The following is a 55632-nucleotide window of genomic DNA, read 5'->3' as shown; positions in this document are numbered from 1 at the left end:
GCCGCGTCGTAGGTCTCGTGGATGCCGAGGTTGCTGCCGGCCTGGATCGACAGCAGCACGCCGTGCGCGCCGTCGATCTTCGCCTCGAGCAGCGGGCTCGCGACCGCGAGCTCCGCGGCCTTGATGGCACGGTCGGCGCCGCGCGACGAGCCGATGCCCATGAGCGCGCTGCCCGCGCCTTGCATGACGCTCTTGACGTCGGCGAAGTCGACGTTGATGAGGCCCGGCGTGGTGATGAGGTCGGTGATGCCCTGGACGCCCGCGAGCAGCACCTGGTCGGCGGTCTCGAAGGCCTCGACCATGGAGATGCCCATGTCGCTGATCTCGAGCAGCCGGTCGTTCGGCACGACGATGAGCGTGTCGACCTCGTTCTTGAGCGCCTCGACGCCCGTCTCGGCCTGCTGGCGGCGCCGGTTGCCCTCGAACGAGAACGGCTTGGTCACGACGCCGACGGTGAGCGCACCGAGGCTCTTGGCGATGCGCGCCACGACGGGTGCGCCGCCGGTGCCCGTGCCGCCTCCCTCTCCCGCGGTGACGAAGACCATGTCGGCGCCGGCGAGCGCCTCCTCGATCTCCTCCGCGTGGTCCTCAGCGGCGCGGCGACCCACCTCGGGGTCCGCGCCCGCGCCGAGGCCCTTGGTGAGCTCGCGGCCGACGTCGAGCTTGACGTCGGCGTCGCTGAGCAGCAGCGCCTGCGCATCGGTGTTGATGGCGATGAACTCGACCCCTCGCAGGCCGAGATCGATCATGCGGTTCACGGCGTTCACGCCGCCGCCGCCCACGCCGACCACCTTGATGACGGCGAGGTAGTTGTTGTTGGAAGTCACGGTTCCGGCCCCTCGATCGAACTCTCAACCTCAAGTTGAAGTTTAGAGAATTCCTCACTTCATGCTGACGAGGACGACGCTACGGGCGCCACAGCCGCCTCGCCGGGAGCGACTCGGTGTGTCGCGAGCGCATCTGACAAGAAAAAGAATCGTCAGGTTCGCGGGCGCTCAAGAGCCGCGGATGACGGGGTGCTCGGGGGCACGGACATCGAGCACGCGGGCGGCGCTCGGGTCCTGGGTCGCGATGAGCGCGGCCACGACATCCGCCTTGAGCCTGCTCTCCTCCGCACCGCCCCACTGGACGACCTGGCCGCTCGCGAGGGTGAGCCGGATGTCGGACGGGGTGGGCGCCTCGATGGACTGCGTCGTCGAGAGCACCTCCGTCGGCACCGACACGAGCACGGTCGCGACCGCCTCGAACTCCGGGCTGCCGGGCTCGACGCCCACGAGCCGCGGCAGCGAGCCCGCGGCGGCGTCCACGCCGCCGAGCACCACGCCGGCCGCGTCGATCACGCTCTCGCCCGCGGCTGTCGGCACGATCGCGACCGGTCGGCGCTCGACGATGTGCACGATCATCGTGGACGGCGGCACGACCTCGAGCCGGAACGATTCGATCTGCGGGATCGTCTGCAGCCGCTCGCCCACGCCCGCCTCGGTGACCGTGGCGATCGGCTCGCCGACGTGGTCGCCGAGCGCGGCCTGCACCGCGGCGGGGTCGAGCCGGTCCGCTCCCTCGACGCGCACGTCGCGCACCGCCATGAGCGGCGACCACACGAGCCCCACGAGCAGCGCGAGCGCGAGCACGAGCCCGCCGCCGGTGAGCAGCGCGACGCGCAGCTGCCGGCGCCTGCCGGCCGTGAAGCGGCGCACCTCCGCCCGCTCGCCGCGGATGCGCGCGCGGCGCGCCTGCGCCGCCGCCCGCTTCGCCGCGCGCGCCTGCTCGCGCTCCTCGGCGCGCTGGTCCTTCTGGGCGGCGCGCCATGCGCGATCGACCCGCTGCGCGTGCGAGCCGCGCTCCAGCGGCACAGGCTCCGGCTCGGTCGCCTCGTCGTCGAGCCCGTCGTACGCGCTCAGCGCCCAGCGGCGCTTCGGCGGCTCCTCGTCCTCGACCGGTGGTGCGTCGACGGGAGGTCGAGCGTCGACCGGGCGTCGCCATGGCCCGAGCGCGTCGTGCGTCTCCTCAGCCTCGACGTCGGGCCGGTGGTCGAACCCGTCGGGCCGCCTCACGCGCCGTCGCCCACCTCGAGCGCCGACAGCACCTGCGGGATGATCCGGTACACGTCGCCGCACGAGAGCGTGACGATGATGTCGCCCTCGCGCGCGATCGCGGCCGCCCGCTCGGCCGCCTGCTGCCAGTCGGGCAGGAAGTCGACGTCGCCCGGGTCCGCGAACCGGTCCGCGACGAGCGCGCCGGTGACCCCGGGGATGGGGTCCTCGCGGGCGCCGTAGACGTCGAGCACGACCGTGTGGTCGGCGACCCGCTCGTAGACGGCCGCGAACTCGCCCGCCATGTCGCGCGTGCGGGTGTAGAGGTGCGGCTGGTGGATCGCGATGATGCGGCCGTCGCCGATGACCGTGCGGGCGGCCGTGAGCGCGGCGTCGACCTCGGCGGGGTGGTGCGCGTAGTCGTCGAACACGCGCACGCCGCGGCGCTCCCCGTGCAGCTCGAACCTGCGGCCCGTGCCTCGGAAGGCGGCGAGAGCCCGCGCGCCGTCGGCGGGGGCGATGCCCATCGCGACGAGGGTCGCCAGCGCGCCGGCCGCGTTCACGGCGTTGTGTCGGCCGGGCACGCCCGCCTCGAGCTCGAACCGCTCCCCCGCGATCTCGAGGGTGCACGACGCGACGTCGCCGACGCGGATGTCGACGATGCGCACGTCGGCGCCCTCGGCCTCGCCGAAGGTGACGACGCGCTCGTGCTGCATGAGCGCGCGGACCCGCTGGGCGCCCGGGTCGTCGGCCGAGATGACCACCGCCTCGCTCGCGCGGTCGGCGAACTCGGCGAACGCGGCGTCGAAGGCCTCGGGGGTGCCGTAGTGGTCGAGGTGGTCGGTGTCGACGTTCGTGATGAGCGCCACCGCGACGTCGTAGAGCAGGAAGGAGCCGTCGGACTCGTCGGCCTCGAGCACGAACACGTCCGAGGCGCCGTGGCCGCTCGAGGTGTCGATCCCCGCGATGACGCCGCCGTTCACGAAGCCGGCGTCGATGCCGAGGCCGTGCAGGCCGACGACGAGCATGCCGGTCGTGGTGGTCTTGCCGTGCGCACCGGCGACCGCGACGACCCGCTTGCCGCGCGCGAGCACGTGCAGGGCCTGCGATCGGTGCAGGATCGGGATGCCGCGCTCGCGCGCCGCGACGAGCTCGGGGTTGTCGGGCCAGAGCGCGCTCGTGACCACGACGGCGTCGAGCTCGGCGGGCAGGTGCGCTGCGTCGTGGCCGATGCCGACGCGGGCGCCCCGCTCGACGAGCCGGTCGACCGTGGCCGAGCCCGAGCGGTCGGAGCCCGACACCTCGATGCCGGCGTCGAGCATCATGTTGGCGATGCCGGACATGCCGGAACCGCCGATGCCGATGAAGTGGACCCGCTCGATCGCCTCAGGGATCGGCTGGCTGAGATCGGGTTCGATCACGACTGCCTCCTCGTGGCAGCTGCCCGTTCGATGAGGTCGCTCATCCGGTCGCTGCCGTCCGTCGCGCCCGCACCCGCGCTCGCGGTGGCCATCGCGGCGATGGCGTCGGAGTCCCGCAGCAGCGGCACGAGCCGTGCGCGCACCCATTCTGCCGTGAAGTCGGCGTCCGCCACGAGCAGTGCGCCACCAGCGGAAACCTGGTCGGCGGCGTTCATGCCCTGCTCGCCGTTGCCGTAGGGCAGCGGCACGTACACAGCCGGCAGGCCCACGGCCATGAGCTCCGACACCGTCAGGCTGCCGGCGCGGCAGACGACGAGGTCGGCCGCGGCGAGCGCGAGGTGCATGCGATCGAGGTACTCGATCGCGACGTAGTGCGGCACGGTCGCCGGCTCGAAGTCGGTCTGCCTGCCGCCGGAGAGGTGCAGGATCTGCCAGCCCGCGCCGACGATGTCGGCGGCAGCGGCGACGATGGCGCGGTTGATCGAGCGCGCGCCCTGCGAGCCGCCGGTGACGAGCAGCGTCGGCCGGGCGGGGTCGAGGCCCAGCTCCTCGCATGCCGCGTCGTGCAGGCCCGCGCGGTCGAGGCCGGTGATCTCCGGTCGCAGCGGCATGCCGACGAGCTCGCCGCGCAGCCTCGTCGACCGGTAGGAGAGGCCGACGAACGGCGTCCAGCGCGCGCCGAGCAGGTTCGCCATGCCGGGCTTGGCGTTGGCCTCGTGGATGACGATGGGCACGCCCTCGAGGCGAGCGGCGCGATAGGCGGGCGCCGACGCGTACCCGCCGAACCCCACGACGACGTCGAAGCGCCGCTCGCGGATGAGCGCGCGCACCTCACGCACGGCACGGCGCCACCGACCGGGGAAGCGCGCGGCCGCGACGTCGGGCCGGCGCGGGAACGGCAGCTTCTCGATCGTGACGAGCTCGAGGCCCGCGCGCGGCACGAGCTCGCGCTCCAGTCCCTCTCGTGTCCCGAGCACGACGAGCTCGGCGTCCGGGTGCCGCTCGCGCAGCCGCTCGGCGGTCGCGAGCAGCGGGTTCACGTGGCCGGCGGTGCCACCGCCGGCGAGCAGGGCGCGCACGTCAGGCCCCGACCGCGGGCAGCTCGCCGCGGACGCGCGGGTTGTCGACCCGCTCGAGCGACAGCACGATCCCGACGATGAGGAGGGCCGCGATCAGCTGGGACCCGCCGGAGGAGATGAACGGCAGCGGCACGCCGAGCACGGGCAGCAGGCCCAGCACGACGCCGATGTTCACGATCGCCTGGCCGATGAGCCACACCGTCGCGGCGCCGGTGACGACGCGCGTCATCTGCAGCTTCGCCTGCCGGACGATGCGCAGCATCGTCCAGGCGAGCAGCGCGAAGAGGGCGAGCACGACGGTGGCGCCCAGCAGCCCGAGCTCCTCGCCGATGATCGCGAAGATGTAGTCGTTGTCGGCCGCGGGCAGCCACGACCACTTCGCGCGCGAGTTGCCGAGACCCACGCCGAACAGTCCGCCCGCCGAGAGCGCCCACGTGCCGTGCAGCTGCTGCCAGCACCCGGAGTAGTAGTCCGCGTCGGTGCAGCCCTGCACGAACGCCGAGATGCGCCGCACGCGCGAGGGGCTCGAGAGCACCACGGGGACGGCCAGCAGGGCGAGTCCCAGCACGGGCAGCAGCAGGTGCCACCACTTGACGCCCGCGAACCAGAGGGCGCCGAACGAGAGCATCACCATGATGACGACGGTGCCGAGGTCGCTGCCGAGCAGCACGAGCCCGATCGAGAGCCCAGCGACGGGCGCCGCGGGGATCCACGCCTGCCAGAAGCCTGTGATGCGCTTCTGCTTGCGCGTCATGATCATCGCGAGCCACACGCACAGCGCGACCTTCACGAACTCGGAGGGCTGCAGGGAGAAGCCGCCGATGCCGATCCAGTTGCGGTTGCCGCCCGAGCCGAAGCCGAGCGGCGTGAAGACGAGCACCTGGAGCGCGATGCCGACGGCGACGGCGAGCCACGCGATCCGCTGCCACAGCGTGGCCGGCATGCGTGCGGCGAGCAGCATGAGCACGATCGCGATGGCGGCGAATGCGCTCTGCTTGGCGAAGTCGGTGAAGAACGAGTCGTTCGCGACGTAGCTCTCGACCGCGGAGGACGAGAGCACCATGATCAGGCCGAAGGCGACCAGGAACATCGTCGTGCCGAGCAGGAGCGCCGCGTTGAGCGTCGGGGCGCCGAACACGGATCGCACGCGCACGAGCGCGCGCTTGCCCATCCGTTCGACGCGGCCGCCGTCAGTGGTCGAGGCGGGAGCCGTCGTGGTGACCATCGGCTCCCCCTTCCGTCTCTCCCCTGGCCCGCACGGCCTCGGCGAAGCGATCGCCCCGGGCTGCGTAGTCCTCGAACTGGTCCATGGATGCGGCCGCCGGCGCCAGCAGGACCGTCACGCCTGGCACGGCGTGCGCTGCGGCGGCCTCGACGGCCAGCCGCATCACGGCTCCAGTGTCCGCCGTGTCGACCTCGACGAGCGGGATGCCCGGCGCGTGTCGCGCGAACGCCTCGCGCACGGGAGCGCGCTCGACGCCGATCGCGACGACGGCGACGATGCGGCGGGCGTGCCGCTCGACGAGCGGCGCGACGTCGGCGCCCTTGAAGAGGCCTCCGACGATCCACACGACGCTGTCGAAGGCGCTCAGCGAGCCCTCGGCGGCATGCGGGTTCGTGGCCTTCGAGTCGTCGACCCAGCGCACGCCGTCGACGTCGGCGACGATCTCGGTGCGGTGCCGGTCGAGCCGGAAGGAGCGGATGGCGTCGCGGACGTGCACGGGCTCGGCGCCGAACGCGCGCGCGAGCGCGGCTGCGGCGAGCACGTTGCGGGTCATGTGCGGCGAGCGGAGGCCCGCAGGCTCGAGGTCGCCGAGGTCGGCGAGCTCGAGCGCCTGGCGCTGCCGGTCGTCGAGGAACGCGCGGTCGACGAGGATGCCGTCGACGAGCCCGAGGTCGCTCGGGCCCGGCACGCCGAGGCCGAAGCCGATCGCCCGGCAGCCCTCGACGACCTCGGCCTCCTCCACCATCCGCTGTGTCGCGGGGTCGTCGATGCCGTAGACGGCGGCGATCCTGCTGTTGCGGTACACCCGCGCCTTCGCCGCGCGGTACGCATCCGCGGATCCGTGCCAGTCGAGGTGGTCGTCGTCGATGTTGAGGCACGCGGCGGAGTGCGGCCAGAGCGCACCCGCGCCCTCGTCGGGCAGCGCGTGCAGCTGGAAGCTCGAGAGCTCGACGACGAGCACGTCGAAGCCCTCGGGGTCGCGCACGGCGTCGAGCACCGGCGTGCCGATGTTGCCGACGGGTGCGACGCGGAGGCCCGCCTCGCGGAGCATGTGGGCGGTGAGCTGCGTCGTGGTGGTCTTGCCGTTCGTGCCGGTGACGAGGATCCACTCGGCCGCGCGCACCTTGTCGCGCACGCGCCACGCGAGCTCGATGTCGCCCCAGACGGGGATGCCGCGCTGGGCCGCGGCGAGCAGCCAGGGGTGGTCGGGGCGGAGGCCGGGCGATGCGACGACGAGCTCGGCGTCGGTGAGCGCGTCGGGCAGCGCGTCGCGGCCGGCCTCGACGATCGGCACGCCGAGCACGCCGAGGATCGTGCGCCGCTCGTCGTCGACGCGCTCGGCGACGGCCGTGACGGCTGCGCCGAGCTCGGCGAGCGTGTCGACGGCGGCGAAGCCCGTCACGCCGAGGCCAAGCACGGCCACGCGCAGGCCGCGCCAGTCGGCGTGCCAGGAGGCGAGGTCGTCGACGCGGCTCATCGCGGGTACACCGTCCATTCGAAGTAGAACGCGCCGACGGCCGCCGCGACGAAGAGACCGGTGATGATCCAGAAGCGCACGACGATCGTCACCTCGGCCCAGCCCTTGAGCTCGAAGTGGTGGTGCAGCGGCGTCATGAGGAAGACCCGCTTGCCGCCCGTCGCCTTGAAGTACACGCGCTGCACGATGACCGAGCCGGTCACGATGATCGGCAGGCCGGCGAGCAGGATGAGCAGCAGCTGCGTGTCGGTCATGACGGCGAAACCCGCGAGGGCCCCGCCGAGGGCGAGCGAGCCGACGTCGCCCATGAAGATCTGGGCCGGGCTCGTGTTCCACCACAGGAAGCCGATGAGGGCGCCGACGAGGGTGGCGCCGAGCGTCGCGAGATCGAGCGGGGCGGCGACCTCGTAGCAGCGGTAGAGGTTCTCCTCCGCGGAACCGCCCACTCGGCAGGACTGGTTCGACTGCCAGAACGCGATGAACGCGTAGCCCACCATGGCGAGGATCATGACGCCGGTGGCGAGACCGTCGAGCCCGTCGGTCACGTTCACGGCATTGGCGGCGGACACGTTGATGATCGTGATCCACAGCACGAACAGGATCCCGCCGATCGCGCCCCACTGCGCGAGGTCGAGCCACGGGATGTCGCGGATGCCGGAGATCGTCGCGTTGACGAGCGGCTGCCCCTCGGGGCCGGCAGGGAGCGTGATCGCGAGCACCGAGAACGCCACCGAGACGATGACCTGCCCGGCGACCTTCGCCCAGCCGCCCAGGCCCAGCGAGCGCTGGTTGGAGATCTTCAAGAAGTCGTCGAGGAAGCCGACCGCGCCCATCCCGACGATGAGCAGCAGCACCAGCAGCACCGGCAGCGTGGGCAGGTCCTGCCCCAGCAGCTTGCCGCCGAAGTAGCCGACGAGCGTCGCGACGATGAAGATGAGCCCGCCCATCGTGGGCGTGCCGCGCTTGACGTGGTGCGACTGCGGGCCGTCGTCGCGGATGAACTGGCCCCAGCCGATGCGCGCGAAGCCACGGATGAAGAGCGGCGTCGCGAGCAGCGAGACGAGCAGCGCGATGCCGGCGGAGGCGAGCAGCACGAGCATCAGGCGCCCCCGATCCGCTCCGCGAGCGACTGCAGGCCCGACACGTTGGAGGACTTGAAGAGCACGACGTCGCCGTCGGCGAGCTCTCCGCGCAGCAGCGCCTCGGCCTCGTCGGCGGTGGCGACCCAGGTGGTCTCCTGGCCGAACGACGACTCGAGCTCCGCCGCGTCGTGGATGGCCTTCGCGCCGTCGCCGACCACCACGAGCCGGTCGATGCGCACGCGCACCGCGAGGCGGCCGAGCCGGTCGTGCTCCTCGACGGCGTGCGAGCCGAGCTCCGCCATCTCGCCGAGCACCGCGATGGAGCGGCGCCCTGCCTGGCGCGTCATGTGCGCGAGCGCGCGCAGCGCCGCGGCCGTCGAGTCGGGGCTCGCGTTGTAGGCGTCGTTGATGACGGTGACGCCGCCGCCCGGCTCGAGCAGCTCCATGCGGCCGCGCTCGGCGCGCTCGAGCGTGGCGAGCGCGGTGGTCGCCTGCGCGAGGTCGAGACCGAGCGCGTCGGCGACCGTGAGCGCCGCGAGGGCGTTCATCACGTGGTGCTCACCCAGGATGCGCATGCGCAGCGGCCATGCCTCGTCGCCGCGATGCACGATGGCGACCGTGCCCTCGAGCGTCGAGTCGATGCCGTCGGCCCACAGCGCCGTCGGGTCGTGCGCGGGCCCCGCGTCGGTGCCGAACCATGCGATGCGCGCCCGGGTGGCGCCGGCCATCGCCGCGACGCGCTCGTCGTCGCGGTTGAGCACGGCGACGTGCTGCGAGCCCAAGTCGCGCACCATCTCGGTCTTGGCGCGCGCGGTCGCCTCGACGCCGCCGAACTCGCCGGCGTGGGCGAGCCCGACCTTGAGCACGACGCCGACGTCGGGATGCGCCATGGCCGTCAGGCGCGCGATGTCGCCCTCGACGCTCGCGCCCATCTCGAGCACGAGGAAGCGGGTCGCCTCGTCGATGCGCAGCATCGTCATGGGGGCGCCGACCTCGTTGTTGAACGACTTCACGGGGCTGACGGTGGGGCCGTGCTGCTCGAGGATCGCCTGCAGCATGTTCTTGGTGGTCGTCTTGCCGTTGGACCCCGTCACGCCGATCACCGTGAGCTGGCCGTGCTCGCGCACGCGCCGGATCACGTCGGCGGCGAGCGCACCGAGCGCGACGACGCCGTCGGGCACCACGATGTGCGGCACGTCCTGCTCGAGGGTCCGCTCCGCGACGACGAGCGCAGCGCCCGCGGCGATGGCGGCGTCGACGAAGCGATGGCCGTCGGTGACCTCGCCGGGCATGGCGAAGAAGGCGGAGCCTGCCTCGACGAGCCGCGAGTCGGTCTCGACGGAGCCGGTCACCGTGACGTCGTCGCCGTGGAGCTCCCCGCCGACGGCGTGCGCGATCTCGCTCGCGAGCATCCGCAGCATCAGTGCGTCCTGTCCATCGGCTGCATCCCGGCCATCAGCGCCAGCCCGCCTCGTGCAGGGCGAGCCGCGCCTCGTCGCGCGCCACGAACGGCTCGCGGCGGCCGGCGACGTCGCGGTAGTCGGCGTCGCCGGGGCCAGCCCAGAGCACGGTGTCGCCGGGACCGGCGAGCGCGATCGCGGCGCGGATCGCCGCCTCCTCGGGCGACGACTCGATGACGGTCGTGTCGCCCGCGACCGAGCGGGCGCCCTCGAGCACCTGGGCGCGGATGCTCGCCGCGTCCTCGGAGCGGGGGTTGAAGTCGGTGACGACGACGGCGTCGGCGAGCTGCGCGGCGATGCGCCCCATGTCCGCGCGCTTCGTCGTGTCGCGGTCGCCGTCGGCGCCGAACACCATGATGAGCTTGCCCTCGGTGACGCGACGGAGCGCCTGCAGCGTCTGCGCGAACGCGTCGGGGCTGTGGCCGTAGTCGACGAAGACCGACGGGCCCTCGTCGCCCGAGACGCGCTCGATCCGGCCGGGCAGGGTGGGGCGCATGCCGCGGTCGATGACCTCGGCGACGCCCTCGATCTCGAAGCCGTCCTCGACGAGCATGAGGATCGCGATCGCGGCGTTCATGGCCATGTGGCGGCCGATGAACGGCACCTGCACCTCGATGGCGCCGCCGTCGATGCCCGTGAGCGTGAATGAGGTGGAGACGGCCGTCTCCTCCCAGATGTCGACATGCCAGTCGGCGCTGCGCTCCGGATCGCTCGTCACGGTCGTGACGGGGATGCGGCTGCGCTCCGCGACCCGGACGCCCCAGTCGGTGTCGACGCAGACGACGCCGCGCTGAGCGCGGTCGGGCGTGAAGAGGTCGAGCTTCACGTCGAAGTAGGCGTCCATCGAGCCGTAGTCGTCGAGGTGGTCGTGGCTGAGGTTCGTGAACGCGACGACGTCGAAGACGACGCCGTCGACGCGGTGGCGCTCGAGCGCCTGCGCGCTGACCTCGAGCACGGCGGCACGCACGCCCGCCTCGCGCATGCGCGCGAGCAGCGCGTGGAGCTCGCTCGCCTCGGGGGTCGTGAGCTTCGACGTGACGACGAGGTCGCCGACGTGGCGCTCGGCGGTGGTCGACAGGCCCGTGACGAAGCCGAGGTCGGCCAGCAGGCCCTCGAGCATGAACGCCGTCGACGTCTTGCCGTTCGTGCCCGTGATGCCGAAGAGCTTCGGCGGCTCCTCGTCGGTGCGGTAGACCCACGCGGCGATCTCGCCGAGCGCGGCGCGAGGGTCGTCGACGACGATCACGGGCGCATCCGTGTCGAGCACGTCGGCGCCCGCCGGGTCGGTGACGATCGCGACGGCGCCCTGCTCGAGCGCCGCGGCGGCGAACTCGGCGCCGTGGCGGTTGGCGCCGGGCAGCGCCGCGAAGATGTCGCCGGGCTGCACGTCGGAGGAGTCGATGGTGATGCCGGTGACCTCGACGCCGTCGAGGTCGGCCTCCACCCGCAGGTCGAAGGCGTCCACCAGGCCGGCGAGCGGTCTCGGTGCGGGGTGCTCCGGTCGCAGGATCCTCGGGGTCACGCCCGCCACGGACATCCTCTCCTCAATGTTCTCCATCCCAGTCTCGCGCACGGCGTCGATCACGGCGATGCGATGCGGCTGGGGGTCACGGCTGATCCGCCGTCCACTCGAGCGGCATGTCGGACGCCGGGGTGGTGCTCGGGGGGATGTCGTAGTGACGGATCAGGAGGTTCACCATATCGTGAAAGGCCGGGATGGCCCCGCCGCTCGTGCGGATGGTCTGGGGGCTGTCGAACAGCGTCAGCACCACGAACTCGGGGTCGTCGACCGGGAACACGCCCGCGACCGAGATCATCATGCGGGACGGGTCGTAGCCGGAGCCGTCCTCGTACGCCATCTGCGCCGTGCCGGTCTTCGCGGCGATCCGGTAGCCCTCGATGGGGAACGTGTCGTAGCCGTAGTCGGTCACGACGTGCTCGAGCACCTCGAGCGTCTGCCGGGCCGTCGACTCGCTCACGACCCGCTCCGGACCGCCGAGCTCGGGCGTCGTGACGGTGCCGTCGGGCAGCGTGCAGCTGTCGATGAGCCGCACGGGCAGGTGCTCGCCGCCGTTCGCGAGGGCCTGGTAGGCGGAGGCGAGCTGGATCGGCGTCGCGGCGATGCCCTGGCCGAAGAGCACGTTGAGCTGCGTCTGCGGGTCGAGCGCGGCCGGGTCGCGGAGCGGCACGGCCTGCTCGCCGGCGAAGCCGACGGCCGTCTGCTCGCCGAAGCCGAACCGGTCGAGGTAGTCGTAGTAGTCGGCGCGGTCCATGTCCTCGGCGAGCCGCACCATGCCGGAGTTCGACGAGTTCACGAGGATGCCGGCCGCAGTCCACTGCTTGACCTCGTGCGAGGACGCATCGCGCACGCGCACGCCCGGCTGCGTGTAGGTCCAGGGCACGCTCAGCTCGTCGCGCGGCGAGACGAGGCCGAGGTCGACCATGGCGGCGAACGAGAACGCCTTGAAGATCGAGCCGGGCTCGTAGGCGGCGGTGAACGCCCGGGAGCCGCGGTCGCGCTGGTCGGTCGCGGTCGGGTCGTTGGGGTCGACGGTCGACGACTCGGCGACGGCCACGACCGTGCCGTCGGCGCGCATGATGATCGACGTGCCGCTCCGCGCGCGCAGCTGCGCGGTGTACTGCGCCGTGAGCTGCTGCACCTGGTACTGGACGTCGGCGTCGATCGTCAGCTGCACCGTGCCGCCGTCGACCGCGGGCTCGGTGAGCATCGACCCGGGGATGGGGGTGCCGTCGGCCGAGCGGTCGAAGGTGCGGCTGCCGTGATCGGCCGCGAGGCACTCCTGCTCGCTGCGCTCGATGCCGGCGAGCGGCTCGCTCTGGCCCATGAAGCCCACGAGGTTGCCGGCGACGGAGCCTGCGGGGTACGCGCGCTGCGGGTTGAGCCGCAGGTACACGTACGGCAGGTTCAGGTCGCGCACCGCCTCGAACTGCGTCGCGGTGAGGCCGCTCGCGAGCAGCAGGTAGTCGGAGTCGGGGTTGCGCTCGAGCTCGGCGAGGATCATCGCCTGCAGGTCGAGCGGGTCCTGGCCGGTGATCGCGGCGATGCGCTCGAGCGCCTCGCCGCCGGTCACGACCCCGTCGACGCCGTCGACCTCGGGCAGCAGGTCGCGCGTGTAGCGGGGCGAGACCGTGAGGTCCCAGCGGTCGACGCTCTCAGCGAGCACGGTGCCCTGGGCGTCGACGATCGGGCCACGGCTGCCGAAGATGGTCTGCGAGACCCCGCGTCGGCCATCCGCCTCGGCATTGAGCGCCTCGGCGCGCACGAGCTGGATGTCGGCGAGCCGCACGACGAACGTCGCGAGCAGCGCGAACGTCAGCACGGCGACGAGCATCGTCCGCATCCGGTTGCGGCTGCGGATCCGCTTCACGCCCACGGGCACCTCCGCTTGGTCTCGCTCGCGTGCGCGAGCCTCGATCGAGTCGTCAGCACGCTAGCGGCCGCGCGGCGCCGCGGCGGGCAGCCACGCCCTCACTCGGCTGCGGCGGTCGGCAGGAGCGTGCCGGGAGCGGGCTCGTCGACGGCGGGCGCGGGCGCCGGCGCGCCCGCGACGGCGGCCTCCCCCGCCGGCAGCAGCATGCCCGGGTGGGAGCGCGCCGCCTCCGCCTGCACCTGCTGCACGGTCGCCGCGGCCTGCGGCTCCTCGGCGAGCAGGGCGTTGGGCACGAAGATGCCGAACTGGTCGATCGCGGGTGCCTGCATGTGGAGCGCGTCGGGGCCGCCGGCGGTCGCCTCGCCCGAGAGCGTGAGGAACTGCGAGGGCTGGCCCGCGAGCATCCCGAGCTCGTCGGCGGCGACCGCGACGTGCTGCGGCGAGGAGAGCACGGCGATGTCCTCGGCGAGCGTCTGCTCCGTGCGCGCGAGCGCCGTCGACTCGCCCTGGAGCGCGCTCAGCCGGTAGGCGCCCTCGCTGATGACGACCGTGAGGCCCAGCTGCGCGACGACGATGCCCGTCAGTCCGATGAGGGCGACGACGCCGTGGACGAGGCGCGGCGCGCGACGCGGGGCGATCGCCGGGAGCGCCCGCAGGTGGCGCTCGCGCTCGGGCCGCTGCTCGGGCGCCCGGGTCGGCAGGGCGTGGATGTCGACGATGGCGGCAGTGGTCATGACGGCTCCCCAGTGGTCGGAGCCAGCGAAGCGGGTCGGATGCGCTGCGCGGCTCGGAGGCGGACGGGTGCGGAACGAGGGTTGGCGGCGCGCTCGGCCTCGTCGGCGAGCTCGGCGCCCTTGACGAGCAGCCGCAGCTGCGGCGCGTGCTCGGGCAGCTCGGCCGGCAGGTCGAGCGGGGCGGTGGAGGAGCTCGCGGCCTGCAGGGCGCGCTTGACGATGCGGTCCTCGAGCGACTGGTAGGCGAGCACGACGAGCCTGCCGTCCTGCGCGAGGGCGCCGATCGCGGCCGGCATCGTGCGCTCGAGGATCGCGAGCTCCTGGTTGACCTCGATGCGCAGCGCCTGGAAGACGCGCTTCGCGGGATGGCCCTGGTTCGAGAGGGCTCGCGGCGTCGCGGCCTGCAGGATGTCGACGAGGCGCTTCGACGTGTCGATCGGGGCCTCCTCGCGCGCGGCGACGATGGCCCGCGCGTAGCGGTCGGCGAGCTTCTCGTCGCCGTACTCGCGGAAGAGCCGCGCGAGCTCGCGGGCGCTGCGCTCGGCGAGGATCGTCGCGGCCGTCACGTCGCCGTCCTGGCCCATCCGCATGTCGAGCGGCGCGTCCTTCGCGTAGGCGAAGCCGCGGTCGGCTGCGTCGAGCTGCAGGCTCGAGACGCCGAGGTCGAGCAGGATGCCGTCAGCGGCGGCGGCCCCGGCCGCCTCGACGGCGAGGTCGATGCGGTCGTAGGTGGCCCGCACGGGGCGGAAGCGGTCGCCGAAGCGAGCGAGGCGGGCGCCGGCGAGGCGGATCGCGTCGGGGTCGCGGTCGATGCCGGCCACGACGAGCGTCGGGTGAGCCGCGAGCAGCGCCTCGGTGTGGCCGCCCATGCCGAGGGTGCCGTCGACGACGACGGGCGTGCGGCCGGCCGCGGCGGCCCCCTCGATGGCGGGGGCGAGCAGCTCGAGCGTTCGCTCGAGCATCACCGGGGTGTGGAGTGCGGATGCGTCCATGTCGTGCCCGCTCCCGTCCCGGCCCCTGATCCCCATCCGTTCGACGCGCCACCGGGGAAGGTGCGGCGCGGCGGACAGCTGGGAGTCACGAGCCGGGTCAGAAGATGCCGGGGATCACCTCCTCGGTGGTGCTCGCGAAGTCGGCCTCCTTGGCCGCGTAGTACTCGCTCCAGGCGGTGGTGTCCCAGATCTCGGCGCGCGAACCGGCGCCGATGACCGTGAGGTCGCGGCCGAGGCCCGCGTAGTCACGGAGGTTCGCCGGGATCGTCACGCGGTGCTGGCTGTCGGGCTGCTCGCTCGAGGCGCCGGAGAGGAACAGCCGGAGGAAGTCGCGGGCGCCCGAGGACGTCAGCGGCGCCTGCCGGATCTGCTCGTGCACGCGCTCGAACTCGCGGATGGAGAAGACGTAGATGCAGCGCTCCTGCCCGCGAGTGAGCACGAGGCCGCCCTCGAGCTCCTGGCGGAAGCGGGCGGGGAGGATGACGCGGCCCTTGTCGTCGAGCTTGGGCGTGTGCGTGCCGAGGAACACATCGCCCCCTCTCGTCCGGCCTGCGGTGCGCCAGCATCTGCCGACTTCCTCCACTCTACTCCACCAGCCGCCACAATTGCCCGAAACAGCGCGACGAATCGCGGAAATTTGCGGTCGATTCAGGGCCAATCGGAGTGGAGGGGAATTGCGCCCATTCCGGCGCACGTTCCCGGTGCAGACAAGCGAAAAGGGCCAGCGCGCATGCGCTGGCCCTGTCGTGGCGGTGTGTGGAGGGCGGTGCCCTCCTAATGCCGCTATCCCCTGGTGTTGCGGTCGTCCCACTCCTGGGCGAGCCGGTCCATCAGGCCCGGCCCCTGCTTCGCGGCTGCGGGACCCTCGCCGGGGCGGCCGTGCCCCGTGATGTCGTCGCCGTCGGCGGGCTTCGATGCCGACAGCGCCCACAGCGCACCCGCCACGGCGACGCCGAATCCGGCGACGCCGATGATCGCGAGCTTCATCAGCACGCCGACCACCACGAGGACGAGCCCGATCGCGATGCCCAGCACCCCGACGGCGACCTTCGTGTAGTCGACGGTGCGAGGCCCGCTCGACGTGTTGACGATGTCAGCTTCGTGCTTGTAGAGATTGCGCTCCATCTCGTCGAGCAAACGCTGCTCGTGCTCGGAGAGGCCCATCTCGCACCCCCTTCGCTCGACCGGTGCGGATCGCCAGTCTACGCGTCTCTGCTGTCAATAGCATGTGTCTTGTGTCGGCACAGCAGCGCTTCTCCCGAGCCGTCGACGGCTCGATCCAGCAGTACCTCGACGAGCGCGAGCGCGCCCTGACGGAGATCTCGCCCGATGCCGGGCCCCTGATGCGGCTCGTGCGCGACATGGTCTCCGGCGGCAAGCGGGTCCGCAGCGCCTTCGTGCTCTGGGGCTGGCACGCCGTCACGGCCTCGAAGCCGGATGCGTCGCACACGACCGGCACGGAGCGCGACCCGGAGTGGGCCGACGTCGTGGGCGTCGCGACGGCGATGGAGCTGTTCCACGCCGCCGCGCTCGTGCACGACGACATCATCGACGCATCCGACACCCGCAGGGGCAAGCCTGCGATGCACCGCGCCCTCGAGTCGATGCACCGCGAGGGCGAGTGGGTGGGCGAGCCGGCGTCGTGGGGCTCGAGCGCGGCCCTGCTCGCGGGCGACCTGCTGCTCAACTGGGCCGATGACCGCATGCTGCTCGCGTGCCGCGCCGCGGCCAAGGGCGACGCCGTGCACGACGCGTACCGGCGAATGCGCGAGGAGGTCACGTTCGGCCAGTACCTCGACGTGCTCGAGGAGGCGGCGTGGATCCGGCAGGACGCCGCGGCGCTGCTCGACCGCGCGCACACGGTCGCCGTCTACAAGTCGGCGAAGTACTCGGTGGAGGCGCCGCTGACGCTCGGCGGGCTGCTCGCGGGCGCGAGCACCGAGCAGCTCGACTCGCTCGCGGGCTACGGGCTGCCGGTCGGCGTCGCGTTCCAGATGCGCGACGACCTGCTGGGCGTCTTCGGCGACCCGGCCGTGACCGGCAAGCCCGCGGGCGACGACCTGCGCGAGGGCAAGCGCACCGTGCTCATCGAGATCGCGCGGCAGCGCCTCTCCCCCGGCGTGCGCACGATGCTCGACGAGCTGCTCGGCGACCGGGCGCTCGACGAGCGGCAGGTGGCGATCCTGCAGGACGCCATCCAGCACTCCGAGGCGCCCGCACGGCTCGAGGCGCTCATCGACCGTTCGGTCGGCGAGGCGCTCGAAGCGCTGCACGACGGCGAGCTCTCGCGCTCCGCGGTGCTCGAGCTCGAGCGGCTCGCCGACACGGTCGCGAAGCGCGACCGGTAGCTCAGCCGAGCAGCTGCGCGGCCCTCCGGACCGAGGCCTTGCCGCCCGAGCGCATCGCCTCGAGCGGCGTCATCCCGAGCGAGTCGTCCTCGGCGAGCAGCCAGTCGATCGCCTCGTCCTCGGTCACGCCGAGGTCGAGCAGCACGAGCAGCGTGCCGCGCAGCTCGCTGAGCGGCTCGCCGTCGCGCACGCAGAGCGCGGGAACCTGCAGCGGGCCGTTGCGGCGGGTGGCGGGGAGGCGGTGCTCCTCGATCAAGCGGTGGATGCGCCCGACGGGCTGACCGAGCAGGGTCACCAGTTCGGGCACGGAGAGCCAGGCAGTCTCTTGCGTCACCGTTCCATCTTGACATCGACGCCGCCGCTCACGGAACCGCGCGCGCCGGAGCTTCGGCGTCGGCGGCGTGGAGCCGATGCATCGCCTCGTCGAGCGCCTATCGTCTTCTCGTGCCCGTCGACTCCCGCGATCCCGTCATCGGACGGACGATCGACCGTCGGTACGCGGTCGGCGACCGGATCGCCCGCGGCGGCATGGCGAGCGTGTACGAGGGCGTCGACCTGCGGCTCGACCGCAAGGTGGCGGTCAAGGTGATGCACCCGCACCTCGGCGACGACGAGCACTTCCGCGAGCGCTTCATCCAGGAGGCGAAGGCCGCCGCGCGGCTCGCGCACCCCAACGTCGTCAACACCTACGACCAGGGCGAGGAGGACGGGCTCGCCTGGCTCGTCATGGAGCTCGTGCCGTCGATCACGCTGCGCGACCTGCTCGCGGAGCGCGGCCGCATCACCCCCGAGCAGTCGCTCGACGTGCTCGAGGCGATCCTCGCCGGGCTCGCCGCGGCGCACCGCGCCGGCATCGTGCACCGCGACCTCAAGCCCGAGAACATCCTGCTGGCGCACGACGGCCGCATCAAGATCGGCGACTTCGGCCTCGCCCGCGCCGCGACCCAGAACACCGCGACCGGCAAGGCGCTGCTGGGCACAATCGCCTACCTCTCCCCCGAGCTCGTCACGCGCGGGCTCGCCGACGCCCGCAGCGACATCTACGCCGTCGGCATCATGCTCTTCGAGATGCTCACGGGGCAGCAGCCGTTCACGGGCGACGAGCCCATGCAGATCGCGTTCCAGCACGCCAACGAGCAGGTGCCGCTCCCCTCGAGCGTTGCCGGCGGCGTGCCGGAGGCGCTCGACTCGCTCGTGCACTGGGCGACGCAGCGCGACCCGAACCTCCGCCCCTCCGACGCCGCCGAGATGCTGGCCGAGCTGCACGCGGTGCGAGAGCGCGGCATCGACCGGCCGACCACCGTCATGCCGTTCGTCACCGAGGACGACCGGTCGACGACGGTCATCGACCGCCCCCGCCCGCAGCGCCGTCGGCAGCTCGTCGCCGAGCCGGACGTCGTGCACGACGCGGGCGACGGCGTCGCGACGACCGCGCTCGCCCGCCGCGCGACGGTGCGGCGCAGGCGCGGGGCGCTGTGGCTCGCGATCGTCGTGCTCGGCGCGCTGCTCGCCGCCGGCCTCGGCTGGTGGTTCAACCTCGGTCCCGGCGGCACCTCGACCGTGCCGCAGGTCGCCGGCGAGCCGCAGGACGTCGCCCTCGCGATGCTCGCGGAGGATGGCATCGAGGTCGCCGGCAGCATCACCGAGCCGAACTACGACACGCCGGCGGGTCACGCGCTCCGCACCGACCCGGAGGCCGGCACGGTGCTCGCGAACGGCGAGTCCGTGCAGCTCGTGCTCTCGTCCGGGCGCCGCAGCCTGCCGGCGCCGGCGGTCACCGGGATGCCGGTCGACGCCGCGCGAGCGGCGATCGAGGCCGCCGAGTTCACCGTCGCCGAGGGCGAGCCCGACGCCGTGTTCGACGGCGCGGCACCCGGCACCGTGCTCGCGGCCTTCACGCCCGACGGCACCGACGTCGCGCAGCTCGAGGCGATCGAGGAGCGCACGCCCATCGCGCTGCGCGTCTCGCTCGGTCCGGTGCCGGCCGAGGCGGGGCAGGTCGCGGCCGAGGCGAAGGCGGCGCTCGAGCGAGCGGGCCTCGTCGTCGACTTCTCCGCCGAGGAGCACTCCACCGAGGTCGAGCAGGGCCGCCTCATCTCGCTCGCGATCCCGACCGACGGGCCGCTGCGCAGGGGCGACACCGTGAGCGGCGTCGTCTCGCTCGGCCCCGTCATGGTGGAGGTGCCCGACGTCGTCGGCACACCCATCCCCGAGGCCGTGCAGGCGATCCGCGACGCGGGCCTCGTGCCAGACCTGCGCACGAACGTGCCCGAGCCGCTGCAGGCGCTCGCCGCGGTGCTGTCGCAGGACCCGGTCGCGCCCGGGCCGGTCGTCGAGGGCTCGACGATCGTGATCGACGCGACCTACTGAGCTCTCAACCGGCCAGTCGGCCGCCGGGCGGCCCGCTCGCAGCTAGGGGCGCTGCGCCGCGCGCAGCTCCTCGGCGACGAGGAACGCGAGCTCGAGCGACTGCATGTGGTTGAGGCGGGGGTCGCACAGCGACTCGTAGCGCGACTCGAGACCGAGCTCGTCGATCTCCTCCGAGCCGCCCAGGCACTCCGTGACGTCGTCGCCCGTGAGCTCGACGTGGATGCCGCCCGGGAACGTGCCGACCGCGCGGTGCGCCTCGAAGAAGCCGCGCACCTCGTCGACGACGTCGTCGAAGCGGCGCGACTTGTAGCCGTTCTTCGTCGTCATGCCGTTGCCGTGCATCGGGTCGGTGACCCACAGCGGCGTCGACTCGAGCGACTTCGAGGCCTCGAGCAGCGGTGGCAGAGCCTCGCGGATGCGCCCGGCGCCCATGCGCGTGATGAACGTGATGCGGCCCGGCTCGCGCTCGGGGTCGAGCTTGTCGACGAGCGCCTCCATGTCGGCGGCGGTCGTCGACGGGCCGAGCTTCACGCCGATCGGGTTGCGCACCCGGGAGAAGAAGTCGACGTGCGCGCCGTCGATCTCGCGCGTGCGCTCGCCGATCCACTGGAAGTGGCTCGACGTGTTGTAGGCGAGCCCCGTGCGGGAGTCGATGCGCGTGAGCGCACGCTCGTAGTCCATCAGCAGGCCCTCGTGACCCGTGAAGAACTCGACGCCCCGCAGCTCGTCGAAGTTGGCGCCTGCGGCCTCCATGAAGCGCACGGCGCGATCGATCTCGCCGGCGAGCGCCTCGTAGCGGGCGAACGAGGGGTTCTGCGCGAAGCCCTTGTTCCAGGAGTGCACCTGCCGCAGGTCGGCGAAGCCGCCCTGCGTGAACGCGCGCACGAGGTTGAGGGTCGACGCGGCCATGTGGTACCCGCGCAGCATCCGCTGCGGGTCGGCCGTGCGGGACTCGAGCGTGAAGTCGTAGCCGTTCACGATGTCGCCGCGGTAGGCGGGCAGCGTCAGGTCGCCGCGGGTCTCTGCGTCGCTCGAGCGCGGCTTCGCGAACTGGCCCGCCATGCGGCCCATCTTCACGACCGGCATCGCCGAGCCGTAGGTGAGCACGACCGCCATCTGCAGGATCGTCTTCACCCGGTTGCGGATGTTGTCGGCCGTCGCACCAGCGAAGGTCTCGGCGCAGTCGCCGCCCTGCAGCAGGAAGGCGCGGCCCTGCGCGGCGGCGGCGAGCCGATCGCGCAGCATGTCGACCTCGCCGGCGAAGACGAGCGGCGGTGCGCTGCGCAGCTCGCGCCGCACCTGCTCGACCGCGTCCTCGTCGGGCCACGCGGGCTGCTGCTTGATCGGCAGCGCGCGATACGCGTCGAGGCCGTGCTCGATGGAGCGGCGCTCGTCGGCGTCGTGGATCGCGATGGTGTCGGTCATGCTCGCCTCTGCTTCAAGCGGCGCCGTGCGCGCCACGGATCAGTCTACCGAGCCGTACCGTCGACCGAGCGCCGTCAGCGGTCGCGGCTCGCGAGCGCCTTGCGCTCCGCCTCGACCCGTGACTTCACGCTCGACGCGTAGACGTCGACGTACTCCTGGTCCGAGATGCGGTTGATGGCCACCATGATCTCGTCGGTGATCGAGCGCAGCACGAAGCGGTCGCCCTCAAGGTTGTAGTAGCGCGAGAAGTCGAGCGGCTCGCCGAAGATGATGCCGATGCGGCCCACCTTGGGCAGTCGGCGCCCGATCGGCATGATCTTCTCGGTGTCGACCATCACGCACGGCACGACCGGCACGCGCGCGTCGAGCACCATGCGGGCGACGCCGGTGCGGCCCCGGTAGAGCTTGCCGTCGGGGCTGCGGGTGCCCTCGGGGTAGATGCCGATCAGACCGCCGTCCTGCAGCTTCTGCAGCGCGGCATCGAGGCTCTGCGAGCTCTTCTCGCCGCCGGAGCGGTCCATCGGCAGCTGCCCGACCGCGAGGAAGAACCAGCGCGTGAGCCTGCCCTTGAGCCCTGTGCCGTTGAAGTAGTCGGACTTCGCGAGGAAGTACACGCGGCGCTGGATGACGAGCGGCATGAGGAAGGAGTCGATCACCGAGAGGTGGTTGCCCGCGATGATGGCGCCGCCGTGCTCGGGGATGTTGTCGAGCCCCGCGACCCATGGGCGGAAGACGCGCGTCATGAAGGGGCCGACGACCCAGTGCCGCATCAGCCAGTAGAACATCGCGCCTCCCCAGACGGAACGAGCCTAGGGCAGGCCCGCGCCCCGCTCGGACATGCGCCCGCGCCTGCGGCCCGCTCTCGCGCGCGACCATATGATGAGCCCAACGCACGAGAGCCGAAGGAGTCCCAGTGCCACAGATCACCGTCCCCGAGGGCGTCGTCCCGCCCGTCGTCCCTGCGGACCCGGAGGCGAACGTCACCGACCTGCTCGAGGAGACGCTCCTGAACCACCCCGATGCGCCGCTGTTCGCGGTGCCGGAGGGCGAGGGCTGGCGCGACATCCCGACGCGCGAGTTCCACCGCCAGGTGGTCGCGCTCGCGAAGGGCTTCGTGGCGGCGGGCGTGCAGCCCGGTGACTCCGTGGGCTTCATGTGCAAGGTGCGCTACGAGTTCTCGCTCGTCGACTTCGCGCTCTGGTACGCCGGCGCGCACATGGTGCCCGTCTACGAGACCTCCGCGCCCTCGCAGATCCAGTGGATCCTCTCGGACGGCGAGGCGACCCGGGTCATCCTCGAGGACGCCGACCTCGTGTCGCGCTTCGACGAGGCGCACGGCGACCTGCCGGCGATCGGCGACGTCTGGCGCATCGACCGGGGCGACCTCGACCGGCTCGTCGAGCAGGGCAAGGACGTGCCCGACGACGAGATCGAGCGGCGCAGGTCCATTGCGCGCGGCGACGACCTCGCGACGCTCATCTACACCTCCGGCTCGACCGGCCGCCCGAAGGGCACGATGCTCACGCACTCGAACTTCGTCGAGCTGTGCCGCAACGCGCGCGTCGTGATGAAGGACGTCGTGGGCCCCGGCACGTCGACGCTGCTGTTCGTCACGCAGGCGCACGTCTTCGCGCGCTTCATCTCCGTCCTCGCGATCGCGGCGACCGTGCGCGTCGGCCACCAGTCCGACACGAAGAAGCTGCTCGCGTCGCTCGGCTCCTTCCGCCCCACCTTCTTCCTCGCCGTGCCCCGCGTGTTCGAGAAGGTCTACAACGCGAGCGAGCAGAAGGCGGAGGCCGGCGGCAAGGGCAAGATCTTCCGCCGCGCCGCGCACGTCGCCGTCGCGCACTCCAAGGCGCTCGACGCCGGCCGCGTGCCGCTCGGCCTCAAGCTGCAGTTCGCGCTCTTCGACCGGCTCGTGCTCAACAAGCTGCGCACCGCGATGGGCGGCCAGGTGAAGTACGCCGTCTCGGGCTCCGCTCCGCTGTCGACCTTCCTCGCGCACTTCTACCGCTCGCTCGGCATCCGCATCCTCGAGGGCTACGGCCTCACCGAGACGACCGCGCCGCTCACCGTCGGCCTCCCCGACCGCTTCAAGATCGGCACCGTGGGGCCGGCGCTGCCCGGCAACGGCGTGAAGATCGCCGAGGACGGCGAGGTGCTCGGCAAGGGCGTCGCCGTGTTCGCCGGCTACTGGCACAACGAGGAGGCGACGCGCGAGGCGTTCACCGAGGACGGCTGGTTCCACACCGGCGACATCGGCTCGCTCGACGCCGACGGCTACCTCACCATCACGGGCCGCAAGAAGGAGCTCATCGTGACGGCCGCGGGCAAGAACGTCGCGCCGAACACGCTCGAGGACCCGATCCGCTCGAACACGATCATCGGTCAGCCGGTGATCGTCGGCGACCAGCGGCCGTTCATCGCGGCGCTCATCACGCTCGACGCCGAGATGCTCGCGACCTGGCTCGAGAACCACGGCCACGACAAGTCGATGACCCTCGAGCAGGCGGCCGCCCACCCCGCCGTCATCGAGGAGGTCCGCAGCGCGATCAGCCGCGCGAACTCGCTCGTGTCGCGAGCCGAGTCGGTGCGCAAGTTCGCGATCCTGCCGATCGAGTTCGTCGAGGCGAACGGCCACCTCACGCCGAAGATGTCGATCAAGCGCCACAACATCCTGAACGACTTCAAGGCGCAGATCGACGACATCTACGCGTCGAGCTCCAGCGCGCACGACGTCGAGTGATCGGGTCGGCGACCGCATGATCGTGCCAGCCACCGCGCAGCACGCCGCTGCGGTCGCCGACCACTACGACGAGCTCGACGCGATCTACCGCCGGCTGTGGGGCGAGCACGTGCACCACGGGCTGTGGACGACGGGGCGCGAGTCACCCTCCGAGGCCGTCGAGGCGCTCGTCGACACGGTCGGCGACCGGTTGCGCCTCGCGCCCGGTGAGGCGTGCGTCGACATCGGCTGCGGGTACGGCGCCACCGCGAGGCGGCTCGCCGCGACCCGCGGCGTGCGGGTCACGGGCATGACGCTGTCGGGCGAGCAGGCCGCCCATGCCGCCGACCATCCGGTGGCCGGCGTCGAGATCCGGGTGCGCGACTGGCTCGACAACGGCCTCCCGGACGCCTCGGCCGACGCCGCCTGGGCGATCGAGTCGAGCGAGCACATGGTCGACAAGCCCGCCTTCTTCGCCGAGGCGCATCGCGTGCTGCGGCCCGGCGGCCGGTTCGTGGTGTGCGCGTGGCTCGCCGAGACCGACGCTCGCGGCTGGCGGGTCCGCCACCTGCTCGAGCCCATCTGCCGCGAGGGCCGCCTGCCGTCGATGGGCACGCGGGAGGAGTATGCGGCGATGGCCGAGGCCGCGGGCTTCCGGGTCGTGGGCTTCGAGGACGTCAGCGCGCGCGTCGCACGCACCTGGAGCATCTGCATCCGCCGGCTCGCGCGCTCGATCGTGACCGATCGCGACACGCGGCGCCTCGCGCTCGTCGGGCGCAATCGCGTGTTCGCCCTGTCGCTGCCGCGGCTGCTCGTCGCCTACCGCACCGGCGCGATGCGCTACGGCATCTTCACGCTCGAGAAGGCGGCCGCGTGAGATCAGCTCAGTACCAGGCGGCCTTCCGCACCTCGGCCATCGCGACCGAGCGCATCTCCTTCTCGAGCGCCTGCAGGTAGAGCCGGCCGTCGAGGTGGCCCATCTCGTGCTGCAGCAGCTGCGCCATGAGGCCCTCACCCTCGAGCACGACCTCGGCGCCCTCGAGGTCGACGCCCACGACGCGGCAGAACGGGTGCCGGGGCGTCGGGAAGCCGAGCTCCGGCACCGACAGGCAGCCCTCGTCGACGAGCTCGGGCTCGCCCCGCACCTCGTCGATGCGCGGGTTGAGCACGTAGCCGACCTGTCCGTCGACGTTGTACGAGAACGCCGCCTTCGCGACGCCGATCTGGTTGGCCGCGACGCCCGCGCGGCCAGGCAGCTGCACGGTGTCGAGCAGGTCCTGCACGAGCGCCGCCGTCGCCGGCGCCGCAGGGTCGACCGGAGTCGCGCGCTCACGCAGCACCGGGTCGCCGAAGACACGGATCTCCCGAACGCTCATGCCGGGCGCACCACCGCGATGAGGTCGCCGGCCTCGACGGGCGTCGTGCCCGTGAGCGCCATCCGCTCGACGGTGCCGGCGACCGGGGTCGTGATCGCCGCCTCCATCTTCATGGCCTCGATCGTCGCGACCGGATCGCCCGCCGCGAGGGTGTCGCCCTCGGCGACCTTGACGGTCACCGCGCCCGCGAACGGGGCGGCGACGTGGCCGGGCACCGACGCATCCGCCTTCTCCGCCTTCGGCTTGTCGACCGTGACGGAGCGGTCGCGCACGTAGACGGGGCGCAGCTGGCCGTTCAGCACCGTCATGACGGTGACGATGCCGTCGTCGTCCGGCTCGCCGACAGCCTCGAGCGAGACGTTGAGCGTCACGCCGCGGCCGATGCCGACGTGGTGCTCCTCGCCGTGCTGCATGCCGTACAGGTAGTCGATCGTGTCGACGACCGACAGGTCGCCGTACTGCGCGCGTGACTCCCGGAACGCCTTCGTCGGACCGGCGAACAGCAGCTCGTTGAGCGCATCCTGCCGGTCTGCCCCGGGCGTCTGGAGCCGCTGCTGCTGCTCGGGCGCGAGCGGCTTGACCGAGATGTCGACGTCGCGGCCCTCGAGCACCTTCGAGCGGAAGGGCTCGGGCCAGCCACCGGGCAGGTCGCCGAGCTCGCCGGCCATGAAGCCGATGACGGAGTCGGGGATGTCGTACTTGCGCGGGTCGCGCTCGAAGTCGTCGGGGTCGACGCCCTGCGCCACCAGCTGCAGCGCGAGGTCGCCGACGACCTTCGACGACGGCGTCACCTTCGTCGGACGGCCGAGGATGCGCGACGCGGCGGCGTACCAGTCCTCGATCTTCTCGAAGTCGTCGGCGAGGCCGAGCGCGATCGCCTGCTGGCGCAGGTTCGAGAGCTGGCCGCCCGGGATCTCGTGGCGGTAGACGCGCCCCGTGGGGCCCGGCAGGCCCGACTCGAACGGCTTGTAGAGGCGGCGGACGGCCTCCCAGTAGGGCTCGAGGTCGCTCGCGGCGTCGAGCGAGATGCCCGTGTCGCGGTCGGTGTGCGCGACCGCGGCGATGAGCGCCGAGAGCGACGGCTGGCTCGTCGTGCCCGCCATCGGCGCGCTCGCGACGTCGACGGCGTCGACGCCGGCCGCGGATGCGGCGAGCAGGGTCGCGAGCTGACCGCCGGCGGTGTCGTGCGTGTGGAGGTGCACGGGCACGTCGAAGCGCTCGCGGAGCGCCGCGACGAGCTTCGACGCCGCACCGGCGCGCAGCAGGCCGGCCATGTCCTTGATGGCCAGCACATGCGCGCCAGCGTCGACGATGCGCTCGGCGAGCGCGAGGTAGTAGTCGAGCGTGTAGAGGTCCTCGGCGGGGTCGAGCAGGTCGCCGGAGTAGCACAGCGCGACCTCGGCGACGGTGGTGCCGGTCGCGAGCACCGCGTCGATCGCCGGGCGCATCTGGTCGACGTCGTTGAGCGCGTCGAAGATGCGGAACACGTCGATGCCGGTCGCCGCCGCCTCGTCGACGAAGGCCTCGGTCACCTCGGTCGGGTAGGGCGTGTAGCCGACGGTGTTGCGGCCGCGCAGCAGCATCTGCAGCGGGATGTTCGGCATCGACTCGCGGATGCGGGCGAGCCGCTCCCACGGGTCCTCGCCCAGGAAGCGCAGCGCGACGTCGTAGGTCGCGCCGCCCCACGCCTCCATCGACAGCAGCTGCGGCGTCATGCGCGCGACGTGCGGGGCGACGGCGACGAGGTCGGCGGTGCGCACGCGCGTCGCCAGCAGCGACTGGTGGGCGTCGCGGAAGGTCGTCTCGGTGACGGCGAGCGAGGTGCGCTCGCGGAGCGCCGTCGCCCAGCCCGCGGGGCCGAGCTCCTGCAGCCGCTGCCGCTCCCCGTCGGGCGCCGGCGCCTCGAGGTCGATCGCGGGCAGCTTGATCGCCGGGTTGATGACGTCGACCGCCGCGCCGTTGGGCTGGTTGACGGTCACGTCGGCGAGCCAGCCGAGCACCTTCGACGCGCGGTCCTTCGGCGGGTTGATGCGCGTGAGCTCCGGGTGCTCGTCGATGAAGTGGGTCGACACGTCGCCGGCGCGGAACTCCGGGCTGTCGAGCAGGTTGAGCAGGAACGGGATGTTCGTGGCGACGCCGCGGATGCGGAACTCGCTCACCGCGCGGTGGGCCCGGCGGATCGCGGTGTCGAGGTCGCGGCCGCGGCAGGTGACCTTCGCGAGCATCGAGTCGAAGTGCGGGCTCACCTCGGTGCCGGGGTTGATGGTGCCGCCGTCGAGGCGCACGCCGGCGCCGCCGGGCGAGCGGTACGCGGTGATGCGCCCGGTGTCGGGGCGGAAGCCGTCGGCCGGGTTCTCGGTCGTGACGCGGCACTGCAGCGCGGCCCCGTGCATCCGGATCTGGTCCTGCGTGAGCCCGAGCTCGGCGAGCGACTCCCCCGCGGCGATGCGGATCTGGCTCGCGACGAGGTCGACGTCGGTGATCTCCTCGGTGACGGTGTGCTCGACCTGGATGCGCGGGTTCATCTCGATGAACACGTGCTGGCCGGCGCGCTCGCCCGCGGTGTCGAGCAGGAACTCGACGGTGCCGGCGTTGACGTAGCCGATCGAGCGGGCGAAGGCGACGGCGTCGCGGTAGAGCGCGTCGCGCTGCTCCTGCGAGAGGTTGGGCGCGGGCGCGAGCTCGACGACCTTCTGGTGGCGGCGCTGCACCGAGCAGTCGCGCTCGAACAGGTGCACGGTCTCGCCGTGCGCGTCGGCGAGGATCTGCACCTCGATGTGGCGGGGGCGCACGACGGCCTGCTCGATGAACATCGTCGGGTCGCCGAACGCGCTGTCGGCCTCGCGCATGGCGGCCTCGAGCGCGCCGGGCAGGTCCTCGCGGCGCTCGACCAGCCGCATCCCACGGCCACCGCCGCCCGCGACGGCCTTGCAGAAGACGGGGAAGCCGATCTCGTCGGCGCCCGCGACGAGCGTGTCGAGGTCGGTGGTCGCTGGGGTGGATGCGAGCACCGGCACGCCCGCGGCGATCGCGTGCTCCTTCGCCGTCACCTTGTTGCCGGCCATCGCGAGCACCGAGGGGCCGGGGCCGACGAACGTGATGCCGGCCTCGGCGGCGGCGGTCGCGAGCTCGGGGTTCTCGCTCAGGAAGCCGTAGCCGGGGTAGATGGCGTCGGCGCCGGCGTCCTTGGCGACGCGGATGATCTCGCTCACCGTCAGGTAGGCGCGCACCGGGCGGCCCGGCTCACCGATCTGGTACGCCTCGTCAGCCTTCTGGCAGTGGAGCGAGTTGCGGTCCTCGTGTGCGTAGACGGCGACGGTGCGCACGCCCAGCTCGTTGGCGGCCCGGAAGGCTCGGATCGCGATCTCGCCTCGGTTGGCGACAAGGAGCTTCGAGAACATGCGGGTCCCTCCGGGTGCGGCGGCGCGGTCTTTCCAATCTAGTGCCGCTACGCTTGGCCCCCGTGCACGTACTCTCGATCAGCTCCCTCAAAGGCGGTGTCGGCAAGACGACCGTGACGCTCGGTCTCGCCTCCGCCGCCTTCGCCAAGGGCCTCCGCACGCTCGTGGTCGATCTCGACCCGCAGTCCGACGCCTCGACGGGCATGGACATCGAGATCGACGGCCGGCTCAACGTCGCCGACGTGCTCGCGAACCCGAAGGACAAGATCGTCCAGCAGGCGATCTCGCCCTCGGGCTGGACCCAGGGTCACGGCGGCACGATCGACGTGCTGATCGGCTCGCCCTCCGCGATCAACTTCGACGGCCCGCATCCGACGATCAAGGACATCTGGAAGCTCGAGACGGCCCTCACGACTGTCGAGAACGACTACGACCTCGTCCTGGTCGACTGCGCCCCGTCCCTCAACGCACTCACCCGCACGGCCTGGGCCGCCTCCGACCGCGTGCTCGTGGTCACCGAGCCCGGCCTGTTCTCCGTCGCCGCGGCCGACCGCGCGCTGCGCGCGATCGAGGAGATCCGCCGCGGCCTGAGCCCGCGCCTGCAGCCGCTCGGCATCGTCGTGAACCGCGCCCGGCCGCAGTCGCTCGAGCACCAGTACCGCATCCAGGAGCTCAAGGACATGTTCGGGCCGCTCGTGCTCGAGACGATCCTGCCCGAGCGCACCTCGATGCAGCAGGCGCAGGGCGCGGCCCGGCCGCTGCACGTGTGGCCCGGCGAGGGCGCGCAGGAGATGGCGCTGCAGTTCGACGAGCTGCTGCAGACGGTGCTGACGGCCTCCGGCCGAGCGGGCGACGAGGCCGCGTCCGGCCGCAAGGTGCCCGCGCCGACCGCAGCCGTCGACGCGACGGCTGCCGCCGAGCTCGAGGAGGCGGCCGCCGCCGACGCCGACTCGACCGAGCCCGAGCCCACCAAGTAGGAGCCTGGTGCCGGGGCGCCACGGCGGGCCAGGGCACGCAGTGTCGACCTGCGGCTGGAGTGTCGCGGCACTCGAGCATCCGCCCGACACTCGCGATCGCCCGCCGCGGCGGGTGTCGACCTGTGGTCGGAGTGTCGCGACACTCAAGCATGCCGCCGACACTCGCGGCCGGCGAGCGTCAGGACAGGCGGGTCAGGCCGTGCGGCTCCTGCGCGCGCGGCGCGCGGCGAGCTCGTCGACGTGGGCCTCGTCGACCGGCGTGACCTCGAGCTCGATGAGCTGGGTCTCGACCTCGCGCAGCACCTTGCCGACGGCGATGCCGAACACGCCCTGGCCGCGGCCGAGGAGGTCGATGACCTCGTCGCTCGACGTGCAGAGGTAGACGCTCGCGCCGTCGGAGATCAGGGTCGTCTGCGTGAGGTCGCGGACGCCCGCCTCGTGGAGCTGCTGGATCGCGACCCGGATCTGCTGCAGCGAGATGCCCGTGTCGAGCAGGCGCTTCACGAGCTTGAGCACGAGGATGTCACGGAACGAGTAGAGGCGCTGACTGCCGGAGCCGTGCGCGGGACGAATGGTGGGCTCGACGAGCCCCGTGCGCGCCCAGTAGTCGAGCTGGCGGTAGGTGATGCCCGCGGCGTCGGCGGCGATCGCGCCGCGATAGCCGACCGCGTCGGGCTCCTGCGGGAGTCCGTCGGTGAACAGCAGCCCCGCTTCGAAGCGGGAGTCCTCGGCCTCGCCGGCGTCGGTGGCGGGCGAGTCAGCGGCACCGGTGTCGGCAGCTGAGGGCTCGATCAGGCCGGCGCCGCCCTGCTCATCATCCAGGCTGCCGTCGCGCATGGCCGTTCCCTCCGCTGTGCTGGGCTCAACCTTCAAGAAGAGGTTGAGTCTTGGGCCCCACCGTAGCGACCCGCTCCCCCGCCGCTGCGCAAGCGAGCGCGGGTCGGCGTGTCGGGACCGAGTCTACGCCCTGCCGCCCACGGGCGGCTCGGACGACTCGCGGTCAGACGCCGAGCGCGTCGCGCGTGAGCAGCTCGCGCACCGACTGGATCTGGCCGGCGAGGTCGCGCGCGGCCTCCGCCGCCTTCGCCTGGCTGCCCGTCTCGCGGCGGCCACGCATGGGCTTGAGGGCCGACTCGATGAGCGCTGCCTCGCGCTGCGCCGACTGCCGCATGCCGCGCAGGTGGCGGGGCTCGATGCCGAAGCGCTGCAGCTCGACGAGCGCGCGCAGCGCCTGCACGGCGTCGTCACCGAAGGGCTCGGCGCCGGGCACGAGCTGCGCGGAGATCGCGTCGGCGACGAGCTGCTTCGAGGCGCTGGCCTCGGCCTGCAGCTCGGCGCGCGTCAGGCGGCGCTCCGCGGTCAGGATGGACGGCGCCTCGACCCGCACGTTGGCGCCCGGGATCTGGGGCGTGCGACCGGCATCGATGTCCTCGAGGTGGCCGAGGATCACCTTGAGCGGCAGGTAGTGGTCTCGCTGCAGCGTCAGGATGTAGCGGAGTCGCTCGAGGTCGGCGGCGTCGAACTTGCGGTAGCCGGAGGGCGTGCGCTGCGGCGAGATGAGCCCCTGATCCTCGAGGAAGCGGAGCTTCGACGGGGAGAGGTCGGGGAACTCGGGTCCGAGCTTCGCCAGCACCTGGCCGATCGAGAGGAGACCCGCGGGCTTCCTCGACGGCTGGGCGCTCACGCCCGGGGTTCGAGGTCGAGGCGGGAGCGGTAGAAGGTGAGGCGGAACTTGCCGACCTGCACCTCTGCTCCGTCGTGCAGCACCGCGCGGTCGACGCGCTCGCCGTCGTAGTAGGTGCCGTTGAGCGAGCCGAGGTCGCGCAGCTCGAAGGCCGTGCCGTTCCGGGTGAACTCCGCGTGACGGCGCGAGACCGTCACGTCGTCGAGGAAGATGTCGGCGTCGGGGTGACGGCCGGCGACCGTGGAGTCCTGGTCGAGCAGGAACCGCGCGCCGACGTTGGGTCCACGCCGCACGACGAGGATGGCGGAGCCGGACGGCAGAGAAGCCACCGCCTCGCGATCCTCGGCCGACGTACCGGAGAGCATGGCTGCGAGCTGCGCGCGGTAGTCGTCACCCCAGGACTGCGTGCTCTCGCTGTCGGGGCCCGGCTTGCGGGCGTCCTGCTCGGTCATGCGCTTCCTCCACGCGAACGGCGCCGGCGGTGCCGGCGGGTGTCGATCAGCATACGGGTTCGAGGCTGTGGCCGGACACGGAGCCGCCGTCGCCTGAGAGGCCAACCCTAGCGAAATCCGCGGGCCCTCGATGACGCTCACGGCAGCCCCGCGAGCTGCCGCAGCAGCGCCGCCGTCGCAGCTGCCGCGGCGACCGCGACGATGAACGGCGCCCGCACGGCGAAGAGGCCGGCCGCGACCGCGACGGCGGGGATCCGGGCGTCGAGCAGGATGCCGTCGCCCCCGCCGAGCGCCTGCACGGCGACGAGCCCCGCCAGCAGCGACACGGTGAGCAGCTCGAGCGTGCGGCGCGGCCGCGGGCTGTCGAACAGCCGCGGCGGCACCGCGTAGCCGAGCAGCTTGATCGCGAGCACGGCGATGCTCGCGAGCAGGATGAGGTGCCAGGTCGTCACGCGTGCTCCCCTCGCGGATGCGCCGGGTCCGGATGCCGTGCCGTGCCCGGGTCGGGGAGGCTCGACTCGTGCTTCGGTCCGAGCCAGTTCGTCAGCCCGACCACCACGCCGACGGCGGCGGCGACGATCACCGGGAGCCCGGCCGGCAGCGCGGGCAGCAGCGCCGTCGCGACGACGGCGCTCGCCGCCGCGACCGCGATCGCCTGGCGCGCCTGCAGCCTCGGCCACAGCAGCCCCACGAAGGCCGCTGCGGCCGCCGCGTCGAGCCCCCACTGCTTCGGGTCGCCGAGCAGGTCTCCCAGCAGCGCCCCCGCGAGCGTCGCCGCGTTCCACCCGAGCCAGATGCCCACGCCCGTCACCCAGAAGCCGACGCGCTGCGACCTCGGCTCCGGCTGCGCGAGCGCGACCGCGGTCGACTCGTCGATCGTGACGTGCGCGGCGATCGGCATCAGCGCGCCGCGCGGCGCGACCACACGGCGCATGCTCATGCCGTACAGCGCGTTCCGCAGGCCGAGCATGGCCGCGCTCGCGACGCCCGCGACGCCGCCGCCGGCGGCCATCACACCGATGAACGCGAACTGCGAGCCGCCGGAGAACATCAGCAGGCTCAGCACCATCGTCTGCCACAGGTCGAGCCCGGACGAGATCGAGAGGGCGCCGAACGAGAGCCCGTAGGCGCTCGTGGCGACGACGACGCTCAGCCCCGCGCGCCACGCGCGCCGCACCGCATCCGTCTGCACCACTGATCTCCGCACCGCTGAACCCCGCACCGATCCAGCCTAGACAGGGCCTCGGACGGTCGGCGCCGCGGCTAGCGTGGTGCCATGCATCTCATCGTCGGCGAGGACGGGCTCGCGCGCCCGACGTGGGCGGCGACCGACCCGCTGCTGCGCGACTACTACGACCGCGAGTGGGGCATGCCGGTGCGCGACGAGACGGGGCTGTTCGAGCGCCTCTCGCTCGAGGCCTTCCAATCGGGACTCTCGTGGGCGACGATCCTGCGCAAGCGGCCCGCGTTCCGCGCGGCGTTCGCGGGCTTCGAAGCGGATGCGGTTGCGCGCTTCGACGAGGCGGACGTCGAGCGCCTGCTCGGCGACGCGGGGATCGTGCGCAACCGCCGCAAGATCGACGCGACGATCGGCAACGCGCGCGCGACGGTCGCGCTGCGCGAGCAGGGCGGGCTCGCCGCGCTCATCTGGTCGTTCCAGCCGGAGCGGACGCCGACCCCCGAGACCCACGCGGACGTGCCGACGCAGTCGGCCGAGTCGATCGCGCTGTCGAAGGCGCTCAAGCGCCACGGCTTCGCGCACGTCGGCCCGACGACGATGCACGCCCTGATGGAGGCGGTGGGCGTCGTCGACACCCACCTCGTGGGATCCCACCGGCGCGGCTCGAGCGGCGTGTGGACGACGGAGGGACGGAGAGCGTGAGCAGCATCCTGATCGTGCAGTCGCGGCCCGAGGACGAGGTCGCCGACGCGGAGCTCGACGCCATGGTGCGCTTCGGGCGGCTCGACGAGTCGCGCATCCGTCGGGTGCGGCTCGACCGCGACCAGCCCGAGATCGACCTCTCAGCGGTCGACGCCGTGCTCATCGGCGGCGGACCGGCGAACTTCAGCGACGATCCCGAGCTGCGGCCCGCCGCGCACGCGGGCGTCGTGCCGTGGCTCACCGAGCTCGGCGTGCGCGTCATCCGCGACGACGTCCCCTACCTCGGGGCGTGCTTGGGCCTCGGGGCCGTCGTGCACGCGCTGGGCGAGCGGATGATCCGCGGCGTCGCCGAGTCGGTCGCGCCCGTCGAGCTCAGCCTCGTGGGCGAGGACTGGCTCACCGAAGGGCTGCCGCGCGCCTTCACCGCCTTCGGCGGCCACAAGGAGGGCATCCGCGAGGCGCCGGCCGGCTCGCCCGCCCTGCCCGTCACGACCCTCGCGGTCTCGGCCGCGTGCGTGCACATGCTGCGCGTGGGCGAGCACGTGGTCGCGACGCAGTTCCACCCGGAGCTCGACGCCGACGGGCTCGAGCAGCGCATCCGGGCCTACCGCGACCACGGCTACTTCTCCCCCGACGAGGTCGACGACCTCGTGCGGGCGGGTCGCGCCGCGCACGTCGAGCACCCGCAGACCATCCTCGCCCGCTTCGCGGAGCGCTACGAGCTCACCCGGTGAACCCGCCCGGCGCCGCGGTCGATGGCCGCCGCGACGCCGCGTCTGGACACGCCGCCCGCCGAGGGTCAGACTTCCTGACATGGATGGGGCGGGCCCGCCGATCCGCACGCCCGACCAGCGCCTCCGCGTCTTCGTCAGCTCCACGCTGAGGGAGCTGGCAGAGGAGCGCAGGGCGGTCCGGTCGGCCATCGAGTCGCTGCAGCTCGCGCCCGTGATGTTCGAGCTGGGGTCGCGACCGCATCCGCCGCGCTCGCTCTACCGCGCGTACATGGCGCAGAGCGACGTCTTCGTCGGCATCTACGGCGAGCGGTACGGCTGGGTCGCGCCGGGCGAGTCGGCGTCGGGGCTCGAGGATGAGTACGCGCTCTCGGGCGAGCTGCCGTCGCTCATCTACGTCAAGGACCCGGCACCCGACCGCGAGCCGCGGCTCGAGGCGCTGCTCGACCGCATCCGCGCCGACGATCGCACCTCCTACCGCTCCTACCGCGACGCGGGCGAGCTCGCCGAGCTCGTGCGGCAGGACCTCGCGACGCTGCTCGCGGAGCGCTTCGACGCCGGCAGGGCTCGGGCGGGCGGGCCGATCGCGCCGGGCATCCCCGCTCCGTACAGCGCGATCGTCGGCCGCGACGCGGAACGCGATGCCCTGCTCGCCCTGCTGGCGCGGCCGGATGTGCGGATCGTCACGATCGTCGGCGACGGCGGCATCGGCAAGTCGAGGCTCGCGATCGAGGTGGCGGGCGCCGCGGCGGCCGCGGGCGGCGGCGTCGCGTTCGCGATGCTTGAGACCATCACCGTGCCGGAGCGCGTCATCACCGTCATCGCGCGGTCGCTCGGCGTGCGCGACACGGGCGACGCCCCGCTCGAGGAGAAGGTGATCGACGCGGTCGCCGGGCGCGACGTGCTGCTCGTCGTCGACAACGTCGAGCACGTGCTGGGCGCCGTGGGGCTGCTCGTGCGGCTCATCAGCGCCGCGCCGCGGCTCACGCTGCTCGTCACGAGCCGCTCGCCCCTGCGTGTGCGGGCGGAGCGGCTGTTCCCGCTCGGGCCTCTCGGGCTGCCGGCGCCCGGCGCAGGTCCTGAGGCGATCGCGGCCGCCCCCGCCGTGGCGCTCTTCGCCGAGCGCGCCGCCGCCGTGCACCCCGGCTTCCAGCTCGGCCTCGACAACGCCGCGACGGTCACGGAGATCTGCCGCCGGCTCGACGGCAGCCCGCTCGCGATCGAGCTCGCGGCGGCCCGGATGCTGTGGATGCCGGTCGACGAGCTGCTGCGGCGCCTTGAGTCGGCGCTCACGCTGCTCGTCGGCGGCGCGCGCGACCTGCCTGAGCGGCAGCAGGCGCTGCGCAGCACCATCCAGTGGAGCGTCGACCTGCTCCCGCCCGGCGCCGCCGCCGCGCTCACCGCGCTCGCGGTGCCGTCCGGTCCGTTCCTCGGCGCGACCGCCGAGGACGTGCTCGGCGCGGCGGGCATCGGCGACCCGGTCGCGGCCCTCACGGCCCTCGCCGAGGCGAGCCTCCTGCGGTCCGAGGACCGCCGCGGCACCCCGCTCCTCTCGCTCGCCTCGCTCGTGCGCGCCTTCGCCCGGGAGGCGCGCCCCGAGCTGCTCGACACCGCTCGCTCCGCCTGGATCGACCACTATCGGCGCGTCGCGGCGGCCGCCGCCCAGCCGCTCCGCGGCGGGGAGCAGCTCGCGACGCTGCAGCGGCTCGAGCTCGAGGCCGAGAACCTCGGCACCGTGGTGCGGCTGCTGCTCGACGACGGCAGGCTCGACGACGCCGCCGAGTACGTGTGGTCGTTGCACCTCTACCTGTGGATCGGTGGTCACCTCGGCCTCGTGCGCGAGTGGATGACCGAGCTGCTCGAGATCGCTGACCGCGAGTCGATCCCGCTCGCCGTCCGCACGCGCGCCATCGCGCTGTACCACACCCACACCGTCCGCTTCTGGCAGGAGCCCACCGCCGACGTCGTCCCCGGTATGCAGGCGGCGCGCGACCTGTTCGCCGAGGCCGGCGACCGGGGTGGCGCGGCGCTCGCCGACGTCTCGATCGGCCTCGGCCTGCTCACCCGGCCGGAGGGACCCGACGTAGCCGGCGCGATGGTCGTGCTCGAGCGGAGCCGTGCCGGCTTCCGCGAGGCCGGCGACGCCTGGGGCGAGGCGGCGATCTCGCTCGTGATGCTCGGGCGCATCGCCCTGGTGACCGGCGCGCTCGAGGAGGCCCGCGGCAGGTTCGAGGCGAGCCTCGAGCTCGCGTCGGCGCAGCACGAGCTGCTCGGCGTCGCCATCGCGCGCAACCACCGCGGTTGGGCGCGGCTGCTCTCGGGCGACGTCGCGGGCGCCGCGGACGACTTCGGCACGAGCCTCGACGAGTCGATCGCCCTCGGCCACGACGACGGCGTCGCCTACGGACTCGAGGGATTCGTCGGCGTCCGTGCGGCCGAGGGCGACGCGGACGCCGCGGGGCTGCTGCAGGGTGCCGCGCAGTCGCTCCGGCGACGGACGGGCCTCCTCAACCGCAGCGGCTTGGACTTCGCGACGCCCCTCGTCCAGCGCCTGCGCGACGCGGGCGCCGGCGACGCGCTCGATGCTGCGGCCGAGCGCGGCGCGGCCATGCCGCTCGCCGAGGTGCTCGAGCTCGTGCACGCGCCATGAGCACGGGCAGGCACCGCCGTCACCGCCCGGGCGACGACCGCCTGCTGACGGCGACGCGCTGGACGGCACTCGCGATCGTGCCGTTCCTCGTAATCGCCGTCGCGGTGCTCTTCGCCGCGCCTGACCGCAGCGGCGAGCTGTTCGCCTGGCCGATCAACCCGCCGATGTCGGCGTACCTGCTCGCCTCCGCCTACGTCGGCGGCATCGCCTACTTCGTCGCGGTGTGGCGCGAGCGGCGCTGGCACCGCGTGCGGCACGGGCTGCCCGCGGTGCTGGTCTTCGCGGGCGCGCTGCTCGTCATCACGCTGCTTCACTTCGGGCGGTTCTCGCAGAACCTGCCGTTCGCCGTCTGGCTCACGCTCTACGCGACGACGCCGATCGCGATGGTGGCGCTGCTCGTGCTGCAGGGCGGGGCGGATCCGCGCTCGCCCGATCCGGCGGACGTCACGATCCCCCGCTGGGCGCGGGTCGCGCTCGCGGTGATCGGGCTGTCGGCGCTCTGCGCGGGCGTCGCGGCGCTCGTGGCACCCGCGTGGGTCGCGGAGCTGTGGGCCTGGCAGCTCACGGAGCTCACGGCGCGCGCGACCGGCGCCGTGCTCACGCTCACGGGCGTCGTGAACCTCGCGATGCTGCGCGACGAGCGCTGGAGCGCGTTCCGCGTCCTGTTCGGCGCCCAGCTGCTGAGCCTCGCGGCGATCGCCGTCTCGCTCGTCGCCCGGCGCGACGACCTGCTGTGGGAGCGGCCGCTCACCGCGCCGTTCCTCGCCCTCGTCGCCGCCGCCGCGGTCGCCTACGGCGCGCTCGCGGTCTGGGCCGAGCGCCGACTGCGCACCATGCGGGTTGCGGCGTCAGGCTGACGCGTCAGGCGGGGGCGTCCTCGAGACCGCCGGCCGCCTGCAGCAGCTCGAGCGCACGCACCCGCTCGGCGGTCGTGCCGTGGACGGCCATGATGAGCTCGTCCGCGTCGGCCTCGAACTGGAAGCGGCGCAGGGTCGACACCGCCTCCTCGCCGGTGCCGAGCGCCGTGTTGCGCACCATCGCCGCGATCGGCGCGGCCTGCGGGCTTGCCGCGAGCGCGTCGAGCTCGTCGTCGCCGATCGTCTGGGCGATGGGGCTGTCGCGCAGCAGCAGGCCGCGGACGCGAGCCCGCACGACCTGCCGTTGCATCGTCATCGCCTCGTCGCGGCTCGGCGCCACGACGGCGTTGATGCCGGCGATCACGAACGGCGCGTCGAGCTGTGCGCTCGGCTCGAACCGCTCGCGGTAGACGGCGACGGCCTGGTGCAGCGCATCCGGGGCGAAGTGCGAGGCGAACGCGTACGGCAGGCCCAGCGCGGCCGCGAGCTGCGCGCCGAACAGCGACGAGCCGAGGATGACGAGCGGCACGTTCGTGCCGTGGCCGGGGACGGCGCGGATGCCGGGCACGGTCGGGGTGCCGGCGAGGTAGCCCTGCAGCTCGACGACATCCTCTGGGAAGCGCTCAGACGCACGGATGTCGCGGCGGAGCGCCGTCCACGTGCGCTGGTCCGTGCCGGGCGCACGACCGAGCCCGAGGTCGATGCGGCCCGGGTGCAGCTCGGCGAGCGTGCCGAACTGCTCGGCGATCACGAGCGGCGAGTGGTTCGGCAGCATGACGCCGCCGGCGCCGAGCCGGATGCTGGACGTGTGCGCCGCCACGTGCGCGATGAGCACGCTCGTGGCGCTCGACGCGATCGTCGCCATGTTGTGGTGCTCGGCGTACCAGACGCGCGCGAAGCCCAGCCTCTCAGCGGCCCTCGCGAGCTCGACGGAGCCGGCGAGGCTCGCGCCCGCCGTCTCTCCGGGGGCGATGGGGGCGAGGTCGAGCACAGACAGACGCATCCGCCCAGCCTATGCCGGGCGGATGCGCGCAGGCCGCTGCGTCAGATCGCCTCGAGCACCACCGCGGAGCCCTGGCCGCCGCCGCCGCAGATGCCGCTCGCGCCGATCGCGCCGCTGCCGAGCTGCTGCAGGCGCCGCGCGAGGTGGCCGACGATGCGAGCGCCGGACGCGCCGATCGGGTGGCCGAGCGAGACGGCGCCGCCGTTGGCGTTGACGATCTCGGGGTCGACGCCGAGCTGCCTCGTCGACGCGACGCCGACCGCGGCGAACGCCTCGTTGATCTCGACCGCCTGCAGGTCGCTCGTCGACTTCCCCGCGCGCTCGAGCGCCTGCTCGATCGCGTCGGCGGGCTGCGAGTGCAGCGACACGTTCGGTCCGGCGACGAAGCCGGTCGAGAGCACGCGAGCGAGACCGGCGATGCCGTGCTCGGCCGCATAGGCGCCGGACACGAGCACGACGGCGGCAGCGCCGTCGGTGATCTGCGAGGCGTTGCCCGCGGTGATCGATCCCTCGGGCGTGAACGCGGGGCGCAGCGCGGCGAGCGACTCGACCGTGGTCTCGGCGCGCACGCCGTCGTCGACGGCGACGGTGACGGTCTTCCTGCCGGCCTTCGCCTCGAACGGCACGATCTCGTCGTCGAGCGTCCCGTCGGCCTGTGCGCGCACGAGCTTGGCGTGGGAGGCGGCGGCGAACTCGTCCTGCTGCTCGCGCGTGATCTCGAACTCGGCGTTGTAGCCGTCGGTCGACTCCCCCATGGCGACGCGCTCGAACGCATCCGTCAGGCCGTCGAACTGCATCGTGTCGGTGAGCGAGAGCTGGCCGAACTTGGCGCCGGAGCGCATCGGGGCGGCGTGCGGCGCGAGCGTCATCGACTCCTGGCCGACCGCGACCACGACGTCGGCCTCGCCGAGCTGGATCATGCGGTGGCCCGTGACGATCGCCTCGGTGCCCGACAGGCACACCGCGTTGACGCCGAGCGCCGGCACGGTCATCGGGATGCCGGCGCCGACGGCCGTCTGGCGGGGCGGGTTCTGCCCGACGGCGGCCTGCAGCACCTGGCCGACGATCACGGCGTCGACCGCGGTGGGAGCGACGCCCGCCTTCTCGAGGGCGTGCTTCGCGGCGTGGGCGCCGAGCTCGGTCGAGGGCACCTGGGCGAGCTGCCCCAGGAACTTGGCGAACGGCGTGCGCGCGTATCCGGCGATGATCGTCTCGGGCATGGTGCTGCTCCTTCGCAGTTCGATGTCGCGCCCATGCTACCGGGCGATCACGCGCGTCGGGATGCGAACCTGACGAGCGGTTCACATCCGCGCAGGAATAGATCGTTCAGATTCGAAGTTCCCCTCAAGAGAGACCTGGCGCGAGACGCCACCCGATCGGCCCGGTCAGCCAACAGACGAAGGAGACACCATGAACAGGCTCACGGATCGCGTCGCACTCATCACCGGCGGCGCGAGCGGCATCGGCGCTGCGACCTCGAAGCGGCTCGCCAGCGAGGGCGCGAAGGTCGTCATCGGCGACCTGAACGATGTTCTCGCCGCCTCGGTCGTCGACGAGATCACCGCCGCCGGCGGCACCGCGACGGCCGTGCACCTCGACGTCACCGACCAGGCATCCTGGACCGCCGCGGTCGAGCACATCGTCGGTGCGCAGGGCGGCCTCGACATCCTCGTGAACAACGCCGGCATCGGCGACACGGTCTCGATCGAGGAATCGACCTGGGAGGAGTACAAGAAGGTCACCTCCGTGACCCAGGATTCCGTCTACCTCGGCATGAAGGCTGCGGGCGAGGCGCTGAAGGCCGGTGGTCACGGCTCGGTCATCAACATCTCGTCGATCTTCGGCATCACCGGCGGCTTCGGGGTCAGCATGGGCTACGCCGCCGCCAAGGGTGCCGTCCGCACCATCACGAAGGCGGTCGCGCTCGGCTGGGCCAAGCAGGGCGTGCGGGTGAACTCCGTGCACCCGGGCTTCATCGAGACGCCGATCCTGGGCGACACCGACCGCGATGCGCTGTCGACCGTGACGCCCATGGGCCGCGTCGGCAAGCCCGAGGAGATCGCAGCCGCGATCGCCTTCCTCGCCAGTGACGACGCCTCGTTCGTCACCGGAGCCGAGCTCGTCGTCGACGGCGGCTACGTCGCCAACTGACGTGTGATGGGCCGATGCGCCAGGATGGTCGCATGACCGACTCCCCCACCGCCCTGTTCGTCTGCGTGCACAACGCGGGCCGCTCCCAGATGGCCGCGGGGTTCCTGCGCGAGCTCTCCGGCGGCGCCGTCGAGGTGCGCTCCGCGGGCTCGATGCCCGCGGAGCGCATCAACCCGATCGCCGTCGAGGCGATGCGGGAGGTCGGCATCGACATCACGGCCGAGTCGCCGAAGGTGCTGACGACGGATGCGGTGCGCGACTCCGACGTGGTCATCACCATGGGGTGCGGGGACGCGTGCCCCGTCTTCCCCGGCAAGCGCTACGAGGACTGGGAGCTCGACGACCCCGCCGGTCAGGGCATCGACGCCGTGCGCCCGATCCGCGACGACATCGAGCGCCGCATCCGCGGGCTGCTCGACTCCCTCGGCGTCCAGCCCGTTCGCTGATTGCCGGAGTACAACGGAGGCACCGATGGAAGGAGACGCAGCATGAGCGACCAGCAGAGCCCCGACGAGCGCACCGTCGACCCCGAGGACCGCGACGCGCAGCCGCTCGACGAGCAGCAGGACCCCGAGACCCAGGAGGACACCGCCTCGGGCGGTGCACCGCAGCCGCCGGAGTGAGCTCCGCACGGTGATCGACGACGGAGGGCCGGGCTCGATGCCCGGCCCTCCGTCATGCGATCAGCGATCGGTGCGCTGCTCGTCCGAGGGCCACTGGTCGGCGGTGTTCTCGTGCCCCGCGGTGTCCGGGGTCTCGACGCCCTCCGAGTACCACTGCTGCGCGGCGTCCTGGTGGCCGCCTCCCGTGGGGGCACCGTCGGCGGTGTCGGCCACCGACGCCGAGCCGGTCGAGCCGGCAGACGCATCCGACGTCTCGCCCGCGATGTTCACCATCCACAGCACGCCCCAGCGGTCGGTGAGCATGCCGAAGGTGTCGCCCCACGGCGCCTGCACGAGCGGCTCCAGGATCCGAGCCCCGTCGCTCAGACCCTCCCAGTAGCGGGTGAGGGCGGCGGCGTCGTCGCCGGAGAGCGACACCTGCTGCGTGCCGGTGGGCTGCGGCATCGATGACGGCGTGTCCGCGCCCATGAGCGTGTGGCCGTCAGCGGTGGTCAGCTGCGCGTGCATGACGAGGTCCGCGTCGTCGGGGCCCTCGTCCATGCCGGACTCGCCGAAGGTGCTCACGACGAGGTCGCCGCCGAACACGCCGTGGTAGAAGTTCATCGCCTCGCGGGCCTGCCGGCCGAACGCGAGATAGGGATTGAGCAGGATTGCCATGGTGACTCCTCGTCCTGGACTGCGCCGTGCGGCCGCTCGGCCACGTGCGGCCAAGCATGGCGCAGCCGTGCGCGGGGCGCCAGACTTCGTCGGGTCGGTTAGCGTGGAGCGCATGACCGACGCAACGATCCAGGTGTACGGCGCCGACTGGTGCAGGGACTGCCGCCGCACGAAGCAGCAGCTCGACGGGCTCGCCGTGGACTTCGCCTACATCGACGTCGAGCACGACGACGCGGCCGCGGCACGCGCGCAGGAGATCGCCGGCCGCATGAACATCCCGGTGGTCGTCTTCCCCGACGGCACGCACCAGGTCGAGCCCTCGAACGCCGACGTCGAGGCGAAGCTGCGCGAGCTCAGCCTGCTCTGAGCCGCGCGGAGGGGCACGCCATGCGATCACCCGTTGCGATGGTCGCGATCGTCACCGCGGCGCTCGCCGCGACGGCGTGCACGCCCGCGGGACCTGCGACGCCCAGCGTCAGCACCGTCGCGAGCGCCACGCCCGTCGAATCGGGTGCGACCGCGCCGGACCGCTCCCCTGGCCCGTCGTCACCCGGCCCGTCGTCACCCGGCCCGTCGCTCCCGGCCCCGTCGTTCCCGGCCGGCTCGATCGACGCGCCTGCCGTCGTGGCGACCGGCCTCGACGCACCGTGGTCGATCGCGTTCACCGAGACCGGGGCGGCGATCGTGAGCGAGCGCGACACCGCCATGATCGTCGAGCTCGTCGACGGCGAGGCGGTGCCGATCGCGCAGATCGCGGGCGTCGCGCACGGCGGCGAGGGCGGGCTGCTCGGGATCGCGGTCGGCGACGGCCACCTCTACGCCGCGATCACGACCGCCGACGACAACCGAGTGGTCCGCGTGCCGCTCTCGGGCGAGCCGGGAGCGCTCGTGCTCGGCCAGCCCCAGACGGTGGTCGAGGGGCTCCCCGCGGCGGGCAACCACAACGGCGGCCGCCTCGGCTTCGGCCCGGACGGCATGCTCTACGTCACGACGGGCGACGCCGGCCGGCCGGGCACGGCCCAGGACCCCGCGAGCCTCGCCGGCAAGATCCTGCGGCTCGAGCCCGACGGCGGGATCCCCGCCGACAACCCGTTCCCCGGCTCCCCGGTCTACTCGCTCGGCCACCGCAACCCGCAGGGCATCGCGTGGGCCGGCGACGGCACGCTCTGGGCGACCGAGTTCGGCCAGAACACCTGGGACGAGCTCAACCGCATCGAGCCGGGCGGCAACTACGGCTGGCCGATCGTCGAGGGCGCGGCCGGCGACCCCCGCTTCGCCGACCCCGTGCAGCAGTGGTCGCCGGGCGAGGCGAGCCCGAGCGGCATGGCGCACACCGACGGGCGGCTGTGGATCGCGAACCTGCGCGGCCGGTCGCTGCGGGAGGTCGACCTCGCCTCGCCCGGCGAGTCGACCGTGCACTGGCTCGCGGAGCACGGGCGGATGCGCGACGTCGTCGTGGCACCGGACGGGGCGCTCTGGGCACTGACGAACAACACCGACGGCCGCGGCGATCCCGTCGAGGGCGACGACCGCATCCTCGCGTTCCGGCCGTAGCGCGTCAGTCGGCGCTCAGCATCCCCTCGACGTCGGGCAGGCGCTGGAAGCCGCCGAACGTGCCAGCCGTGGCGATCTCGTCGGCCACGCCGAGCCATCCGGCCCACGCCGCGCGCGCGAGCGTGCCGCCGACGCTGATGCGCCGCACGCCGATGCTCGCGGCCTCGGCGACGGTGATGAAGGGCGCGTTGACGAGCAGGTTCACCGGCTTGGGCGCGACCGCATCGACGATCGCGACGACCTCGGCGAGCGTGCCGATGCGTGGGGCGTAGAGGCAGTCGGCACCCGCGTCGGCGTAGGCGCGCAGCCGCCGGATCGTCTCGTCGAGGTCGGGACGACCGACGACGAAGCCCTCGGAGCGAGCGGTGAGCACGACCCCGGTGCCGCTCGCATCGATCGCGGCGCGCGCGGCCGCGACGCGGTCGACGGCGAGCGCCATGTCGTGCAGCGGCCGCCCCGGGTCGCCGGTGGAGTCCTCGATCGACAAGCCGGCGACACCGGTCGCGGTGGCGGCCAGCACATTCGTGCGCACCCCCTCGGGGTCGACGGCGAAGCCGCCCTGGAAGTCGGCGTTGACCGGCACCGCGACGGCTCCCGCAATGGCGCGCAGGTGGGCGAGCGCGTCCTCGAGCGCCACCGCCGCGTCCGACAGGCCCATCGACCACGCGAAACCCGCGCTGGTCGTGGCGAGCGCTGGGAACCCCATGCGCTCGAGGGTGACGGCGCTGCCGAGGTCCCATGGGTTGGGCATCACGAAGATGCCGGCCGCATGCAGCCGGTGGAACGCCGCCGCCTTCGTTGCCGTCAGCGCCTGCTGCTCGTCGCCTTCCATCGCGGTGCACCCCTCTCGATCGCACCGTAGGACCGCGGATGCGCCGCCACAAGGCCCGTTCACGCCGCGCACGCGCGCGCGGCGCGCTGGCCAAAGGCTCGGATATGCGGCAGGGTCGGATCCATGATCACGAGCAATGACGCTCGCCTCGGCCTCGACTCGCTCGCGGTCCACGCGGGCAGGGACGACCTCTCGGCCCTTGGCGCGCACGCCGCCCCCATCGACCTCTCCTCGACCTACGCGCTGCCCGGCGTCGACGCGGGCGGCGACGCGTACGAGCGCCTCGCGACCGGCGGCGACGTCGGCGAAGGCTCCGCCGTCTACCAGCGGCTGTGGAACCCGACGGTCGCGCGGTTCGAGCGGGCGCTCGCCCAGCTCGAGGGCGCCGAGGACGCGGTCGCGTTCGCCTCGGGCATGGCGACGACCACGGCGGTCCTGACCGCGGCGCGCCAGCGGCGCGGCGCGCACGTCGTGGCGGTGCGGCCGCTCTACGGCGGCACCGACCACCTGCTCGCGAGCGGACTGCTCGGCACCGAGACCACCTTCGTCGACACGGTCGATCAGGTCGCCGCCGCCGTGCGCGCCGACACCGGGCTCGTCATGGCCGAGAGCCCCGGCAACCCCACGCTCGAGCTCATCGACCTCGACGCGCTCGTCGCGGCGGCGGGTGACGCGCCCGTGCTGATCGACAGCACGTTCGCGACGCCCGTGCTGCAGCGGCCGCTCGACCACGGCGTCGCGCTCTCGCTCCACTCGGCGACGAAGTACATCGGCGGCCACGGCGACGTGCTCGGCGGGGTCGTCGCCTGCAGCGCCGACTGGGCCAGGGCCATCCGACCGGTGCGCGCCATCACGGGTGCGATCGCGCATCCGCTGAGCGCCTACCTCATGCACCGCGGGCTGCAGACGCTGCCGCTGCGGGTGCGCGCGCAGCAGGCGAGCGCCCAGCTGGTCGCGGAGGCCGCGACCGCGATGCCGGGCGTGCGCGCCGTGCGCTACCCCGGCCTCGACGGATGCGACCCGCAGGGACTCGTCGGGCCCGGCCGGCAGATGTCGGGGCCGGGCTCCGTGCTCGCGCTCGACGTCGGCTCGTACGCCGTCGCCGCGGCGGTCGCGGCCGGCGTGCGGCTGTTCACGCACGCCGTCTCGCTCGGCAGCGTCGACTCGCTCATCCAGCACCCCGCGTCGCTCACGCACCGGCCCGTCGCGCACGAGGCCAAGCCGCACGCCGGCGTGCTGCGCCTCTCGATCGGGCTCGAGGACGCCGACGACCTGATCGCCGACCTGCGGCAAGCCCTCGAGGCGGCCGCCTAGAACTCCTCGTAGACCGCCGGGTCCTGGTCGCCGAGCCGGCCGTCGGGGCGGCCGAAGGCCGTGATGGCGGCGATCTCGTCGTCGCTGAGGGCGACGTCGATCGCACCGAGGTTCTCGCGCCGGCGCGCCTCGGAGGCCGCCTTCGGCAGCGGCACGGCGCCGCGCGCGATCGCCCAGGCGAGCGCCACCTGGCCGGCCGTGGCGTCGTGCGCCGCGGCGATCTCGACGATCTCCGGCTGCTCGAGCAGGTCGTTGCCGCGCCCGAGCGGGCTCCACGCCTGCGTGATGATGCCGTGCTCGCGGTCGTACGCGAGCTGCTCCTCCTGCGGGAAGTACGGGTGCAGCTCGATCTGGTTGACCTCTGGCAGCACGCCCGTCTCGGCCTGCAGCCGGTCGAGGTGCTCCGGGAGGAAGTTGCACACGCCGATCGCGCCGACGAGGCCGCGCTCCCTCGCCTCGATGAGGGCGCCCCACGCCTCGACGTACTTGCCGACCTTGGGGTTCGGCCAGTGGATGAGGTACAGGTCGATGCGCTCGAGGCCCGTGCGCGCCACGCTCTCCTCGATCGTCACGATCGCGGCGTCGCGCTCGTGGTGCCTGCCCGGCAGCTTCGAGGTGACGATGAGCTCGTCGCGGGCGACCCCGTGGCCGGTCGCGCGGACCGCGGCCCCGACGCTCCCCTCGTTCTCGTAGTTGAAGGCCGAGTCGAGCAGCCGGTAGCCGGCGGCGATGGCGTGCTCGGTCGCTGCGGTGCCGGCGCGGCCCTTGAGCTTGTAGGTGCCGAAGCCGAGCACCGGGAGGGTGAGGCCGTCGTGGGCTGTCGTGGTGGGGATCATGGACGCTCCTTCCACCGGCAACGCTACGGGGTGCCGATCTACGGGGTGCCGATCTACGGGGTGCCGATCTACGGGGTGCCGATCTACGGAGTGTCGACGAGCTCGCGCGGCACGACGAACATGTCGACGAGCGCGCCGTTGCGCCAGACCGTCATCTCGACCTGCCGGTCGATCGCGTCCTCGACCATGAGCCGCTGGATGGACGTCGAGGTGACGACGTCGTTGCCGTCGAGCGTCACGACCACGTCGCCGCGATGCACGCCGGCGAGCTCCGCGGGGCTGCCCGGCGCGACGCCCGCGACCTGCAGGCCGCTCGGCGAGCCGACCCGCGCCGCGAGCTCGGGCGCGAGCTGCACGCGGGCGCCCACGATGCCGAGCCAGGCCCGGCGGACCCGGCCGGTGCGCACGAGCGTCGCGATGATCGCGCGGGTCGCGCGATTGATGGGCACGGCGAGCCCGAGCCCGACGCCCGCGACCGCCGTGTTGACGCCCACCATCCGGCCGGAGCCATCGGCGAGCACGCCGCCGGAGCTGCCCGGGTTGAGCGCGGCATCCGTCTGGATCACCTCGTCGATCACCCGTCCCGACGCGGTCGGCAGCGAGCGGCCGAGGTTCGAGACGATGCCCGCGGTCACGCTGCCGGCGAGCCCCATCGGGTTGCCGAGCGCCACCACGAGCTGCCCCACGCGCAGGCCCGCGGCATCGCCGAGCGGCACGGGCGGCGGTACGACACCGTGCGCGCGGAGCACGGCGAGGTCGGACAGGACGTCGCGACCGACCACCTCGACCTCGACCTCGGTGCCGTCCACGAACGTCGCCTGGGCCGATCGCGCTCCCGCGACGACGTGAGCGCTCGTCAGCAGCACCCCGTCGTCGGCGATGACGCTCGCGCTCCCCGCACCGACCGCGCGCGACGATCGCACGGCGAGGCTCGCGACGCTCGGCAGCACCGTGCTCGCCACTGACGAGACGACGGCGGAGTAGGCGTCGAGGGGCTCCTCGCTGCTCATACCGAGATCATGACCCTCCGCACGGCCGAGCGGGCCCCGGTTCGCCGGGGGCGCAACCGGGGCGGACCGGCGGCATCCGCCTCAGCCGGTCATGCCCGTCGTGAACGGCAGCAGCAGGCGGGAGGGATGCGTCGCATCCCGGTGGACCTTGTGGGTCACGGCCCGGCCCACGGGGAGGTGGAACGCGTCGGGCGGCAGCAGGGCGTTGTGCTCGTCGGCGAGCGGCTCGGCGTTCGAGAGCTCGGCGACCAGGCGGTGCCCGGGCAGGAACGTGGCCGCGAACGGATAGAGGCGCAGCACGTACTCCTCGATCGCGCCGGGCTCGACCGGCACGGCGCGCGTGTGCGGGTGCACGGGGCTGCCCGTCTCGCTGCGCTCCTCGTCGAGCTCGCGGTGCGAGGCCTTGAGGTAGCCCGTCGTGACGAGCTGCCGCTTGCCGCCCGGCGCCTCGTCCCACACGCGCATGATGAGGTTCGTGTCGGGCTGGTCGATCTCGACGAACAGGTGCGCCGCGCCCGTGCCGATCATCTCGGTCGGCTCGGTGAACGGCGCGGTGCGCCAGTCGATGATCTCGACCCGGTCGGTGACGGTGAGCGGCGCCTGGTAGAAGCCGTCCGGCGGCACGTGCTCGCCGCCCATCCGCTCCGGCTCGGCCGACAGGGCGCGACGGGGACGCAAGTAGAGCGGGCGGTGCTCGACCGGCTTCGGCGGCCACGTGTCGGCGGTCACGGTCTCGCGCGAGCCCTCCACGAACACGCTCACCGCTGGCTCGTCCATCACGCCGTTGTCGATGCCCTTGATCCAGTAGTCGTACCAGCGGAACATCTTGTCGTGCTCCTCGATGAAGGGGCGCGACTGCATGGGCGGGTACGGGCCGATGTCGAGCTTCTTCGGGCCCTTGAGCGCGTGGAAGGCCTCGATCGTGCCGTCGAGCGTCCAGCCGCGGCCCTGGTCGAGCTGCAGCCAGACCGGGATGTCGATCTGCGGCGCGAGCGTGATCGGGTTCCGCTCCTCGTACCACTCGCCGTCGACCTCGTTCATCACGATGTCGAACCAGGCCTCGTGGTTCTGGGGGTAGTGGAGCACGTGCACGAGGTTCGGCCAGGCCGCGACGTCCGGGTCCTGCAGCCGGGCCGCGACCTTCTCCTTGATCTCCTCCGGCGAGTGCGTCTCGAGCATCCGCGACTTGACGCGGTCGGTGAACGCCCAGCCCGAATCTCCGCCGCGGCCCTCGCGGGCGGCGCGCGGCATGAACCACATCACGCCGCCGTGGTAGGTCGTCTCGTAGAAGTCGTAGTGCCCGCCGGAGACGAAGATGGCCTTGAGGCTCGGCGGCCGCTCGGCGGCGGCCAGCAGCTGCATCGAGCCGAAGTACGAGATGCCGATCATGCCGACGTTGCCGTCGCACCACGGCTGCGCGGCGACCCACTCGATGAAGTCGTACGCGTCCTGGCCGAGCGGGACGCCGCCGGCGTTGTAGTTGCCGATGTGCTCGCCCTCGGAGGCGCCGGAGCCGCGCAGGTCGCCGATGACGTGGACGTAGTCCTCCTCGACGACGCGCGCGATGTCGCCGGCCTCGATGCAGCCGTCCCACATGGGGCTCGGGCGGCGCTGCGGCGGCGTGGTGAGCGCGAGCGCCTGCAGCTCCTTGCCGTAGGGGCTGAGCGCGACCAGCGCGGGCCGCGGCTTGTCGTCGATGCCCTGGTAGGCGTCGGCGGCGAGCTCGATGCCGTCGCGCATGGGCACGCGCAGGTCCTTGCGGACGGCGATCGTCTGCGCGCCCGCCTGGATGGTCTGGAAGTCGGCCATGCGTGTGCTCCTGATCAGGCGTGGTGCTGCCGGCGGTAGCCGTGCATCGAGGTGAAGAAGGGTGACGGCTCGAGCGTCGGGTCGCCCGCGTAGCCGAGGGCCTCGGCGACCGGCTCGAACGGCGAGTACGGCGAGTCGGTGTCGCGGAGGCCGTGCTCGAGGCACGCGTGCGCGGCGGCGCCGACGCGAGCCTCGATGTCGAGGCTCTGCTGCAGCGCGGCGCGCGCCTGCTCGCGATCGAGCACGACGCCGTGCGACTCGCCGGAGGCCGTGCGGTACGGGTGGCCGAGGTGGAGCCGCTCGGGGCGGATGCCGTCGCGCAGCCTGACGAGGCTGTCGCGGTAGGCGCTCGGGTCGGTGAAGCCGGGGAAGCCGTTCGCCGCCCCGTGGATCTGCACGGCATCCCCGACGAAGACGTCGCCCTGGCCGTCGATCTCGAACGCGACCGAGCCGGGCGTGTGGCCGGGGATGGCGTGCACGCGGACCGTCACGTCGCCGCCGAGCGACAGCGTCTCGCCGCCGGAGACGAGCACGGTCGGCTCGAGCTCGCCAGCGATGACGGCCTGGGCGGATGCGCTCTGCTTCGCCTCGCCGTCGGGGTCGCCGAGGTAGCGGCCGCGGCCGTCGAGGTACTCCTCGACGTGGGCGCGACGGGAGCGCAGCATCGGCGCATCCGCCTCGTGGATCACGATCTCCGCCTTGCGGCCCGTGCGCTCCCACAGCGCGTGGGCGCCTCCGACGTGGTCGATGTGCCCGTGCGTGAGCAGGATCCAGCGCACGTCCTCGATCCTGCGGCCGAGCGCTCCGAGCGCGGGCGCGAGGCCCTCGGCCGGAGAGGAGGCGATGCCGGTGTCGACGATCGCGAGCTCGGGCGCGTCGATGAGGAAGCTGTAGAGGTGGAAGCGGCCCCAGGGGCTCGCGAGCGGGTGGACGGCGACGGTCACGCGGTGCCGCCGCGCAGGAACTCGGCAGTCTCGACGTAGGCGCGGTGGTACTCGGGCAGCCAGCCGAAGTGCTGCACGAAGCCGTGCCCGGCACCGTCGTAGCGGCTGACCGTCGTCGGCACGCCGGCCGCCCGGAGTCGCTCGCCGTATCGCTCGCTTTCGTCGCGCAGCGGGTCGTGCTCGGCGGTGAGGATGAGTGCGGGCGGCAGGCCCGAGAGGTCGTCGCGCTTGATGGGCGACACGCGCGGGTCGGCCGGGTCGGCACCGCTGTCGAGGTAGAACGCGTTGAAGGGTCGCAGCCCTGCCGTCTCCATCCCGTAGCCGACGGCGTTCTCGCGGAGCGAGGGATAGCGGTCCTCGTCGAAGTCGAGGTCGAGCGACGGGTAGTACAGCACCTGGTGGGTGACCCGGTCGAAGCCCTCGTCGTGCAGCTGGGCGACCGCCGCCGCGACGAACGTGCCGCCCGACGAGTCGCCGACGAGCGCGAGCGTGCCGAGCCGTCCCGGCTCCTGGCCGAGCTCGTCGCCGTGCTCGTCCACCCATCGCACCGTCGTCAGCACGTCGTCGAGGCCGGCGGGGAACGCCGCCTCGGGCGCGCGGCGGTAGCCGACCGACACGACGGTCATGCCGGTCTCGACGGCGAGCGAGCGGGCGACGTGGTCGTGCGTGTCGAGGCTGCCGAGGAAGAACGCGCCGCCGTGCACGTAGACGAGGACGCCGGGCTCGGCGCCGTCCCGGTAGACGCGCACCGGCACGCCGTCCGCTGCGTCGTCGCGCACCTCGGCGACCGGGATGCGGTCGGCGAGGGGCGGCACCTGGGCCTCCTCCTGGGCGCGCATCGCGGCGGGGTCGAGCGGACCCGGCTCGGGCGCGGGGAATCCGGCGAGGATCTCGGCGATCTTCGGGTGCAGTGCCATGGCGTCGGTCTCCTTCGTCTCAGCAGACCGGTCTCAGCGCGTCGCTGCCTGCTGCGATTCGGGTCGCTGGCCAGGGAAGACCTCGCTCAGCTCGTCCTCCGACCAGCCCTGGCGCGAGATCGCCTGCAGCTTGTCGGTCTCGGGCTTGCGCCGCGACTGGTAGAGCGCGAGCGCCTCCTTGACCGAGCCGGCGTCCTGCAGCGCGTCGGCGATGGCGCCGGCGTCCATGATCGCGGAGTTCGCGCCCTGCCCCTGGTGGTGCAGCATGGCGTGCGCCGCGTCGCCCAGCAGCACGACGGCATCCGTGTGCCACTGCTCGACGGGGTCGATGTCGTAGCAGGCGCGGTTCACGAGCGCGTCCATGTCGAGCTCCTCGGTGATGCGCACGATGCGCTCGTCGAAGCCCTGGACGGTCGCGACGAGCTCGTCGCGCGTGATGGTGGGGGCCCATGCGCTGTCGTGGTGCAGGGTCGTGATGTCGAACGACACCTGGCCGCGGTGACGCAGCGGCAGGAAGTAGACCTTGGTGCCGTGGCCGATGTACATGCGGAGGTTGTCGTCGGCGACGAGGCCGTGCGCGGCGTCGGCGTCGATCACGATGCGGTACGCGTGCTCGCCGGCGAAGACGGGCTGCGCGTCGGTGAACAGCTGCTCGCGGATGGCCGACTTGATGCCGTCGGCGGCGATCACGAGGTCGGCCGTGACCGTCGCGCCGTCCGTGAAGGTGAGCGTCGCGTGGTCGCCCCGATCCTCGATGCCGGTGACCTTGCGGCCCACCTGCAGCACGCCCTCGGGCAGCGCCGCGACGAGCGTCTCGATGAAGTCGCCGCGGTGGACGAGGTGCGTCTTGGTGGGCACGTCGAAGTCGTCGATGCCGGGCCACTCCTCCTTCATGATGACGTGGCCCTCGCCGGTGAGGATCTCGAAGGCGTCGCTCGCCGACGTCGCCGCGGCGATCGCGTCGAACATGCCCCAGCGGCGGAAGCGGTCGACGGTGGCCGGCCGCAGGCCGATGCCGGCGCCGACCTCGCGGATCTCCCGCGCCTGCTCGTAGACGGTGACGTTCACGCCCAGCAGGCTGAGCGCCTTCGCCGCGGCAGCGCCGCCGTAGCCGGCGCCCACGATCGCGACGGTGAGGTTCTTGAGGTCCGAGGGCTGCATCGTTGCTTCTCTCTTGGGGGCGCTGACGCGCCGGTTCTGGGTGGGATGTGTCGGTGCGGCCGGTCAGACCGAAAGGGTGAGGAACTCAGCCGGGTTGGTCACGAAGATCTGCTCGATCGTCGCCTCCTCGACGCCGGCTGCGCGAAGGTCGGGCAGCAGCTGGTGGAAGAGGTAGTTCACCGTGTGGCCCTTGACGCCCGGCCAGCCGAGCGGGCTGCAGTTGGCGTCGGCCGACGCGAGCGCCTGACCGAGGAAGCCGCGCTCAGCGGTGTGGCCGATGAAGCGCAGGAAGTGGTCGAGCCGGTCCTGCCGCGGGCGCGCCCAGAAGGGCGGGTCGGGCAGCTCGGTCTCGTAGCCGAAGGTGTCGAAGCCGATGCGGCCGCCCTGCTCGGCGATCCACGTGTCGCGCGTCTTGTCGAAGTTGACGCCGTCGTCGACGTGGCCGAACAGCACGCGGTCGAGCGGAAGGCCCTCCTCCTCGAAGATCGCGATGGCGTTCTCGGCGTCGATCGCGAGGTGGGTCAGCAGCGGCGCGCCCGCACGCAGCGACGCGCGCGCGGCGGCGCGGTAGATGCGCTTGTCGAGGTCGGTCATGCGACCGCCTCGGCTGACGCCCACCTTGATGACCCCGGCCTTCGCGCCCGTGCCGTCGATGCCGACCGTGATCTCGTGCACGAACTGCTCGGTGAGGTACTCGACGCTCGCGCGCTCGAAGAACGGCAGGGCGGTGTCGCCGCCGACGAAGCCGGTGCAGGCGACGATGTGCACGCCGGTCTTGGCCGACAGCGAGCGGTAGTAGTCGACGTCGCGGCCGTTGCAGATGCCCGTCGCGTCGACGAAGGTCTGGCCGCCGAGCTCGCGGAACTCGCGCAGCTTGGGCACGGTCTCGTCGTACCGCTCCTCGGGGGTCTTCCACCACTTCGAGTCGAGCTCGGAGCCCGGCATGCCGTAGCCGATGTGCTCGTGCACGGCGACGAAGCCGAGCTCCTCGGCCGGGATCGCCCCGAGGACGGTGTTCACTCGCGACATTTCAGCTCCTCAGGGCGAGCAGGACGCTCGGGTTGACGGTCAGGATGCGTCGGATGACGTCGTCGGCGACGCCGAGGCCTGCGAGCAGGGGCACGAAGTCGGTGAGGACTCGGCTGAAGGCGATCGCCTCCGCGGCCGCCGCCTCGTCGGGGTCGTGACCCTTGGCGACGCCGATGGCGCCCGTGGACAGCAGGATGCGATCGGCGTGGCCGGCCTCCACGAGCTCCGCGATCACGCGCGCGCGCTGGGCGTCGGTGATGAGCTCTGCGCCCTCGAGGCCGATGCTGTCGATGCCGACGCTCGCGCCCCGCTCGGCCACGGCGATGTGCGCTCCGGCGCGCACCGCATCAGCACGGTCGAGGCCCGCGACGACCACGCGGTCCGCGCTCAGGCCCTCGCCCAGGACGATCTTCAGGTCCTGCATCGCGTCGGCGCCGAAGCGCAGCGACATGGGGATGCCGGTCGCGATGGCCGTGCGAGCGGCGCCCCGGAGCAGGCTCTCGTCGGTCGCTGTCGCACCTGTGCGGGCCGCGGCGGTCGCGACGAGCCCCGCGGGGGCGCGGCGCTCGAGGCGCGGCACGACGCAGCCGTCGGCGACCTCCTGCGAGAAGAGCTCGGCGAAGCGCTCTGCGGGCCAGGGGGTCGGCGGGTTCGTCTGCGGCGTGAGGAAGTAGCCGCCGAGCATGGCTTCGGGGCCATGGCCGGTCGAGACGACGATGTGCACCCCGGTGGTGCGCGAGAGCGCCTCGTACAGCGTGAGGTCGCGGCCGTGGAACATGCCGCTGCTGTCGACGATCGTGCCGCCACCGGCGTCGCGGAAGTCGCGCAGCCGCTCGGCGAGCGTCTCGAAGATCTCGGCGCGGTCGATGACGACGTCGAAGGCGAACTGCGCACCGGGGAAGACCGACAGCAGTGCTTCGTGGACCGAGGTCACGCCGAGCCGATCGGCGTCCACCGGACCGAGGACGGTGTTGACGATGCCTGTCACGTGGGAAGCCTCTCCATCGAGTTCCGATCGTCGCGGTGCGGCCGATCCGGGGACATCCTGACACTTGCTTTACACGGTGTCAAGTGAATGTCAATGTTGTCATATCAATGCCTGCGTGGGCGGACCGACGCGCTGCGGCGTGCTACGGCGTGGTGTGGAAGCGGAACGAGAACTCGTTCGCGCGATGCAGCGCGGTGCGGTACGCCGTGCCAACCCCGCCGGTGGTGAAGAACGTCGTGTCGATCACGAGCAGCGGACTGCTCGGCTGCACGTCGAGCAGCGCAGCTTGCTCGGCCGTCGCGGCGGTCGCCCGAGCCTCGTGCTCGGAGCGCTCGATGCGGATGCCGTACTGCCGCTCCAGCAGGTCGAGGGCGGAGCTGCCGTTGTCGAGATCGGCTGCGGACGGGTCGAAACCGTCCGGGGTGCGGATGTAGAGCGTGTTGTGCGAGAGCGGCTCGCCCTTGACCGAGATCGTCCGCGTGAAGTGCAGCACCGTCTCCTCGACTCCGATGCCGAGCCGACGCGACACCTCGCGAGGCGGGACCACGCGCTCCACGGTCTCGACCCGCGAGGTCGGCTCGAGGCCCTGCTCGAGCAGGTAGCGGTAGAGGTCGCCGGGCCTGACGTCGGCCGGGCGCTCGATCCGCGCTCCGACGAGCGGGAAGGTGCCCTTGCCCTGCCGCCGATAGATGTGACCGCTGTTGACCAGGTCGCTGAGCGCCTGACGGATGGGAGCTCGGCTCACGCCGAAGCGGTCCAGCAGTTGCGCCTCGGTCATGGCGACCTCGCCGTCGACCTTGCCCTCGACGATCTCGGTGCGCAGGATGTCGCGGATCTGGCGGTACAGCGGCACCCCGGACGACGTGTCCAGCTCTCTGATCGTCATGATCCTCCGGTCCTCTCCGATGATCGCGGCCGCGGCCTGCAGTCGAGTGAAGCACGGCGCGGCGGGGGGGCCCCGGCGGCCCCCCGGGCCCCCCGCACCCCCCGGGGGGGTTAAACAACAAGCCGGGGGGACGGCGCAGAGGCCG

The 55632-nt window shown here is 72.7% G+C and carries 52 protein-coding genes and 1 pseudogene (1 of these 53 cut by a window edge); 16 read left to right on the top strand and 37 right to left on the bottom strand.

All coding sequences use genetic code 11. The features are described 5' to 3' along the window. From ftsZ to ACLQ21_RS00520, 14 genes are all read right to left on the bottom strand, one after another. Positions 1 to 827 carry the 5' portion of a cell division protein FtsZ gene (gene ftsZ, locus ACLQ21_RS00585; RefSeq protein WP_425660415.1) on the bottom strand. Its footprint begins 331 nt before the window's first position, so only the first 827 of its 1158 coding nucleotides appear in the window; its start codon is at positions 825 to 827; the stop codon falls past the left edge of the window. A 168-nt stretch (positions 828 to 995) separates the two neighbouring features. Further along, positions 996 to 2054, bottom strand: coding sequence for an FtsQ-type POTRA domain-containing protein (locus ACLQ21_RS00580; protein WP_425660413.1), 1059 nt, complete (start codon positions 2052 to 2054; stop codon positions 996 to 998). Next, complete coding sequence (gene murC / locus ACLQ21_RS00575; RefSeq protein WP_425660411.1) at positions 2051 to 3454, bottom strand: UDP-N-acetylmuramate--L-alanine ligase; 1404 nt, start codon at positions 3452 to 3454, stop codon at positions 2051 to 2053. Before murC ends, ACLQ21_RS00580 begins: the two co-directional genes overlap by 4 nt. Further along, complete coding sequence (locus tag ACLQ21_RS00570) at positions 3451 to 4533, bottom strand: UDP-N-acetylglucosamine--N-acetylmuramyl-(pentapeptide) pyrophosphoryl-undecaprenol N-acetylglucosamine transferase (RefSeq protein ID WP_425660409.1); 1083 nt, start codon at positions 4531 to 4533, stop codon at positions 3451 to 3453. Before ACLQ21_RS00570 ends, murC begins: the two co-directional genes overlap by 4 nt. A 1-nt stretch (position 4534) precedes the next feature. Beyond that, complete coding sequence (ftsW, locus tag ACLQ21_RS00565) at positions 4535 to 5758, bottom strand: putative lipid II flippase FtsW (RefSeq protein WP_425660407.1); 1224 nt, start codon at positions 5756 to 5758, stop codon at positions 4535 to 4537. After that, positions 5724 to 7235 (bottom strand): UDP-N-acetylmuramoyl-L-alanine--D-glutamate ligase, encoded by a 1512-nt coding sequence (gene murD / locus ACLQ21_RS00560; protein ID WP_425660405.1) that lies wholly within the window; start codon positions 7233 to 7235, stop codon positions 5724 to 5726. The genes ftsW and murD overlap by 35 nt, the downstream gene beginning before the upstream one ends. Next, positions 7232 to 8335 (bottom strand): phospho-N-acetylmuramoyl-pentapeptide-transferase, encoded by a 1104-nt coding sequence (gene mraY, locus ACLQ21_RS00555; protein WP_425660403.1) that lies wholly within the window; start codon positions 8333 to 8335, stop codon positions 7232 to 7234. The genes murD and mraY overlap by 4 nt, the downstream gene beginning before the upstream one ends. Then, positions 8335 to 9738 carry a UDP-N-acetylmuramoyl-tripeptide--D-alanyl-D-alanine ligase gene (locus ACLQ21_RS00550; RefSeq protein ID WP_425660402.1) on the bottom strand — a complete coding sequence of 468 codons (1404 nt, stop codon included), beginning with the start codon at positions 9736 to 9738 and terminating at the stop codon, positions 8335 to 8337. Before ACLQ21_RS00550 ends, mraY begins: the two co-directional genes overlap by 1 nt. Positions 9739 to 9772: 34 nt before the next feature. Next, entirely contained in the window at positions 9773 to 11308 is a 1536-nt protein-coding gene (locus ACLQ21_RS00545; protein ID WP_425660400.1) for a Mur ligase family protein, read from the bottom strand. A gap of 76 nt (positions 11309 to 11384) precedes the next feature. Further along, positions 11385 to 13172, bottom strand: a complete 1788-nt coding sequence (locus ACLQ21_RS00540; protein ID WP_425660398.1) for a peptidoglycan D,D-transpeptidase FtsI family protein — start codon at positions 13170 to 13172, stop codon at positions 11385 to 11387. A 95-nt stretch (positions 13173 to 13267) separates the two neighbouring features. Then, complete coding sequence (locus ACLQ21_RS00535) at positions 13268 to 13903, bottom strand: hypothetical protein (protein ID WP_425660397.1); 636 nt, start codon at positions 13901 to 13903, stop codon at positions 13268 to 13270. Next, positions 13900 to 14895, bottom strand: a complete 996-nt coding sequence (gene rsmH, locus ACLQ21_RS00530; RefSeq protein ID WP_425660395.1) for a 16S rRNA (cytosine(1402)-N(4))-methyltransferase RsmH — start codon at positions 14893 to 14895, stop codon at positions 13900 to 13902. The genes ACLQ21_RS00535 and rsmH overlap by 4 nt, the downstream gene beginning before the upstream one ends. Positions 14896 to 14992: 97 nt before the next feature. Further along, positions 14993 to 15424, bottom strand: coding sequence for a division/cell wall cluster transcriptional repressor MraZ (gene mraZ / locus ACLQ21_RS00525; RefSeq protein WP_425660393.1), 432 nt, complete (start codon positions 15422 to 15424; stop codon positions 14993 to 14995). A gap of 254 nt (positions 15425 to 15678) precedes the next feature. Next, on the bottom strand, positions 15679 to 16059 hold the full coding sequence (locus tag ACLQ21_RS00520) for a DUF3040 domain-containing protein (protein WP_425660391.1): 381 nt from the start codon (positions 16057 to 16059) through the stop codon (positions 15679 to 15681). Positions 16060 to 16130: 71 nt separating this feature from the next. On the opposite strand from ACLQ21_RS00520, the gene ACLQ21_RS00515 reads away from it, so the two are divergent. Continuing rightward, positions 16131 to 17243 (top strand): polyprenyl synthetase family protein, encoded by a 1113-nt coding sequence (locus tag ACLQ21_RS00515; protein WP_425660389.1) that lies wholly within the window; start codon positions 16131 to 16133, stop codon positions 17241 to 17243. 1 nt (position 17244) lies between these two features. Here ACLQ21_RS00515 and ACLQ21_RS00510 read toward each other — a convergent pair whose 3' ends face one another. After that, entirely contained in the window at positions 17245 to 17577 is a 333-nt protein-coding gene (locus ACLQ21_RS00510; RefSeq protein WP_425660387.1) for an Rv2175c family DNA-binding protein, read from the bottom strand. A 110-nt stretch (positions 17578 to 17687) separates the two neighbouring features. On the opposite strand from ACLQ21_RS00510, the gene pknB reads away from it, so the two are divergent. Beyond that, a complete protein-coding gene (gene pknB, locus ACLQ21_RS00505) occupies positions 17688 to 19613 on the top strand; it encodes a Stk1 family PASTA domain-containing Ser/Thr kinase (protein WP_425660385.1) in 1926 nt (641 codons plus the stop codon). 42 nt (positions 19614 to 19655) lie between these two features. On the opposite strand, the gene ACLQ21_RS00500 is transcribed toward pknB, so the two are convergent. Together ACLQ21_RS00500 and ACLQ21_RS00495 are read right to left on the bottom strand one after the other, a co-directional pair. After that, positions 19656 to 21038 (bottom strand): class II 3-deoxy-7-phosphoheptulonate synthase, encoded by a 1383-nt coding sequence (locus ACLQ21_RS00500; RefSeq protein ID WP_425660383.1) that lies wholly within the window; start codon positions 21036 to 21038, stop codon positions 19656 to 19658. 74 nt (positions 21039 to 21112) lie between these two features. Next, positions 21113 to 21823, bottom strand: coding sequence for a lysophospholipid acyltransferase family protein (locus ACLQ21_RS00495; RefSeq protein ID WP_425660381.1), 711 nt, complete (start codon positions 21821 to 21823; stop codon positions 21113 to 21115). Between the two features lie 128 nt (positions 21824 to 21951). On the opposite strand from ACLQ21_RS00495, the gene ACLQ21_RS00490 reads away from it, so the two are divergent. Both ACLQ21_RS00490 and ACLQ21_RS00485 read left to right on the top strand, forming a co-directional pair. Then, positions 21952 to 23784 carry an AMP-dependent synthetase/ligase gene (locus ACLQ21_RS00490; protein ID WP_425660379.1) on the top strand — a complete coding sequence of 611 codons (1833 nt, stop codon included), beginning with the start codon at positions 21952 to 21954 and terminating at the stop codon, positions 23782 to 23784. 16 nt (positions 23785 to 23800) lie between these two features. Further along, positions 23801 to 24640 carry a class I SAM-dependent methyltransferase gene (locus tag ACLQ21_RS00485; RefSeq protein ID WP_425660377.1) on the top strand — a complete coding sequence of 280 codons (840 nt, stop codon included), beginning with the start codon at positions 23801 to 23803 and terminating at the stop codon, positions 24638 to 24640. A 7-nt stretch (positions 24641 to 24647) separates the two neighbouring features. Here ACLQ21_RS00485 and ACLQ21_RS00480 read toward each other — a convergent pair whose 3' ends face one another. Both ACLQ21_RS00480 and ACLQ21_RS00475 read right to left on the bottom strand, forming a co-directional pair. After that, on the bottom strand, positions 24648 to 25139 hold the full coding sequence (locus tag ACLQ21_RS00480) for a peptide deformylase (RefSeq protein WP_425660375.1): 492 nt from the start codon (positions 25137 to 25139) through the stop codon (positions 24648 to 24650). Continuing rightward, positions 25136 to 28540 carry a pyruvate carboxylase gene (locus ACLQ21_RS00475; protein WP_425660373.1) on the bottom strand — a complete coding sequence of 1135 codons (3405 nt, stop codon included), beginning with the start codon at positions 28538 to 28540 and terminating at the stop codon, positions 25136 to 25138. The genes ACLQ21_RS00480 and ACLQ21_RS00475 overlap by 4 nt, the downstream gene beginning before the upstream one ends. Positions 28541 to 28602: 62 nt before the next feature. Here ACLQ21_RS00475 and ACLQ21_RS00470 point away from each other — a divergent pair, with 62 nt between their 5' ends. Next, positions 28603 to 29517 carry a ParA family protein gene (locus ACLQ21_RS00470; protein WP_425660371.1) on the top strand — a complete coding sequence of 305 codons (915 nt, stop codon included), beginning with the start codon at positions 28603 to 28605 and terminating at the stop codon, positions 29515 to 29517. 192 nt (positions 29518 to 29709) lie between these two features. Here ACLQ21_RS00470 and ACLQ21_RS00465 read toward each other — a convergent pair whose 3' ends face one another. From ACLQ21_RS00465 to ACLQ21_RS00445, 5 genes are all read right to left on the bottom strand, one after another. Further along, positions 29710 to 30354 (bottom strand): MerR family transcriptional regulator, encoded by a 645-nt coding sequence (locus ACLQ21_RS00465; protein WP_425660369.1) that lies wholly within the window; start codon positions 30352 to 30354, stop codon positions 29710 to 29712. A 163-nt stretch (positions 30355 to 30517) separates the two neighbouring features. After that, entirely contained in the window at positions 30518 to 31201 is a 684-nt protein-coding gene (locus tag ACLQ21_RS00460) for a MerR family transcriptional regulator (RefSeq protein WP_425660367.1), read from the bottom strand. Further along, positions 31198 to 31653, bottom strand: a complete 456-nt coding sequence (locus ACLQ21_RS00455; RefSeq protein WP_425660365.1) for an FHA domain-containing protein — start codon at positions 31651 to 31653, stop codon at positions 31198 to 31200. Before ACLQ21_RS00455 ends, ACLQ21_RS00460 begins: the two co-directional genes overlap by 4 nt. A gap of 137 nt (positions 31654 to 31790) precedes the next feature. After that, entirely contained in the window at positions 31791 to 32105 is a 315-nt protein-coding gene (locus ACLQ21_RS00450) for an AzlD domain-containing protein (RefSeq protein WP_425660364.1), read from the bottom strand. Continuing rightward, complete coding sequence (locus ACLQ21_RS00445; RefSeq protein WP_425660362.1) at positions 32102 to 32875, bottom strand: AzlC family ABC transporter permease; 774 nt, start codon at positions 32873 to 32875, stop codon at positions 32102 to 32104. Before ACLQ21_RS00445 ends, ACLQ21_RS00450 begins: the two co-directional genes overlap by 4 nt. Before the next feature lie 54 nt (positions 32876 to 32929). On the opposite strand from ACLQ21_RS00445, the gene ACLQ21_RS00440 reads away from it, so the two are divergent. The 4 genes from ACLQ21_RS00440 (at position 32930) to ACLQ21_RS00425 (ending at position 37773) form a co-directional block, all read left to right on the top strand. Continuing rightward, positions 32930 to 33535 carry a DNA-3-methyladenine glycosylase I gene (locus ACLQ21_RS00440; RefSeq protein WP_425660360.1) on the top strand — a complete coding sequence of 202 codons (606 nt, stop codon included), beginning with the start codon at positions 32930 to 32932 and terminating at the stop codon, positions 33533 to 33535. After that, complete coding sequence (locus ACLQ21_RS00435) at positions 33532 to 34269, top strand: glutamine amidotransferase-related protein (RefSeq protein WP_425660358.1); 738 nt, start codon at positions 33532 to 33534, stop codon at positions 34267 to 34269. The genes ACLQ21_RS00440 and ACLQ21_RS00435 overlap by 4 nt, the downstream gene beginning before the upstream one ends. Positions 34270 to 34348: 79 nt before the next feature. After that, a complete protein-coding gene (locus ACLQ21_RS00430; protein WP_425660356.1) occupies positions 34349 to 36916 on the top strand; it encodes an ATP-binding protein in 2568 nt (855 codons plus the stop codon). Then, positions 36913 to 37773, top strand: a complete 861-nt coding sequence (locus tag ACLQ21_RS00425; protein WP_425660354.1) for a hypothetical protein — start codon at positions 36913 to 36915, stop codon at positions 37771 to 37773. The genes ACLQ21_RS00430 and ACLQ21_RS00425 overlap by 4 nt, the downstream gene beginning before the upstream one ends. Positions 37774 to 37777: 4 nt before the next feature. On the opposite strand, the gene ACLQ21_RS00420 is transcribed toward ACLQ21_RS00425, so the two are convergent. Together ACLQ21_RS00420 and ACLQ21_RS00415 are read right to left on the bottom strand one after the other, a co-directional pair. Further along, complete coding sequence (locus ACLQ21_RS00420) at positions 37778 to 38776, bottom strand: LLM class flavin-dependent oxidoreductase (RefSeq protein WP_425660352.1); 999 nt, start codon at positions 38774 to 38776, stop codon at positions 37778 to 37780. Between the two features lie 41 nt (positions 38777 to 38817). Beyond that, positions 38818 to 39996, bottom strand: coding sequence for an acetyl-CoA C-acyltransferase (locus tag ACLQ21_RS00415; RefSeq protein ID WP_425660350.1), 1179 nt, complete (start codon positions 39994 to 39996; stop codon positions 38818 to 38820). Positions 39997 to 40186: 190 nt separating this feature from the next. Here ACLQ21_RS00415 and ACLQ21_RS00410 point away from each other — a divergent pair, with 190 nt between their 5' ends. Genes ACLQ21_RS00410 through ACLQ21_RS00400 form a run of 3 tightly spaced genes read left to right on the top strand, consistent with a single transcriptional unit; the run spans position 40187 to position 41550 of the window. Further along, positions 40187 to 40927 (top strand): SDR family NAD(P)-dependent oxidoreductase, encoded by a 741-nt coding sequence (locus ACLQ21_RS00410; protein WP_425660348.1) that lies wholly within the window; start codon positions 40187 to 40189, stop codon positions 40925 to 40927. Positions 40928 to 40959: 32 nt separating this feature from the next. Then, entirely contained in the window at positions 40960 to 41373 is a 414-nt protein-coding gene (locus ACLQ21_RS00405) for an arsenate reductase ArsC (RefSeq protein WP_425660346.1), read from the top strand. A gap of 42 nt (positions 41374 to 41415) precedes the next feature. Continuing rightward, positions 41416 to 41550 carry a hypothetical protein gene (locus ACLQ21_RS00400; RefSeq protein ID WP_425660344.1) on the top strand — a complete coding sequence of 45 codons (135 nt, stop codon included), beginning with the start codon at positions 41416 to 41418 and terminating at the stop codon, positions 41548 to 41550. A gap of 60 nt (positions 41551 to 41610) precedes the next feature. On the opposite strand, the gene ACLQ21_RS00395 is transcribed toward ACLQ21_RS00400, so the two are convergent. Continuing rightward, positions 41611 to 42207 carry a VOC family protein gene (locus tag ACLQ21_RS00395; protein ID WP_425660343.1) on the bottom strand — a complete coding sequence of 199 codons (597 nt, stop codon included), beginning with the start codon at positions 42205 to 42207 and terminating at the stop codon, positions 41611 to 41613. A gap of 112 nt (positions 42208 to 42319) precedes the next feature. Between ACLQ21_RS00395 and ACLQ21_RS00390 the strand changes: the two genes are divergently transcribed. Further along, the gene (locus tag ACLQ21_RS00390) at positions 42320 to 42574 is read left to right on the top strand and encodes a glutaredoxin domain-containing protein (RefSeq protein ID WP_425660341.1); all 255 of its coding nucleotides are present in this window, start codon (positions 42320 to 42322) and stop codon (positions 42572 to 42574) included. A 20-nt stretch (positions 42575 to 42594) separates the two neighbouring features. Further along, complete coding sequence (locus ACLQ21_RS00385; protein ID WP_425660339.1) at positions 42595 to 43761, top strand: PQQ-dependent sugar dehydrogenase; 1167 nt, start codon at positions 42595 to 42597, stop codon at positions 43759 to 43761. Between the two features lie 4 nt (positions 43762 to 43765). Here the strand turns inward: ACLQ21_RS00385 and ACLQ21_RS00380 are convergent, their stop codons facing one another. Next, positions 43766 to 44593 carry an isocitrate lyase/PEP mutase family protein gene (locus tag ACLQ21_RS00380; RefSeq protein ID WP_425660337.1) on the bottom strand — a complete coding sequence of 276 codons (828 nt, stop codon included), beginning with the start codon at positions 44591 to 44593 and terminating at the stop codon, positions 43766 to 43768. Between the two features lie 123 nt (positions 44594 to 44716). Here ACLQ21_RS00380 and ACLQ21_RS00375 point away from each other — a divergent pair, with 123 nt between their 5' ends. Beyond that, the gene (locus tag ACLQ21_RS00375) at positions 44717 to 45907 is read left to right on the top strand and encodes a trans-sulfuration enzyme family protein (protein WP_425660335.1); all 1191 of its coding nucleotides are present in this window, start codon (positions 44717 to 44719) and stop codon (positions 45905 to 45907) included. Here ACLQ21_RS00375 and ACLQ21_RS00370 read toward each other — a convergent pair. Then, a complete protein-coding gene (locus ACLQ21_RS00370; protein WP_425660333.1) occupies positions 45904 to 46743 on the bottom strand; it encodes an aldo/keto reductase in 840 nt (279 codons plus the stop codon). The two genes, ACLQ21_RS00375 and ACLQ21_RS00370, sit on opposite strands and share 4 nt — an antisense overlap. Here ACLQ21_RS00370 and ACLQ21_RS00365 point away from each other — a divergent pair. After that, positions 46725 to 46802: pseudogene (locus ACLQ21_RS00365) on the top strand (hypothetical protein); the annotation flags it as partial. The gene ACLQ21_RS00370 and the pseudogene ACLQ21_RS00365 sit on opposite strands and share 19 nt — an antisense overlap. Before the next feature lie 24 nt (positions 46803 to 46826). On the opposite strand, the gene ACLQ21_RS00360 reads toward ACLQ21_RS00365, so the two are convergent. From ACLQ21_RS00360 to ACLQ21_RS00325, 8 genes are all read right to left on the bottom strand, one after another. Beyond that, positions 46827 to 47753, bottom strand: a complete 927-nt coding sequence (locus tag ACLQ21_RS00360; protein ID WP_425660331.1) for a S1C family serine protease — start codon at positions 47751 to 47753, stop codon at positions 46827 to 46829. 81 nt (positions 47754 to 47834) lie between these two features. After that, entirely contained in the window at positions 47835 to 49562 is a 1728-nt protein-coding gene (locus tag ACLQ21_RS00355) for a CocE/NonD family hydrolase (protein ID WP_425660329.1), read from the bottom strand. A 14-nt stretch (positions 49563 to 49576) separates the two neighbouring features. Then, positions 49577 to 50506, bottom strand: a complete 930-nt coding sequence (locus ACLQ21_RS00350; protein ID WP_425660327.1) for an MBL fold metallo-hydrolase — start codon at positions 50504 to 50506, stop codon at positions 49577 to 49579. Continuing rightward, positions 50503 to 51423 (bottom strand): alpha/beta hydrolase, encoded by a 921-nt coding sequence (locus ACLQ21_RS00345; RefSeq protein ID WP_425660325.1) that lies wholly within the window; start codon positions 51421 to 51423, stop codon positions 50503 to 50505. Before ACLQ21_RS00345 ends, ACLQ21_RS00350 begins: the two co-directional genes overlap by 4 nt. Before the next feature lie 33 nt (positions 51424 to 51456). After that, on the bottom strand, positions 51457 to 52584 hold the full coding sequence (locus ACLQ21_RS00340; protein ID WP_425660323.1) for an FAD-dependent oxidoreductase: 1128 nt from the start codon (positions 52582 to 52584) through the stop codon (positions 51457 to 51459). 63 nt (positions 52585 to 52647) lie between these two features. Continuing rightward, positions 52648 to 53613, bottom strand: a complete 966-nt coding sequence (locus ACLQ21_RS00335; protein WP_425660321.1) for a phosphotriesterase family protein — start codon at positions 53611 to 53613, stop codon at positions 52648 to 52650. A 1-nt stretch (position 53614) separates the two neighbouring features. Then, positions 53615 to 54601 (bottom strand): phosphotriesterase, encoded by a 987-nt coding sequence (locus tag ACLQ21_RS00330; RefSeq protein ID WP_425660319.1) that lies wholly within the window; start codon positions 54599 to 54601, stop codon positions 53615 to 53617. Positions 54602 to 54743: 142 nt separating this feature from the next. Next, entirely contained in the window at positions 54744 to 55487 is a 744-nt protein-coding gene (locus tag ACLQ21_RS00325; RefSeq protein ID WP_425660317.1) for a GntR family transcriptional regulator, read from the bottom strand. Positions 55488 to 55632 lie beyond the last annotated feature (145 nt).

It is taken from the genome of Agrococcus sp. DT81.2 (assembly GCF_049844935.1).
In the GTDB taxonomy this organism is placed as follows: Bacteria; Actinomycetota; Actinomycetes; order Actinomycetales; family Microbacteriaceae; genus Agrococcus.
This window is presented reverse-complemented; position numbering and strand designations above follow the sequence as displayed.

What these genes read in the sequence shown, in the direction of transcription:
- ACLQ21_RS00405 (WP_425660346.1), top strand. Translation starts at nt 40,960, where the DNA reads ATGACCGACTCCCCCACCGCCCTGTTCGTCTGCGTGCACAACGCGGGC.
- mraY (WP_425660403.1), bottom strand. Translation starts at nt 8,335, where the DNA reads ATGCTCGTGCTGCTCGCCTCCGCCGGCATCGCGCTGCTCGTCTCGCTG.
- ACLQ21_RS00550 (WP_425660402.1), bottom strand. Translation starts at nt 9,738, where the DNA reads ATGCTGCGGATGCTCGCGAGCGAGATCGCGCACGCCGTCGGCGGGGAG.
- ACLQ21_RS00485 (WP_425660377.1), top strand. Translation starts at nt 23,801, where the DNA reads ATGATCGTGCCAGCCACCGCGCAGCACGCCGCTGCGGTCGCCGACCAC.
- ACLQ21_RS00325 (WP_425660317.1), bottom strand. Translation starts at nt 55,487, where the DNA reads ATGACGATCAGAGAGCTGGACACGTCGTCCGGGGTGCCGCTGTACCGC.
- ACLQ21_RS00380 (WP_425660337.1), bottom strand. Translation starts at nt 44,593, where the DNA reads ATGGAAGGCGACGAGCAGCAGGCGCTGACGGCAACGAAGGCGGCGGCG.
- ACLQ21_RS00440 (WP_425660360.1), top strand. Translation starts at nt 32,930, where the DNA reads ATGCATCTCATCGTCGGCGAGGACGGGCTCGCGCGCCCGACGTGGGCG.
- ACLQ21_RS00340 (WP_425660323.1), bottom strand. Translation starts at nt 52,584, where the DNA reads ATGCAGCCCTCGGACCTCAAGAACCTCACCGTCGCGATCGTGGGCGCC.
- ACLQ21_RS00345 (WP_425660325.1), bottom strand. Translation starts at nt 51,423, where the DNA reads ATGGCACTGCACCCGAAGATCGCCGAGATCCTCGCCGGATTCCCCGCG.
- ACLQ21_RS00535 (WP_425660397.1), bottom strand. Translation starts at nt 13,903, where the DNA reads ATGACCACTGCCGCCATCGTCGACATCCACGCCCTGCCGACCCGGGCG.
- ACLQ21_RS00395 (WP_425660343.1), bottom strand. Translation starts at nt 42,207, where the DNA reads ATGGCAATCCTGCTCAATCCCTATCTCGCGTTCGGCCGGCAGGCCCGC.
- ACLQ21_RS00420 (WP_425660352.1), bottom strand. Translation starts at nt 38,776, where the DNA reads ATGCGTCTGTCTGTGCTCGACCTCGCCCCCATCGCCCCCGGAGAGACG.
- ACLQ21_RS00385 (WP_425660339.1), top strand. Translation starts at nt 42,595, where the DNA reads ATGCGATCACCCGTTGCGATGGTCGCGATCGTCACCGCGGCGCTCGCC.
- rsmH (WP_425660395.1), bottom strand. Translation starts at nt 14,895, where the DNA reads ATGGACGCATCCGCACTCCACACCCCGGTGATGCTCGAGCGAACGCTC.
- ACLQ21_RS00335 (WP_425660321.1), bottom strand. Translation starts at nt 53,613, where the DNA reads ATGTCGCGAGTGAACACCGTCCTCGGGGCGATCCCGGCCGAGGAGCTC.
- ACLQ21_RS00375 (WP_425660335.1), top strand. Translation starts at nt 44,717, where the DNA reads ATGATCACGAGCAATGACGCTCGCCTCGGCCTCGACTCGCTCGCGGTC.
- ACLQ21_RS00520 (WP_425660391.1), bottom strand. Translation starts at nt 16,059, where the DNA reads ATGGGCCTCTCCGAGCACGAGCAGCGTTTGCTCGACGAGATGGAGCGC.
- ACLQ21_RS00360 (WP_425660331.1), bottom strand. Translation starts at nt 47,753, where the DNA reads ATGAGCAGCGAGGAGCCCCTCGACGCCTACTCCGCCGTCGTCTCGTCA.
- ACLQ21_RS00410 (WP_425660348.1), top strand. Translation starts at nt 40,187, where the DNA reads ATGAACAGGCTCACGGATCGCGTCGCACTCATCACCGGCGGCGCGAGC.
- ACLQ21_RS00475 (WP_425660373.1), bottom strand. Translation starts at nt 28,540, where the DNA reads ATGTTCTCGAAGCTCCTTGTCGCCAACCGAGGCGAGATCGCGATCCGA.
- ACLQ21_RS00370 (WP_425660333.1), bottom strand. Translation starts at nt 46,743, where the DNA reads ATGATCCCCACCACGACAGCCCACGACGGCCTCACCCTCCCGGTGCTC.
- murD (WP_425660405.1), bottom strand. Translation starts at nt 7,235, where the DNA reads ATGAGCCGCGTCGACGACCTCGCCTCCTGGCACGCCGACTGGCGCGGC.
- ACLQ21_RS00430 (WP_425660356.1), top strand. Translation starts at nt 34,349, where the DNA reads ATGGATGGGGCGGGCCCGCCGATCCGCACGCCCGACCAGCGCCTCCGC.
- ACLQ21_RS00495 (WP_425660381.1), bottom strand. Translation starts at nt 21,823, where the DNA reads ATGTTCTACTGGCTGATGCGGCACTGGGTCGTCGGCCCCTTCATGACG.
- ACLQ21_RS00455 (WP_425660365.1), bottom strand. Translation starts at nt 31,653, where the DNA reads ATGACCGAGCAGGACGCCCGCAAGCCGGGCCCCGACAGCGAGAGCACG.
- ACLQ21_RS00415 (WP_425660350.1), bottom strand. Translation starts at nt 39,996, where the DNA reads ATGCCCGAGACGATCATCGCCGGATACGCGCGCACGCCGTTCGCCAAG.
- ACLQ21_RS00500 (WP_425660383.1), bottom strand. Translation starts at nt 21,038, where the DNA reads ATGACCGACACCATCGCGATCCACGACGCCGACGAGCGCCGCTCCATC.
- ACLQ21_RS00355 (WP_425660329.1), bottom strand. Translation starts at nt 49,562, where the DNA reads ATGGCCGACTTCCAGACCATCCAGGCGGGCGCGCAGACGATCGCCGTC.
- ACLQ21_RS00425 (WP_425660354.1), top strand. Translation starts at nt 36,913, where the DNA reads ATGAGCACGGGCAGGCACCGCCGTCACCGCCCGGGCGACGACCGCCTG.
- ACLQ21_RS00400 (WP_425660344.1), top strand. Translation starts at nt 41,416, where the DNA reads ATGAGCGACCAGCAGAGCCCCGACGAGCGCACCGTCGACCCCGAGGAC.
- ACLQ21_RS00480 (WP_425660375.1), bottom strand. Translation starts at nt 25,139, where the DNA reads ATGAGCGTTCGGGAGATCCGTGTCTTCGGCGACCCGGTGCTGCGTGAG.
- ACLQ21_RS00390 (WP_425660341.1), top strand. Translation starts at nt 42,320, where the DNA reads ATGACCGACGCAACGATCCAGGTGTACGGCGCCGACTGGTGCAGGGAC.
- ACLQ21_RS00465 (WP_425660369.1), bottom strand. Translation starts at nt 30,354, where the DNA reads ATGCGCGACGGCAGCCTGGATGATGAGCAGGGCGGCGCCGGCCTGATC.
- ftsW (WP_425660407.1), bottom strand. Translation starts at nt 5,758, where the DNA reads ATGGTCACCACGACGGCTCCCGCCTCGACCACTGACGGCGGCCGCGTC.